This is a genomic window from Pseudomonas sp. DCB_AW (genome assembly GCF_026240895.1).
Classification (GTDB): Bacteria; Pseudomonadota; Gammaproteobacteria; order Pseudomonadales; family Pseudomonadaceae; genus Aquipseudomonas; species Aquipseudomonas kermanshahensis.
Genome location: NZ_JAPFCE010000045.1, coordinates 1 through 42,459 on the forward strand (window position 1 = coordinate 1; position 42,459 = coordinate 42,459).

The 42,459-nt window shown below is 63.9% G+C and carries 37 protein-coding genes and 1 pseudogene; 15 read left to right on the top strand and 23 right to left on the bottom strand.

What is annotated here, in order from left to right; all coding sequences use genetic code 11:
• The 6 genes and pseudogenes from OO306_RS20305 to OO306_RS20330 form a co-directional block, all read left to right on the top strand.
• A pseudogene (locus OO306_RS20305) lies at positions 1–91 on the top strand (NUDIX hydrolase); the annotation flags it as partial.
• An 18-nt stretch (positions 92–109) separates the two neighbouring features.
• On the top strand, positions 110–664 hold the full coding sequence (locus tag OO306_RS20310) for a murein L,D-transpeptidase family protein (protein ID WP_099428455.1): 555 nt from the start codon (positions 110–112) through the stop codon (positions 662–664).
• Positions 665–752: 88 nt separating this feature from the next.
• Positions 753–1,148 carry a hypothetical protein gene (locus OO306_RS20315; RefSeq protein ID WP_186675827.1) on the top strand — a complete coding sequence of 132 codons (396 nt, stop codon included), beginning with the start codon at positions 753–755 and terminating at the stop codon, positions 1,146–1,148.
• A 9-nt stretch (positions 1,149–1,157) separates the two neighbouring features.
• On the top strand, positions 1,158–1,676 hold the full coding sequence (locus OO306_RS20320) for a GNAT family N-acetyltransferase (RefSeq protein WP_265969742.1): 519 nt from the start codon (positions 1,158–1,160) through the stop codon (positions 1,674–1,676).
• A 200-nt stretch (positions 1,677–1,876) separates the two neighbouring features.
• Positions 1,877–3,544, top strand: a complete 1,668-nt coding sequence (locus OO306_RS20325; protein WP_265969743.1) for a ShlB/FhaC/HecB family hemolysin secretion/activation protein — start codon at positions 1,877–1,879, stop codon at positions 3,542–3,544.
• A 29-nt stretch (positions 3,545–3,573) separates the two neighbouring features.
• The gene (locus OO306_RS20330; RefSeq protein WP_265969744.1) at positions 3,574–8,100 is read left to right on the top strand and encodes a hemagglutinin repeat-containing protein; all 4,527 of its coding nucleotides are present in this window, start codon (positions 3,574–3,576) and stop codon (positions 8,098–8,100) included.
• 400 nt (positions 8,101–8,500) lie between these two features.
• On the opposite strand, the gene gspN is transcribed toward OO306_RS20330, so the two are convergent.
• The 12 genes from gspN to OO306_RS20390 form a co-directional block, all read right to left on the bottom strand.
• Positions 8,501–9,160, bottom strand: a complete 660-nt coding sequence (gene gspN, locus OO306_RS20335; protein ID WP_265969745.1) for a type II secretion system protein N — start codon at positions 9,158–9,160, stop codon at positions 8,501–8,503.
• Positions 9,157–9,543, bottom strand: coding sequence for a type II secretion system protein GspM (gspM, locus tag OO306_RS20340; RefSeq protein WP_265969746.1), 387 nt, complete (start codon positions 9,541–9,543; stop codon positions 9,157–9,159). The genes gspN and gspM overlap by 4 nt, the downstream gene beginning before the upstream one ends.
• Positions 9,540–10,625 (bottom strand): type II secretion system protein GspL, encoded by a 1,086-nt coding sequence (gene gspL / locus OO306_RS20345; RefSeq protein WP_265969747.1) that lies wholly within the window; start codon positions 10,623–10,625, stop codon positions 9,540–9,542. Before gspL ends, gspM begins: the two co-directional genes overlap by 4 nt.
• The gene (locus tag OO306_RS20350) at positions 10,622–11,212 is read right to left on the bottom strand and encodes a type II secretion system protein J (protein WP_265969748.1); all 591 of its coding nucleotides are present in this window, start codon (positions 11,210–11,212) and stop codon (positions 10,622–10,624) included. The genes gspL and OO306_RS20350 overlap by 4 nt, the downstream gene beginning before the upstream one ends.
• Positions 11,209–11,577, bottom strand: coding sequence for a type II secretion system protein GspI (locus OO306_RS20355; protein ID WP_265969749.1), 369 nt, complete (start codon positions 11,575–11,577; stop codon positions 11,209–11,211). The genes OO306_RS20350 and OO306_RS20355 overlap by 4 nt, the downstream gene beginning before the upstream one ends.
• Entirely contained in the window at positions 11,574–12,041 is a 468-nt protein-coding gene (gene gspH / locus OO306_RS20360; RefSeq protein WP_265969750.1) for a type II secretion system minor pseudopilin GspH, read from the bottom strand. The genes OO306_RS20355 and gspH overlap by 4 nt, the downstream gene beginning before the upstream one ends.
• Positions 12,042–12,143: 102 nt before the next feature.
• Positions 12,144–12,578 carry a type II secretion system major pseudopilin GspG gene (gene gspG, locus OO306_RS20365; RefSeq protein WP_027595700.1) on the bottom strand — a complete coding sequence of 145 codons (435 nt, stop codon included), beginning with the start codon at positions 12,576–12,578 and terminating at the stop codon, positions 12,144–12,146.
• 17 nt (positions 12,579–12,595) lie between these two features.
• Entirely contained in the window at positions 12,596–13,798 is a 1,203-nt protein-coding gene (gene gspF / locus OO306_RS20370) for a type II secretion system inner membrane protein GspF (RefSeq protein WP_027595699.1), read from the bottom strand.
• Between the two features lie 3 nt (positions 13,799–13,801).
• Complete coding sequence (locus tag OO306_RS20375; RefSeq protein ID WP_099453075.1) at positions 13,802–15,250, bottom strand: GspE/PulE family protein; 1,449 nt, start codon at positions 15,248–15,250, stop codon at positions 13,802–13,804.
• Positions 15,250–17,025 (bottom strand): type II secretion system secretin GspD, encoded by a 1,776-nt coding sequence (gene gspD, locus OO306_RS20380; protein ID WP_265969751.1) that lies wholly within the window; start codon positions 17,023–17,025, stop codon positions 15,250–15,252. Before gspD ends, OO306_RS20375 begins: the two co-directional genes overlap by 1 nt.
• Positions 17,026–17,028: 3 nt before the next feature.
• On the bottom strand, positions 17,029–17,454 hold the full coding sequence (locus tag OO306_RS20385; protein WP_186675786.1) for a pilus assembly protein PilZ: 426 nt from the start codon (positions 17,452–17,454) through the stop codon (positions 17,029–17,031).
• Complete coding sequence (locus OO306_RS20390; protein WP_265969752.1) at positions 17,451–19,091, bottom strand: lipoprotein UxpA; 1,641 nt, start codon at positions 19,089–19,091, stop codon at positions 17,451–17,453. Before OO306_RS20390 ends, OO306_RS20385 begins: the two co-directional genes overlap by 4 nt.
• A gap of 224 nt (positions 19,092–19,315) precedes the next feature.
• Between OO306_RS20390 and OO306_RS20395 the strand changes: the two genes are divergently transcribed.
• Positions 19,316–21,394, top strand: coding sequence for a PhoX family phosphatase (locus OO306_RS20395; protein WP_265969753.1), 2,079 nt, complete (start codon positions 19,316–19,318; stop codon positions 21,392–21,394).
• A gap of 351 nt (positions 21,395–21,745) precedes the next feature.
• On the top strand, positions 21,746–22,486 hold the full coding sequence (locus OO306_RS20400; protein ID WP_265969754.1) for an RHS repeat-associated core domain-containing protein: 741 nt from the start codon (positions 21,746–21,748) through the stop codon (positions 22,484–22,486).
• Between the two features lie 32 nt (positions 22,487–22,518).
• Here OO306_RS20400 and gspK read toward each other — a convergent pair whose 3' ends face one another.
• On the bottom strand, positions 22,519–23,484 hold the full coding sequence (gene gspK / locus OO306_RS20405; RefSeq protein WP_265969755.1) for a type II secretion system minor pseudopilin GspK: 966 nt from the start codon (positions 23,482–23,484) through the stop codon (positions 22,519–22,521).
• Positions 23,485–23,631: 147 nt separating this feature from the next.
• Here gspK and tatA point away from each other — a divergent pair, with 147 nt between their 5' ends.
• From tatA to tatC, 3 genes are read left to right on the top strand one after another with little or no spacing between them, the layout of a single operon-like run.
• A complete protein-coding gene (tatA, locus tag OO306_RS20410) occupies positions 23,632–23,865 on the top strand; it encodes a twin-arginine translocase TatA/TatE family subunit (protein ID WP_099428441.1) in 234 nt (77 codons plus the stop codon).
• Positions 23,865–24,155: a Sec-independent protein translocase protein TatB gene (gene tatB, locus OO306_RS20415; RefSeq protein ID WP_186675777.1), complete on the top strand. Its 291-nt coding sequence runs from the start codon at positions 23,865–23,867 to the stop codon at positions 24,153–24,155. Before tatA ends, tatB begins: the two co-directional genes overlap by 1 nt.
• Entirely contained in the window at positions 24,152–24,913 is a 762-nt protein-coding gene (gene tatC, locus OO306_RS20420; RefSeq protein WP_027595690.1) for a twin-arginine translocase subunit TatC, read from the top strand. The genes tatB and tatC overlap by 4 nt, the downstream gene beginning before the upstream one ends.
• 103 nt (positions 24,914–25,016) lie before the next feature.
• Here tatC and OO306_RS20425 read toward each other — a convergent pair whose 3' ends face one another.
• On the bottom strand, positions 25,017–25,328 hold the full coding sequence (locus OO306_RS20425; protein ID WP_027595689.1) for an NGG1p interacting factor 3 protein, NIF3: 312 nt from the start codon (positions 25,326–25,328) through the stop codon (positions 25,017–25,019).
• 3 nt (positions 25,329–25,331) lie between these two features.
• Entirely contained in the window at positions 25,332–29,231 is a 3,900-nt protein-coding gene (gene purL, locus OO306_RS20430; protein ID WP_265969756.1) for a phosphoribosylformylglycinamidine synthase, read from the bottom strand.
• Between the two features lie 510 nt (positions 29,232–29,741).
• On the opposite strand from purL, the gene mltF reads away from it, so the two are divergent.
• Positions 29,742–31,199 carry a membrane-bound lytic murein transglycosylase MltF gene (mltF, locus tag OO306_RS20435; RefSeq protein WP_027595687.1) on the top strand — a complete coding sequence of 486 codons (1,458 nt, stop codon included), beginning with the start codon at positions 29,742–29,744 and terminating at the stop codon, positions 31,197–31,199.
• A 235-nt stretch (positions 31,200–31,434) separates the two neighbouring features.
• Complete coding sequence (locus tag OO306_RS20440; protein ID WP_265969757.1) at positions 31,435–31,968, top strand: hypothetical protein; 534 nt, start codon at positions 31,435–31,437, stop codon at positions 31,966–31,968.
• Positions 31,969–31,993: 25 nt separating this feature from the next.
• On the opposite strand, the gene tadA is transcribed toward OO306_RS20440, so the two are convergent.
• The 4 genes from tadA to OO306_RS20460 all read right to left on the bottom strand — a co-directional run bounded on the left by tadA (position 31,994) and on the right by OO306_RS20460 (position 35,837).
• Positions 31,994–32,479 carry a tRNA adenosine(34) deaminase TadA gene (tadA, locus tag OO306_RS20445; protein WP_027595685.1) on the bottom strand — a complete coding sequence of 162 codons (486 nt, stop codon included), beginning with the start codon at positions 32,477–32,479 and terminating at the stop codon, positions 31,994–31,996.
• A complete protein-coding gene (locus OO306_RS20450; protein WP_027595684.1) occupies positions 32,479–33,861 on the bottom strand; it encodes a multicopper oxidase family protein in 1,383 nt (460 codons plus the stop codon). The genes tadA and OO306_RS20450 overlap by 1 nt, the downstream gene beginning before the upstream one ends.
• Before the next feature lie 141 nt (positions 33,862–34,002).
• Entirely contained in the window at positions 34,003–34,797 is a 795-nt protein-coding gene (locus OO306_RS20455; RefSeq protein WP_265969758.1) for an APH(3') family aminoglycoside O-phosphotransferase, read from the bottom strand.
• Positions 34,794–35,837 (bottom strand): FAD-binding oxidoreductase, encoded by a 1,044-nt coding sequence (locus tag OO306_RS20460; protein ID WP_265969759.1) that lies wholly within the window; start codon positions 35,835–35,837, stop codon positions 34,794–34,796. Before OO306_RS20460 ends, OO306_RS20455 begins: the two co-directional genes overlap by 4 nt.
• A 168-nt stretch (positions 35,838–36,005) precedes the next feature.
• On the opposite strand from OO306_RS20460, the gene OO306_RS20465 reads away from it, so the two are divergent.
• Positions 36,006–36,473: a GNAT family N-acetyltransferase gene (locus tag OO306_RS20465; protein WP_265969760.1), complete on the top strand. Its 468-nt coding sequence runs from the start codon at positions 36,006–36,008 to the stop codon at positions 36,471–36,473.
• A gap of 275 nt (positions 36,474–36,748) precedes the next feature.
• Here the strand turns inward: OO306_RS20465 and guaA are convergent, their stop codons facing one another.
• From guaA to OO306_RS20485, 4 genes are all read right to left on the bottom strand, one after another.
• A complete protein-coding gene (gene guaA / locus OO306_RS20470) occupies positions 36,749–38,326 on the bottom strand; it encodes a glutamine-hydrolyzing GMP synthase (RefSeq protein ID WP_027595681.1) in 1,578 nt (525 codons plus the stop codon).
• Positions 38,327–38,404: 78 nt separating this feature from the next.
• Entirely contained in the window at positions 38,405–39,874 is a 1,470-nt protein-coding gene (guaB, locus tag OO306_RS20475; RefSeq protein WP_027595680.1) for an IMP dehydrogenase, read from the bottom strand.
• A gap of 86 nt (positions 39,875–39,960) precedes the next feature.
• Complete coding sequence (locus OO306_RS20480; protein ID WP_027595679.1) at positions 39,961–40,518, bottom strand: hypothetical protein; 558 nt, start codon at positions 40,516–40,518, stop codon at positions 39,961–39,963.
• 46 nt (positions 40,519–40,564) lie between these two features.
• Entirely contained in the window at positions 40,565–41,320 is a 756-nt protein-coding gene (locus OO306_RS20485; protein WP_099428434.1) for a sulfite exporter TauE/SafE family protein, read from the bottom strand.
• Positions 41,321–41,417: 97 nt separating this feature from the next.
• Between OO306_RS20485 and OO306_RS20490 the strand changes: the two genes are divergently transcribed.
• The gene (locus tag OO306_RS20490; RefSeq protein WP_265969761.1) at positions 41,418–42,299 is read left to right on the top strand and encodes a LysR family transcriptional regulator; all 882 of its coding nucleotides are present in this window, start codon (positions 41,418–41,420) and stop codon (positions 42,297–42,299) included.
• Positions 42,300–42,459 lie beyond the last annotated feature (160 nt).

The following is a 42,459-nucleotide window of genomic DNA, read 5'->3' on the forward strand; positions in this document are numbered from 1 at the left end:
ACTAGAATGCTACTATCGCGACCGCATCGGGCAGCACTACCCCATAGGCCATGAGTACCTGCCGCCGATGAACGTCTCGCCCACTACTTAAGCCTGCAGGTGCTGCTTCATGCGCTGGTTGTTTGCCCTTTTCTGCCTTTGCGTTACCTCGGTGTCCCAGGCTGCCTTCACCGAGACCATCATTCGCAAGCCGCAGCCACCGGCGCCTGCGCAGTCGCAATCGCAGGCCGCCATGCAGCCGCTCATCGACAAGGTGCTGGTGATCAAGTCCGAGCGCCGCCTGCAACTGATCAGCCGTGGTGAGCCACTGAAGACCTACCGGATTTCCCTGGGCAAGCAGCCCAAGGGCGCCAAGGAACGCGAAGGCGACAAGAAGACCCCCGAGGGCCTCTACTGGTTGGATTGGCGCAAACAGAGCGACCGTTTCAACTTGGCCATGCACATCAACTACCCGAACATCAGCGACGCCGCCCGCGCCACCCGCGAAGGCGTAAGCGCCGGCAGCATGATCATGATCCATGGCACGCCGATCAACGACGAATACCCGGAGTGGTACTTCCATACCCTGGACTGGACGGACGGTTGCATTGCCATGCGTAACCGCGACATGCAGGAAGTCTGGGAACTGGTCAAGGACGGGACATTGATCGAGATCCGCCCCTGACAGGGCGCTTGTAGCGACTTGTAATCAATGCTTGGAACTTGGTGTCAAGCTGTATGTGCTACGATCGGCATACCCAGAGGGACTCACTGTGAACAAGCAATTGCAATCAAAAGCACGCCTCCCAATTGCCGGCAGGAAAGGCGTCATCGCCTTGCACAGCAAGAGTGGCATGGTCACAGCTTATCGCAATGCGGGTGCAGTAGTTGAGGAGCATGCGACAAAAAGCCTGAGCGTCCGCGTATTGAGCTCAGGCACATCTCGCGGGCGTACCAGCCGTGCACCACACTTGTCCGACATGGAAAAAGAACTGGCCGAACTCAAAAAGGTGGTTGCTGCCCTGGCTGTTCGCTCTGTAATCGAAGATGAGGTTTTGAACTTCGATCAGGAAGGCATGACTGTTCTGGACGCCGACATCGCCGATCAGTTGCTCGATAACCCTCCAGAGCCCAATGAAGCGCTTCGCAACTTACTTGCCTTGCGCTAAGGCCTTGCGATGGAATTCATCACCATAGCGTTCGATAAGACGATTGATCGAACTTCGTTCGACTGCTCTACCCACCCCGCTCTGAATACCTACATAGCCCAGCAAGCCGGCCAGGACGAAAAGCGCAATGTCTCGCGCACCTTCATGTACCTGGAGGACGGGATGCTGCTTGGCTACTACACCCTTGCGAATACTTCAGTAGCGCTCGATGAGCTGAGCGAAGAACAGGCGAGGAAGATGCCTCGGTACCCCATGCCGGCAGCCATGCTGAGTCGCCTGGCTGTTGATCAGCGCATGCAGCGAAAGGGGCTTGGACAGCGGCTGATGGCCGACTTTTTCCGTCGTATCTACACGGTTTCAAAGCACTCGGGGGTGGCCTTCATCGTTGTGGACGCAAAAGATGAGCAGGCAGCCAAGTACTATCGGGAGCTGATGTTCATCCCCTCGAAACACAACCCACTCCGCCTGCTGCTGTCGACTGCGACAATCATTCAAGGCCTGCGACCCCAAGAGCAGCTTAAAAACTAACGCTCGCTGCACGGGACTGGCTCAATGGCTGCACTTCCATGCTTCCTACATACCCCTCATCGTGTAGGAGCTTTCGCACCTTCGACCGCGAACCCGCCTGACATCCGCTTAGGCGGCGTACTGCATCCAAGCGAATCACTTAATTCTTAGCATCCACGCAGACGAATACGAAATCCGTACGTCATCTGCGGGGTGCTTCAATGCCGTACCGAATACGCATCATTGCCAGCAGCCTGCTTGCCTGCTGGCTGGCCAGCCCCCTGGCCTGGGCCGACGACCTGGCCAGCCAGCAGTTGCGCGACCAGCAGCAAACGTTGCGCCAGCTGGAACAGCAACAACGGCTCGAGCGCTGGCAGCGTGCCCCCGCCCCGCCAGGCGATGACGAAAACCAGGCCATACAGGCGGCCGACAGCCACTGCTGGGCCGTGACAGGCGTTCGTCTGGCAGGCCATCGGCAGGTGCCGGGCACGGCACTGGAAGCGACCGTGCGGCCCTTCATGCAGCCTTGCATGGGCATCGTCGACATCAACCTGCTGCTCAAGGCCATCACCCAGCGCTATGTGCAGGCGGGCTACCCCACCAGCCGCCCTTACCTGAGCCAGCCACCCGAGGATGGCGCGCCGCTGGACATCCTCATCAGCGAAGGCTTCGTCGAGTCGATCGAACTTGGTGCCGACCTGCCGCTTTCCTTGCGTGGCGCTTTTCCTGACGTGCTGGGGCAGCCGCTGTACCTACCGGCGCTGGAGCAAGGGCTCGACCAACTCAACCGCCTGCGTGCCTATGAACTGAGTGTCGACTTGCTGCCCGGCGCCCTGCAGGGCGGCACCCGAGTAGTGGTTCAGCCCCACAAGACCGCCTCGCGCTGGCACCTGGACAGCCGCCTGGACAACCGTGGCAGCGAACTGACCGGCCGCCATCGCCTGAACCTCGGCATTGGCCTGGACAGCCCGCTTGGCCTGAACGACGACCTGCGCCTGTCGTTGGCCAGGACCGTCATCGATGCGCCGGGGCGAAGCAACGGTGTCACGGCGTACTACAGCATTCCGTACGGCCCGTGGACCTTCGCCGCCAGCGCCAGCCAATTGAGCTACCGCGCGCCCATACCCCAAGGGCGCCAGACCAGCAGTGGCAACAGCCGCTTTCTGGGGCTCAGCGCCGAGCGGGTGCTATGGCGCAACCAGCAGGGCATGCTCAGCGCCAGCGCCCGGCTGGACCGCAAGCAGCTCACCAACCGCACCGGCGGCAAGGCCGTGAGCCTGCAGAGCCCCACCCTGACCACGGTGGAAGCCGGCATCAACCTGCTGTGGCTCGAAGGCGGCCTGTGGCACGGCTACCTCGGGTTCGCCCAAGGGGTGGGCTGGTTTGGCGCGGACGCTTCAGCGCCCAGTGCGCTGGGCCCACGCCCAGACTTTCGCAAGTACCGCGGCACGCTGCTGCACCTGCGCCAAGGCCCGGCGCAGCGGCCCTGGCGCTGGCAGAGCGAACTGGGCCTGCAGTACAGCCGCGACCGGCTGCCGGCCGTCGAGCAACTGCTGGCCAGCGATGATTCCGCTGTGCGCGGGTTCCGCCTGCGCACTTACTCCGGCGCCAGCAGTGCCGTCTGGCGTAACACCTTCAGTTATCCGCTGACGCCGGCCTGGGCCGGACCGGCGCAGCTGCGGCCCTATGCCGGCCTCGATCAGGGCTGGACCCGGCTGGCTCGCGACAGCCCCGTTCAACGCCTGGCAGGCGCGGCAGCCGGCATCGAATTGAGCTTGCCCGACAGCCGCGTGCGCCTCGACTACCAGCGCGCCTTGTACACCAGTGACCTGCCCCGCGCGCTTCTGGAGCCGGGCTTCTGGGTGCTGGAGTGGAACCTGAGCATCTGATTCACCCCACAAAAAAAGAGAACGAGACCATGCAAACGCGCTCGCAGTTGACGTCTACCCGCCCGGATACCTTGCGTTGGGCCATCTTCCTCGCCCTGCTCGGCTCCAGCAGCGTGCTGGCCCAAGGCGGCCTTGAAGCCGCTACCGGCCCAGGTGGCACCCCGGTCATCAACAATGGCCATGGTGTGCCAGTCATCGACATTGTCGCCCCCAACGCCGGCGGCCTGTCACACAACCAGTTCCTCGACTACAACGTCGGCAACCCCGGCGTGGTGCTGAACAACGCCACCCAGGCCGGCCAATCGCAACTGGCCGGTGCCCTGGCCGCCAACCCGCAGTTCCAGGGCCAGGCGGCTTCGACCATTCTCAATGAAGTGATCAGCCGCAACGCCTCGCTGATCGAGGGGCCGCAGGAAATCTTCGGCCGCCCCGCCGATTACATCCTGGCCAACCCCAATGGCATTACCCTCAACGGGGGCAGCTTCATCAACACCACGCGCGCGGGCTTCGTGGTCGGCACCCCAGAATTCGAAGACCAGCAACTCAAGTACCTCGACACCCTCAATGCCAGCGGCGCCCTGCAGGTACTGCCCGGTGGCCAAAGCAACAGCACCGGCGCGCTTGACCTGATCGCGCCGCAGGTAGACAGCAAAGGGCTGCTCATGGCCGGCAGTGAACTGAACGTCACGGTGGGCCGCAACCGCATCGACCAGGCCAGCGGCCAGGTGGTCGAGCACTTGCCCGGCACAGCGGCCAGTATCGACGCCAGCCTGTTCGGGGCCATGCGCGCCGGGCGCATCCGCGTGGTGAGCACCGCCGAAGGCGCGGGCGTGCGCATGGGGCCCGTTCAGGCACATGCCACCGACGGTATCGACATCCAGTCAGCCGGTAGCCTGCACATCAGCGGCAAGGCCGACACCCGCGCCGAACTGCACAGCGAACGGGGCGCCCTGGCCCTCAGCGCCGCCGACGACCTGACCCTGCGCGCCGTCGATGGCCAGGCACAACAGGTGGTGGTCACGGCCGGGCAGAAGCTCACCCTGGACGCCGACAGCCTGGAAAACACCCAGCACGATCGCGAAAACTGGAACAAGAAGTTCCTCTTCATCACCCGCGAAACCTACAACCGCGAGCGCACCACCCGCGAACGTCAACAGCAGGGCACGCAGTTGCGCGGCCATGACAACGTTCGGCTGCAATCGGGTGCCGATATGCGCCTGTTGGCCGCCGACGTGAGTACAGGGGGTGAGTTGAACGTCAACAGTGCCGGCAACCTGGACATCGTGGCGGGCATCGACAGCAAACACATCACCGAACAGGTGCGCCACCGCAAGGACCTGTGGCGCGGCGACAGCGATACCGAGCAAACCCGCGAAACAGCCCGGGGCAGCACGTTGAATGCCGGGCGCCTGACCCTCACGGCAGCCGACGCCCTCAAGGTTGAAGGCAGCACGCTGCATGCGAACAGCGACATGCAACTCAAGGCCCGGCACATCGAGGTCGGGACCACGGCCTTGCAGGAAAGCGGCACCCAACGCAATTACCGCGGCGACCTGGTCTCCGGCACCTTCTTTGGTGACCGCAAAGGCAATGACACCCAAGCGCAGGTCGTGGCTGGCAGCAGTGTGACGACGGACGGCAAGCTGAACATGACGGCCGACCAGGTCACCATCAAAGGCAGCAAGGTGCATGGCAAGGAAGACTCGGTGCTCTACAGCGAAAACGGCCTGCTGGCGATCGAAGCCGACCGCGGCAGCAGCACCTCGACCGATCACCAGAGCGACAGCAAACTGTTCGGCCTGATCGGCAGCGACCGCAAGCACACCACACGCAAGGACCAGGTACTGGTCAGCGACGTCTCGTCCAGCAGCAACCTGCGCCTGGCCAGCGCCGACGAACTGCGTATCCACGGGGCAAAGGTCGAAGCAGGCAAACATTTGCAGGTAGAAGCCAAAGGCGACTTGGTGATCGACAGCGCGCAGTCGCGCAACGAAACCGACACCCGGCACCAGCAACGTGGCCTCAGTGTCGGCGCCAAGCAGACTGAAGAGGCGCAGGATGGCAAGCCGGACTCGCGTCAGTACGAGGCCAGCCTGGGCTATCAGGTCGCTACCACGACCGGCACGACGCAGGAAACATCACAGGTGTCCAGCGAACTCAAGGGTGCCTCGGTAGGCCTGCAAAGCGACGCCCATTTGCAGGTCAATGGTTCCAAAGTCCAGGCCAGCGCCGGTGACTTGGACGTGACCGCCAAGCACATCTCCCTGGGTGCAACCCGCAATGAGCGCGAGTCCATCAGCAAAAACAGCCAGAGCGGAGGCAGCGTTAAAGTGACGGGGGGTATCGACCGGTTGGGCAGCGCCTTCGCAGGCCATCACAACACCCAGACTCAGCTCGAACGCAACAGCACGGTACAAGGCAGCGAATTGAAAGCCAGCGCCGGGGTGAAGCTGGAGGCCGAGCATTTGCTCACCGAAGCCGCACGCGTCGATGCCGGCCAGCAACTGAAGGTCACTGCCAAGCACATCGAGAACCGTGCAGCGCAAGAAACCCATGAGCGTGAAAGCGTCACAGACAACTGGGCCGGCAGCCTCGGCGCCAGCGTGGAATACCGTGACCTCACCCGCCCCATCGAACGCTTGGTGCTCGGTGAGGAGGCCGCGCGCTTTCAGCAAGCCTCGCCCGAAGACGCGATGGTGGCCCCGAGCGTCGGCGCCGACATGACCGTGGACCATCTCAAACGCCTGGAGAACCAACGCCGCAGCTTGGCCCAGGTGAGTGAGCTGACCGGTGCAACGGTCGAGGTCAAGGCCGGTGTCATTGATGACCAGGGCACCGCGTGGAAGGCCAACGCCGGGAAACTGCTGATCGACGCCTCGCAGCACACCCTGCGGGCAGCCGAGAACACTCAGGTAGATACCGTGCAGCGCATGGCCTATGGCGGCGATGCCCGCGTGGACACCAGCAGCGGCAACGACCTCAATGTTCGCGCCGCCGGCAAGGGCGGCTCGCTGGGCAAACAGGACACCGTCAGTACCGCCGTGCCCGGAAGCCTCTATGGGCAACAGGGCATCCAGGTACAGCTGGGCAGCGATGGCCTGTACGAAGGCACGCGCATCGACGGTGGCGAAGGCAACGTGGCCATGCGCAGTGGGGGCACCTTGTCGTTGTCCCAAGCCAATGACCGTAATACCCAGGCAGCAGGCCAGCTTGACGGCAATGCCTGGGCCAAGGTCGGCAATCGCCCCGGCAGCACCGGCGTCGACGCCCGCGGCTACCTTGATCACCACCAGCAAGACAGCGCGCAGACCAAGGCCCAGGTTGCGCAGATCGATGCCAAGGGAAATGTTCACCTGAGCAGTGATGGCGACCTGAAGCTGGAGGGGACGCGTATCGGCAGCCGTGACGCCAAGGTCGGGGATACCCTGCTGGAAAGTGGTGGCCGCTTGCAGGTCACCGCAGGCAGCGATACCCAACAGGCCAAGGGCAGCAACCTGGGCGGCGGCCTGGAGCTTGCGGTCAAGACCGGCGCAACGAAAGGGGGCGGCATCGGCGGGCACTTCAACCACGGCAAGCAGAACGAGGATGCCAGCCAGGCTGTCGATGCCCGCTTCGACAGCGCCGGCACACTGACGCTGAGCAGCCGTGCCCGCGAGGACATCGCCTTGCACCTGCAGGGGCTGCACGCCTCAGCCGAACAGATCGTGCTCAACGCCGCCGGGGGCGGCATGCGGGTGGAAGCATCCAGCAACCGGGAGCAACGCGACAACCTCGACATCACCGCGGGGGCCGGTTTCAACATGGCCAAGGGGGATACCGATACCCGTGGCCTGCATGGCCGCGCCCAGGTCGCCCTGGACAAACGCGACAACCAGACCTGGAACGCCAGCCAGCTGCGCGCTGAGGGTATCCAGTTGCACAGCCGTGGCGACACACGCATCGAAGGTGCCAGCCTGGAAGCAGGGCGTATTACCGGTGAGGTCGGCGGCGATCTGCGCATTGCCAGCCGCAAGGACAGCGTCGATAGCCTGACCGTGAAAGCTGACGCACGCCTGAGCCGGGAAAAGAACCCGCAAGGCTACACCAACGCCGCCACCGCGCTGGCAGGGCCGCTGGGTAGCAAGGTCGGCGAAAAAGCCGGCCCAGCCTTGAGCAAGGCCGAACCTGGTTTCTCACCGACCTTGCGCCTGGACCTGTCGCATCAACAGCGCGACACCGTGGCCAGGCAGACCACGCTCAAGGGCAGCGAAGGCATCGCGCTGAAGGTTGCGGGCGACGCTCACTTGGTCGGCGCGCGGTTGCAGTCGGCCAAGGGTGATGTCGAGCTGAGCGCCAATGCGATTAGCCAAGAGACCCTGAGTGGCAGCGACTATCGCCGCGATGTGTCGATTGACGTGTCCAACTCGCCGGTGGACCTGGGCACAGCAGTGGCTGAGTTCACCAAGGGCAAGGGCGCGGCTGACGGCGAGAATGCGCTTGATCTTGGGGTATTGCGTACCAGCGGGCATAACCGCAGCGAGCAATGGGTATCGAGTACCCAGGGCAAGGCGGACTGACCCCTCGCCCACCGCAGGTCCGGGTGGTTACCAATGGACCTGCCGCTGCCCTGCCGTTGCCTCCGGCCCCAGCTACTGCACACCCCGGTAGGAGCAGCCTTGTGCTCCGAAGAGGCCCGTGGCAGCAGCGAAGATTTAGTGTGTTGTCACCGGCCTCTTCGCAGCACGAGGCTGCTCCTACAGGGGGGGGTGCGTTTCACCGCAGATTCGGGTGGTTACCAACGGACCCGCCGCTGCCCTGTCGTTTCCTCCGGCCCCAGCCACTGCGCCCACCGGTAGGAGCAGCCTTGTGCTCCGAAGAGGCCCGTGGCAGCAGCGGAGATTTAGTGTGTTGTCACCGGCCTCTTCGCAGCACGAGGCTGCTCCTACAGGGGGGGCGCTTGGCCGAAGATCCGGGTGGTTACCAACGGACTCGCCGCTGCCCTGTCGTTGCCTCCGGCCCCAGCCACTGCGCGCCGCGCAGCAGTGGGGTCAGGGCAGCATCGGGTTGCAGCGCGATGGCGATCTGGGCCTGTCGCCCCCGGACATCGGCATCCACGTCGAGCTGATGCTGCCCTGGCTGCAGCAACTGCCCCAACAGGTGCCAACCCCCGCGGCACTGCACCTCGACCCGGCCATGCCCCAACCCCAGCGACCAGGGCTCACTCAGCGCCAAGTCTGTAACCGTGAGGCGCCCATCGCTGGCCAGGCATTGCCGCCACGCACCCTGTACACGCACCCAACCCTGCCACTGCCCGGCCAGGCGATACGCCGCCGGTACCGTCACCTGTGCCGCAGCCGGGCGCACTTCCCCCTCCCAGCGCCAGGGCCAACCGTGGACCTGCACGTGCCACGCCTGTCCCTGAAACCCCAGCGCGCCCTGCCCTTGCAAACGCCAAGGCTGTAAGGACCATTGCAACGGTCCGAACGGGCCGATCTGCTGCGCCTGCCCCTGCCACAGGCTGCCGCTCACACCTGCGGCCGGTACCCCGAAGCCACGCACCAGCCAGCTGGCGGGCAACTGCACCAGTAAGGTCACACTGAACACCAGCAGCAACCACGCCACTGCGCCCCGGCTCATGGCCGAAGTACCAGGTCGAAGCGCATGCCCTGGGTGTCTTGCTCCAGCCCCCACTGCAAGGGCTGTGCGCCTTCGGCCTGCAGCGCACGTACCCAACCCAGCAAGGCCTGCTCATCGCCCACCTGACCGCGCAGGTGCCAGGCCTCGCCCTGCGTGACCACCTCCAGTAATTCGATCTGCCGCGCCTGAGCCGACTGGCGCAGACGCTCCAGGTTCAGCGTCGCACCGCCCTGCAAACCTACTGCCATTTGCGCCAGCGCCTGCCATTGGCTCAGCGCGCGCCATTGCGCCACGCCTTCACGTAGCAGCAGCACGCTCGACAGCAGCGCGATGAGGCACACGGCCAGCGGCAAACGGTGACGCTGCATCCACGCCGTGCTCATGCCGCCACCTCCAAGTCGAACACCACGGTTGGCGACGACTCGCCGCCACTGACCTGCACCTGAGCGCCCACCGCACTGGCCATCTCGCGCCAAGGAGGTGTGGCGCCCTCGCCCTCCAGCCGCACATGCCAGCGCTGGCCATCAAAGCGCACCGCTTGCAGGCGCCAGCCGGGATGCTCACTCAGCCAGGCGTGCAAGCGCCCTTGTAAATCGTCGAGCTGACGCAGGCGCACTTGCTGCTGCAAGCCGGCCTCACGCAGGCGCTTGAGCGCCTGCGCCGCCTGCCTGGGGCCCGCCTGCTCACCCGTCACGGCAATCACCTGGGCTTTCCAGAGCTGGGCCTGGCGCCATTGCTGGGCCGCCCACACGCTGCCCCAGGTGCATGCCAACAGCAGACAGGCAGCCATGAGCTGGCACTGCTGCCGCGTCGGCCCCGCCAACGTGCGACGCCGCCGCTGCTCGAACAGGCCAGGCAAGCTGTCGAGCGCTGCCAATGCTGTAGGCCACTGGCCTTCTAGAAGTAGCCTGCGTAACTGCGGCCAGGGTTCGACCAGCACCTCGCCCATGGCTTCAGGCCAGGCCAGCCAATGCTCGCCAGCGTCTTCGCTCAGCCCCTTGAGCAGGCTGACCCCGTCTTGCTTGCGCCACCACCAGGCGGCCCCCGCCTCGGGAGCCGGCAGCAACTGGAATTCGGCCCAGCAACGCTCGGCCATCAGCCCCCACTCAGCGCATTGCCCGCGCCAATCGTCCAGGCGCTCGCGCGCCACCGCCAGTAACCGAACTTGCCCGGCCTCGCGCCCCAAATACCCGCACACCACCTCATCCGCGCCTTGCAGCAAGCGATCTTCAAGCAGCAATGGCCATTCTTCCCGTTTGAGCCCTGGCGGTGCGGGCAACTGGAAATGGCTGCAGTGCTCGGCCGGCACGATCAACGCCACCCGTGCCTGCAGGTTCGCCGGCGGTTCGCCCTGCCCCTGGCGTAGCGCGACACCGCTCTCGACCAGTAACCAGTCCCAAGGGTTGCCAGGACGCACCAACAGCCAAGGTCGAGCCGGTGAGCGTCGACGCCAGTCAAGGTTCATGAGCGCCCCCAGGGAAGGACGAAGGTGCAGGCATACGGTGCTCCATCACGTTGCAATTCCAGGCGCACGCCACGGCCGGGGTGCGCGGGTTGGTCGGAAGGCCAGGGCAGCCAGCGGCCACCCTGGTGGTAAAGGATGTTCATCGCGCTCACCCGCCCTAGCTGTTCACGCAACACCCAGCGCGGCGCCGAGGCGGCATACAGGTCCGCCGAGGTTTCCAGCAGCAGGCGTTGCTCACGCGCCTCGAAGCGCAGACGCTGGCGCTGCAGACGCGACCCGCCTTCGGCTTCGGGCAGGCCTGTCGCCGCCACCCACAGCAGTTGGCCGCTCGCCGCTTGCCAGTCGAACCAACGGCTGGGCAAGGGCAATCGCTGGTCATACACCCGGCGCAGGGCCGGGCTGTCGAAGCGCCGCTCCAGGGCCAGGCAGAAATCCAGCACCGACGCCTCCTGGCTGCTCACCTGCAACCGCTCACGCACCTTCAGCCAGCCATTGACCAACGCTGCCAGCATGACGCCGAGCAGCGCGGTGAGGGCCAGGGCCACCATCAGTTCGATCAGGGTCAGGCCTGCCTGCTGCCGCTTCATGGGCGCTCCAGAAACACACTGTATTGGCCAAGCGGCAGCCGCTGATCGCGGTCGCCGAACAGCAGCAGTTCACCCCTGCGCAGGTCACGCACGCCGGTGCGGCGCAGTTTCAGCTGCCAATGGCACACCTGGCCGCCTTGGCTCAGCTGCCCATCCACCTGATTGTGGGCCGGCCAGTACTGCTCGACGGTGAAACGGGCTTGCAGTTCGCGGGCGCAGAGCAGGCCAAGGCGGTGCTGTTGCAAGTTGTCCTGCACCGCCAGGCGCTGGCGCAGGACCTGGCTGGTGATGACCGCCAACACGGCGGCAATCGCCAGGGCCACGGTCACTTCCAGCAGGGTAAAACCACGCTGTTGGCGCTTCATGGCAGCGCCGCCGTCTGCAGGCGGCCGTCTCGGCTCCAGGCCCATTGCTGGCTGCCCTCGGCCCAGCGCCAGCGCACCGAACCCGGTTGCGCCCAACCTTGCGGGGTGAACAGCAGGCGCGGCTGCGGGCTGGCTGGCCAGTCGGGCTGCAAGCCCTTGGGCCACTCGCCCAGGCTGACCGGTTCGACGACCCAGCCATCGCGTTCACGCCGCACGAACTCCGGGCGCTGGCCGGTCCAGCGCAGCCCGCGTAACTGGCCGGCATGCCGTGCCTCGGCGGCCTGCACGTGAACCTGTGCAGCCAGCCGCTGCAAGGCCTGATCGACGCTGGCCTTGCCGCTGTCGAGCGACGCCACGGCGAGCCCGGTCATCAGGCCGGCGATGGCCAGTACCACCAGCAGTTCGATCAGGCTGAAGCCGTGTTGATGGGCTTTTGGGGGCGCTTTGCGCCCCTTTCGCGACACAAGGCCGCTCCTACACGCACAGCGCCGGCCTGTAGGAGCGGCCTTGTGTCGCGAGAGGGCTGCAAAGCAGCCCCATGCGGCATTGGATTCATCGCGCATCGGTTACAGCGCCCAGTTACCCAAGTCGGCATCCTGACCCTCACCGCCCGGCACACCATCGGCGCCCAGCGAGTAAACATCCACCCGGCCATGCTCACCCGGCATGCGGTACTGGTAAGGAGTACCCCACGGATCTTCCGGCAAGCGGCGCACATAACCATCGCTGCGCCACGAACGCGGCAGCGGCTCCTGGGCCGGTTTTTTCACCAGCGCAGCCAGGCCTTGTTCATTGCTCGGGAACCGCAGGTTATCCAGCCGATACATGTCCAGTGCCTGTTCGAGGGTGGCAAGGTCGGCCATCACCTTCTGCCGCATGGCTTTGTCTTGGTTGCCCAGCACGCTGGGAGCGACCACGGCGATCAGCAGGCCGATGATGAAGATCACCACCATGATCTCCATGAGGGTGAAACCACGCTGACGGTTACGACGATGCTGCATGGAAGTACTCCTTGTGTTCACAGTTGCAGGCCCTGGTTGAGTTGCATGATCGGCAGCAGCACCGCCAGCACGATGAACAGCACCACGGCGCCCATCACCAGGATCATCAGGGGTTCGAAAAGCGCCATGGCGGTGTCCACCTGGCGGGCGAAGCCGCGTTCCTGGTCGTCGGCGACGCGTTCGAGCATGTCAGCCAACGTGCCGCTGGCCTCGCCGCTGCCGACCATGTTCACCAGCAACGGCGGAAACTGTTGGCAGGCATCCAGCGCACGGTGCAGGCTGGTGCCGCCCTGCACCTGCTGGCGCACCTGTTCCATGGCCTGGCGAATGCGCCGGTTGGCGACCGTCTCGGTGGCCACCTGCAACGCTTCGAGCAGGGCTACGCCACTGCCGCTGAGAATCGCCAGGCTGCGCGCCAGGCGTGCGCTTTCCAGCACCTGCAGCAGGCTGCCGATACGTGGCAGGCGCAACAGCCACGCGTCCCGGCGCAGGCACCAATGCGGCTTGCGCAGCAGCCAGCTGGCGAGCAGCGCCCCTGCCAGCGCCAGCCCCAGCAGCCACGGCCCGGCGTGCACCAGCCCTTGGCTCAGGCCGATCAGCACGGCGGTAATCAACGGCAGGCTCTGCCCGGCGTGGGCGAACTGTTCGGTGAGCTTGGGCACCACGAAGGTCATCAGGCCGACCACCACCGCCAGCGACACGCCCATCAGCACACAGGGGTAGATCAAGGCAGTACGCGCTTTGTGCTGTTGCCGTTGCACCTGCTCCAGGTGATCGGCCAGGCGCGTGAGCACCTGGGCCAGCCGCCCGGAGCGCTCACCGGCCTCGACCAGCGCACAGTACAGGCCACTGAACGGCGCCCCCTGGCGGGCCAGGCTACGCGCCAGCCCCAGGCCCTCGGCGAGCGAGCCGCGCAAGGCGACCAACACGCTGTGCAAGGCCGGCTGGCGTAATTGCCGTTCGAGTGTGGCCAAGGCATCGACCAAGGGTATGCCCGCGCCAGTCAACGTCGCTAACTGGCGGGTCAATTCGCACAACTGTGCACGGCTCAAGCGCTGGCGGCGGGGTTGCCGGGTACCTGCCTCATGGCGTTGCAATTGGCGGGCGAACAAGCCCTGCTCACGCAACAGTTGCCGTGCATGGCGCTCGCTGTCAGCCTGCAGGCTGGCCTTGTGGGCTTTGCCGGCCAGGTCGACGGCTTGATAGCGATAAGTCGGCATGGCTCAGCCCTGCACCGCGCGCAGCACTTCGGCCAGGCTGGTTTCGCCCCGCGCCAGGCAATCACTGGCCATGGCCACCAGGCTGCGCCGACGATCGGCCAAGTAGTCCTGCATGGCTTGCTCACTGGCGCCGTCGTACAGCAGCGCGATCAGGCCGGCGTCCAGTTCGATGAATTCGTACAGGCCCAGGCGCCCGACATAACCGCTGCCCTGGCACAGCTCACACCCCACTGCGTGGTAACTGCTGCCCAATGCACACAGTTCAGGCCACAGGTCACGCTCGGCCGCTTGCAGCGGCTGCGCCACCGCGCACTGGCACAGCCGCCGCACCAGGCGCTGTGCCAACACACCGCGCAGGCACGAGGCGATCAGGAACGGTTCGATGCCCATGTCACGCAAACGGGTCACCGCGCCCACCGCACTGTTGGTGTGCAGGGTCGACAGCACCAAGTGGCCGGTGAGGCTGGCCTGCACGGCAATCTGCGCGGTTTCCTGGTCGCGGATCTCACCCAGCATGATCACATCCGGGTCCTGGCGCAGGATGGCCCGCAGGCCCGTGGCGAATGTCAGCCCGGCGCGCGGGTTGATCGCGGTCTGGCCGATACCGGCGATGGCGTACTCCACCGGGTCTTCGACGGTGAGGATGTTGCGGCTGCCATCGTTGAGGCTGTTGAGGCTGGCGTACAGCGTAGTGGTCTTGCCCGAGCCGGTTGGGCCGGTGGACAGCACGATGCCATTGGGCCGCGCCAGGCAGCTGCGCAGGCCATCGAGCACCGCTGCTGGCATGCCCAGGTTGTCCAGCGCCAGCAGGCTGGCCTGCTTGTCGAGCACACGCATCACCACGCGCTCGCCATGGATGCCGGGCAAGGTCGACACCCGCACATCGACCTCACGCCCCGCCGCACGCAAAGTGATGCGGCCGTCCTGGGGCTGGCGTTTCTCGGCGATGTCCAGCCGCGCCATGACTTTGATCCGCGACACCAGCATCGCCGACAGCGCCCGCGGCGGGCGCAGCACCTCGCGCAGGTGGCCGTCGACCCGCAGGCGCACCACCAGGCTCTGCTCGAAGGTCTCGATATGAATGTCCGAAGCACGCAGGCGCAAGGCCTGGCCGAACAGGCCATTGATCAGGCGGATGACAGGCGCCTCGTCATCGCTTTCGAGCAAGTCTTCGATGCGCGGCATCTCGCTCATCAGGCTGTCCAGGTCTACCTGGTCGCCAATCCCTTCGATCAGCGCTTCGGTGGCCGCATCGCCGCCCTGATAAAGCTGGCCCAATTGCTCGTCGAACGCCGCAGGCTCCAGGTAGGCCAGCGCGCTGGGCTGGCCATGCACACGCAGCAGCTCCTGCAACTGGTCACTGTCGGCGTCGCGGCGCAGCCACAATTGCCAGCCGCTGTCGGTCGGGGTCATGGCCAGGCCGGTCTGCCGTGCCAGGCGATAGGGCAGCATCACCAGTCGCCCCCTTCCAGGCGCGCTCGGCTGGCGGGGAACACCTGCAGCAGTGGCGTACCACCTTCTGCGCCCGCAAGGTTTGGCAGCTGAAGCGGGGTGGTCTGCTGCAAGGTGCGGTACTTGTTCTCGCTAAGCCCAGCCAGGCTCGGCCCGTCGCGCAGGATGCGCGGGCGGATGAAGACCATCAGGTTCTGCTTGGTGTTCTTGCTGGCGTCGGAGCGGAACAGCCGACCCAGGTAAGGAATGTCCCCGAGCAGCGGCACCCGCTGGTTGCTGGTGCTCAACTCGTCGCTGATCAGCCCGCCCAGAATCACCAGGCCGTTGTCTTCGACCATGACCTTGGTCTTGATCTCGCGCTTGTTGGTGATCACATCGCTGGCGGCGCTGGAATCGGCAATCGACGAGACCTCCTGAACGATGTCCAGCCGCACGCTGTTGTCGACGTTGATCTGCGGCTTGATCCGCAGCTTGACCCCGACTTCCTTGCGCTCGATGGTTTGGTAGGGGTTGGCGTTGTTTTGTGTCACGGAGCCGGTGACGAAGGGCACTTCCTGGCCGACCAGGATCGACGCCTCGGCATTGTCCAGGGTCAGCAGGGTCGGGGTGGAGAGCAGGTTGAAACCGCTCTTGCCCTTGAGCGCATTGACCAGCATGGCGAAGTTGAAACCGCCCCCAAAATGGCCGATGCCCGCCGTGGCACCGGTGGTGGCCGACAGCAGTTTGCCCAGTGCCTCACTGTCTTCGCTGGCCGCAGCCCCCGCAATGTTGGCGATGTTCACCCCGTTGCTGCCGAAGTTGACGATACCGGCACCGAACTTCTCGTCAGCGAACAACCACTGCACGCCCAGCTCTTGCGCACTGCTGTCGGACACCTCGGCGATGATGGCCTCGACCACCACCTGGGCGCGGCGGATATCCAGTTGCTCGACGATGGCGCGGTAGGCGGCCAGTTCGCTGTCGGGGCCGACCATGACCACGGCATTGGTGCCCTCTTCGTACTCCAGGCGGATGCCCGAGCTACTGGCAGCGGCCGTCACCGGCGGCTCTTTGCTCTCCCCTTCGCCTGTGCTTTGCGCCGGTGCCATGCCTTCCTGGCTGAGCCCGCGCAATACCTTCACCACTTCACTGGCATTGGCGTGGCGCAGGTACATGACTTGGGTGCTGGCGCTGCCCACTGCTTCGCTGGGGCGGTCGAGCTGGCGCAGCAGGCTGGCGATGCGTTCGAGGTTGCTGCGCCAGTCGGTAACCACCAACTGGTGCGCGGCCGGGTAAGGGGTGATCACCCCTACCCGTGGGTCGACCAGGGGTTTGAGGATGCCAACCACTTGCTCGGTGGCAGCGTTGCGTAAATCGAATACCCGCGTGGCCACGCTGTCGCTGCCCGCGCCCTGCTGCCCGGCAGGCTCCACCGGCACCGGCTCCAGGCGCGCCGCCTGGTCGGGGACGATCTTCACGCTGCCATTGGGCAGGTCGACGGTGGCGTAACCCTGGGCGCGCAGCTGCGCCAGGAAGATGTCATAGATGGCATCGGCGTCGTGCAGGTCAACGGTGCGCACGGTGACCTTGCCCTTTACCCGGGGGTCGACGATGAACGTGGTGCCGGTGATGCGCGACACGCTGTCGATGAACTCGCCCAGTTCGGTGTCGACGAAGTTCACTTCGTACATCGGCGTGCCGTTGTCATCGAACACCGGCTCCTCGGCACTGACCTGGGGTAAGGCCACGGCCAGGGCCAGGCTCAGCGCAGCCGCCACGCAGTATTTAACAGGCATCGTTCATCCTTGCCGCTTGAAGCCGGTCACGGCGGGGCGTGGCGGCCAGGGCAGGCGTTCGCGCCGCCCCTGGTTGTTGAAAATCAGGCCATCGGTGTCGATGTCCTGCAGCACGATCCCTGGCGCCAGGCGCTGGCCGCGGGCCAGTGTGCGCACCTGCTGGCCGTAGCGCAGCACCACCACGCTGGCCGACAACGGCTGGGCCTTGAGGCCACCCAGGTAGTGCAGTGGCAAACGGGTGATGACGATCGCGCCGTCATCGACCGGCGCCTGCCAATGGCCGACCATCAACCCAGGCAACTGGGCTGCAGCTGCCTGGGCGGGGCTGGCCGGTTGTGGCTGGCGGCCCAGTTGCAGCACGCACTGCGCCGCCAGCCAACCGGCCAACGTCAGGCAGCCACCGGTGAGCAGCCGCGCGCCAAGGCTCACGAAGCCAACTGCCGTGGATGCCAGCCCGGGTGCCCCTGCACATAGCGCACCTCGGGCACCTGCAGCGGCGCCAGTTGCCAGTCGGCGCCTTGCCGCGTCAGCCAGGCTTCTACCCGCTGCCAAAGTGGCTCGCCGGCCTGCGACGCGAACTGCAGCCCAAAGGTGCGGCACAGCCCCTGGACCGGTTCCAGGCCGGTGATGCGCTTGCCTTGCGGGCTGTAGCTGACACCCCAGGCCTGGCCTTGCCAGCGCGGCAGGTCTTGGCTGTTGTCCAGCAGCAGCGGGTCGCCGAACAACTGTTCCGCGGCATTTTCCAGCACTTGCTCCACCTGCCTGGCCGGGGCCTCGACCACCGGGGCCGGGTAGCCGCCGGTCAGGCTGATCAGGTGCTCGCGGGTGATCGCTGCACCTGAGGCCAATGGGCAGTCATAACGCAGGCCCGGCAGCAGCACAGGCAAATTGTTGTCATCGGCCAGGGCCTGGTGCAGCAGGCGGTCCCAGCTGCCGCCGCGGGTGTCACGCCGCCACAAGGCCTGGGGTGCCTTGGCCAGCGGTTGATCGAGCCACGCCGCGTGGCCGGCGCGCTGTTGGTTCAGTTGTGCCTGAAATTGCCCGGCGCGTACCTGCGCAGCCGGGGAAAGCTGCTGTTCGAACGCTGGGAAGAAACGCCCCTCGAACTGCCATTGCCCGGCCACCTGTTGGCAACGCAGGCGAAACGCCCCGCTGCCCCGGCACCCGGCAAACAGCACCGGTACGCGGCGGCCGTTGGCCTGGGTGGCCTGCACGGGCGTCGGCCACAGGTCCTGGCCACGCGCACAGAGCAACACGTCGATTGCCGGCAGCCGTTCAGCCAGCCACAGCCCAGGCCCGGTGCCGACATCGGCCATGGCCACGACCAGGTCGGCTTCGCGCCGGGCCTGCTCGAACACCGGCAGCAAAGACTGGTACCACTGTTTGAGGGAGGCTTTCTGGTCCTGGGCGTAAGGGTCGGTCACGCCGACCACGGCAATGCGCGCACCGCCGCGCTCAAACAGCTGCAGTGCTTCAAGCCCCAGGGTTTCGCGTTGTTCGTCGGCCAGCCCCGCGCCCAACGTAATGGCAGCGGCCTGGCGGTACAGCGCCGTGCTGCGCTGCGGCCAGAGCACACGCTCGTCACTGCTGACGCGAGCGTCGCTGCCCAGCAATTGGCTGCCCTGCACGCCGCTTTCACCCTGGGTCAGGTAGGCCAGGCCGCTGCCGTTCCAGCCTTGGCCGTTTTCCAGGGTCAGGCTGTTGCCGGCCCCGGCCTCGCCACGCAACTGCTCCAGCAATGCGGCCAGCACGGCGTAACCACCGAGGTTGGCGTGCGCGGCCTGGCTGGCATCCAGCAAGGGGGCCAAGTGCGGGAAGGCGATGCTGGCACTGGCACCGGTCATCCACGGCGCACGCCCCAGGTGGCTGACCGGCCCCAGGCGCGTTGCCGGGACAACGGCCAACCCGGGCTGGCGGGCATCGAGGGTGTCGGCGACATACAGCAAATCCAGGTTGGCATTGCCACCACGTTGGCCTGGCAAGGCGGAACAGGCGCCGAGCAAGGGTGCCAAGGCACCGACGCCCATCCAGCTGATCACTTCGCGCCTGTTCACACTGCTTACCATCGAGCCCGCCATCCTTAACCAAGTTCACGTTGGGCTCCGGATGTTGCGGCGTTCGCATGACAGTTTGATGGCAGAAATCAGACAGCAATTCCGAATTGATCTGTCAGGGCCAAACGTAAGAACGAGTAGTTTTAAGCGCGCGTTCATATTTCTGCCAAGGAATCATCATACTTGCGCTCTAAAGTCGCGGTTTCCTCTAACTCAGCCAACATAAGGACACCCTGATGAGTCGAGATACCGGCGACAACCTGGACCGGAACCACAGCGGCAATCTGCCGATGGCCAGCGTCATGGACGCCTACCTGAGCCGCCGCAGCATCATGCGCGGCAGCCTGGGCGCCGCCATCGCCATGATCGCCGGGACCGGCCTGACAGGCTGCTTCGACGGTGATGGCGGTTCCGATCACGATGATCCTGTCACCGAACCACCGGTGACCGAGCCACCGGTAACCGAACCGGAAGTCCCGAAACTGGCACTGGGCTTCCAGTCCATCCCAGGCTCGCGCACCGATGCCTGTGTCGTCGCGGCAGGCTACAGCGCCTATGTGCTGGCGCCGTGGGGCACACCGCTGAACAGCAATGGCAACCCGTGGAAGTCCGATGGCAGCAACACCTCGACCGACCAGGCCAATGCCATGGGCATGCACCATGACGGCATGCACTTCTTCCCGATCAATGGCAGCTCCGAAGACGGCTTGCTGGCCATCAACTTCGAATACATCGACGCGGCAGCCCTGCACCCCGCCGGCCCGACCACTGACGTCAACGGCAAGCGCCCGGCCGAAGAAATCCGCAAAGAGATCAACGCCCACGGCGCCGGCGTGGTACGCCTGCAGAAAGTCAGCGGGCGCTGGCAGGTGGTCGACAACGACCCGCTGAACCGCCGCTTCACCACCGCCTCGCGCATGGAGATCACCGGCCCGCTGCGCGGCACCGACCACGTCAAGACCAAGTACTCCACCGGCGGCACCCACTGCCGCGGCACCAACAACAACTGCGGCAACGGCTACACCCCGTGGGGCACCTACCTGACCTGCGAAGAGAACTGGCCGGGCATCTTCGTCAACAAAGGCACCCGCCCTGAAGACCAGCGCCGTATCGGCGTAGGCACCTCCAGCGGCCAGTACAAATGGGAAAGCGCCGCCGGTGACAGCACCGAGGTGAATGACGAATTCGCCCGTTTCGACGTAACGGTCAAAGGCGCGAGCGCCACCGACGACTACCGCAACGAAGCCAGCACCTATGGCTACATCGTCGAGATCGACCCGTACAACAACGCCACCCTGGCCACCAAGCGCACCGCGCTGGGCCGCTTCCGCCACGAAGGGTGCTGCCCAGGCCTGCCGGTGGCCGGCAGGCCGCTGGTCTGGTACATGGGCGACGACTCGAACAACGAGTACCTGTACAAGTTCGTCTCCACGGCCGTGTGGGACGCCGCTGACGCCAGCCCGGCCGACCGCCTGGCCACCGGTGCCAAGTACATGGACCAAGGCAAGCTCTATGTGGCCCGCTTCAATGCCGACGGCACCGGCGTGTGGCTGTTGCTCGACGTCGCCACCCCCACCACCGCCGGCAGCACCCTTGGCGCGCTGTACGGTGACCTGCCGGGCATCATCCTCAACACCCGGGGTGCTGGCGATGCCGTGGGCGCGACCCCGATGGACCGCCCAGAATGGACCACGGTCAACCCGCTCAATGGCGATGTCTACCTGACCCTGACCAACAACAGCGCGCGTACGCCAGAGAAAGTCGACGCGGCCAACCCGCGTGGCCCGAACCGCCACGGCCACATCATTCGCTGGCACGACAGCGACGACCAGTTGAGCTTCACCTGGGACATCTTCGTGTTTGGCGCCAATGCCGCCGGTACCGCCGACATCAACCGCTCTGGCCTGACCGAACTGAACCAGTTCGCCAGCCCTGACGGCATGAGCTTCGATAGCCGTGGCGTGTTGTGGTTCGAGACCGACAACGGTGAAACCACGCTGACCGACTACACCAATGACCAGTTGCTGGCGGTAATCCCCACTGACCTGGTAGATGCCACGGGCAAGCAAGTGCCGGTCAACGCGCAGAACCAGGTGGACTTGCGGCGCTTCTTTGTCGGGCCGAACGGTTGCGAAGTGACGGGGATTGCCTTCAGCCCGGACAACAAGTCGATGTTCGTCAACATCCAGCACCCGGAGAATTGGCCGTATACCGATAAGGCGACCGATGCGACCCCGGCTGGGGCTACGGTAAGGCCGCGGGCTTCGACGGTGGTGATTCAGCGTGATGATGGCGGGGAGATCGGGACGGTCTGATCGAAAGGCTTTTCGTAGACTCAGTTGAGCCAGGCAGGTAACTCGGTGCATGCTTATTCCGTTTCGAGTTACCTGCGTAGACCAAAAAGCGTCTGGACCCCAATACCTGGTAATTCTGTCAGTAGACCGAGAGAGGGAAATGCCCGAATCTTCGGACATCCCATACTTCATGGCAGGTTCATCATGCAGTCTCATGGCCCTCTGTCACGTACTCATAAACTGTTTTATCAGAACGGCGCACTCTCGACCGAGACAGGCCCCTGCACAACGCGCTACTTTGCCAGTGAGGCAGGCGTCGTGGCGCAGTGCACGCCAGGCGCTAGCACCTCGCTTTACAGGGTTGATCAACTCATGACTGTGCTGGGGACCACCGACGGGCCTCATCAACAGCGCTTCACTGTTTACGGTTTTCCTGCCCTAGCCAGTTTCAACACACCACTAGGCTTTACCGGGCAACGATTTAATGCAATCTCGGGATGTTACCCACTGGGCCATGGTCATCGTTGGTTCAATCCAAGGGTGATGCGGTTCGGCCAATCTGACTCGTTATCACCTTTCGGTAAAGGCGGCGTTAATAGCTATGCATACTGCCAAAATGACCCTGTCAATAGGCTGGATCCCAACGGACGATTCTGGCACTTGATGCGTCGTGCAGGGAACTGGTTTCTGCAAAATATTTACCCCGCGTCTGGAGCATCACCAACTGTAAGGCCTTTACTAGACGATATCGATGGTGCCGGCCCCACGCCTCCAATCTCTGAAACGGTAATAAATAGGGTGCACCCGAACTTATATGAAACCTTAGCAAACCGCATCTCTGGTTTCAGACATATGACAGAGACTGTTGACCGCAAAATTATAAATGTGCACGCCACTTATCATTGGGGCATTAACGTTATCGCCGAGTGGCCCCCAGTAACTGTTGCGAGCCTAACAGTGCTCGCTGGTATCGGCCTCCATGCTTTTGCGGGAAGTCAAACTTTTGCTATAGGGGCGGGCCCACGCTCTGTGGTGACAATTGACTTAGCCAGCACGCCTGACCCCCTGGGAGCTTCGAGGATTGCAATGAGGATTGCCAGAGGTGAGTTATAAGATTTTAAACCGTCTTCTCAAGGATGTTCCGCTTACCAAATCATCGGCTCCCGACTACGCACCCGCACCTGCTGCGCCGGCACCCGCGCATGCCACTGCACCACCCCTAGCGCCTCGACCTGAAACGCGCTGCGCATCACCCGCCCCTCTTCCTCGAACGACAGCTGCAACAGAAAATGCCCACTGTTGAGCAGCAACCCTTCGCTCAACCGTTCGAACGTCTCGTCATCCACCGCCCCCAACGCCTTGCGCAGCGCAGCGGCATCCACATACCCCGACGCCGGCCGGCCACTGATGATGCGGCTGAGCAGCGCGCGTGGGTAGCGCCCCTCGTACAACGCTTCGAGCATGGGCAGATGCTCCAGGCCCAAGGCATTGGCGTTCAAACGCCAGCCGGTCGTCTGCGGCAAAGCGCACAGCATCGGGTAGCGACCCTGGCGCGTGGCATCTGGCTCCAGCAGCAGGTTCAGCTCGCTGGTGTCGAGCATCGGTTGGTTGGCCGCCAGGCGCGCGGGTTGCTGGCGCAGGTACTGGGCACTTTCGGCCCCTTGCAGGCGCGTATCGCTGTCATTGTCGAGCCAATCGGCCAAGGCATCGACCAAGCGTTCTGCCGCCATGTCGTCGCCCAGCAAGCGGCGCAACTGGCGCTCGGCGCGCTCACCGTCGGCACCGAGCAATGCGTTGACGTTGAAGCACGTGTGCTGGTCGCGCACCCGCAGTTGCGCCTGGCCTGCGCCAAAATCGTAGTTCAGCGGTTGCCCGCGCAAGGCCTGCCAGAACAACGGGCTCAGCCGCCAGGCCGGGTCGCGCAGCGCCTGCTCAGCATAGGCCAAGCCGGCCTGTTCCATGGCCCTGACCTGCACCCGCTGGTGCAACAAGCGCACTTCATCAACCTGGCGCCGGCCATCTTCCACCAGCCAGGCCATACCGGCGGCGAGCATCGCCAACACCAGCATCACCATCAGCAGGGCCGCGCCGTGCTGTCGTTTACCACCCATCTGCACCCGCCTCTCATGGCCAGTAAAAGCGCCAGTCAACACGCCGGTTGTTGCAGGTAGATGGCAAGGGTGCGTTCCGTCATGTTCACGTCATCTGCACGAGGCAGGATTACCCTTCCTTTTCATGGCCTTACAGGAGTAGTCGCAATGGGTGGCATTGGAATCTGGCAACTGGTGATCGTACTGATGATCGTATTCCTGCTGTTTGGCACCAAGCGCCTCAAGGGCCTGGGCAGCGATGTTGGCGAGGCGATCCAGGGGTTTCGCAAGTCCATGGGCGGTGACAACGACGTCACCCCGCCCGGCACCGCACAGGTGCAGCAACAGGCGCCGTTGACCGGCCAGGCAACGCCCCAGCCGCAAGCGGACCGTCAGGCCTGATGTTCGAGGTAGGCTTCAGCGAATTGCTGCTGGTCGGCATCGTCGCACTGCTGGTGCTGGGCCCCGAGCGGCTGCCGGTTGCGGCACGCACGCTTGGGCGCGGCCTGGGGCAGGCGCGCAGGGCCATGCAGGGCCTGCGCGCACAGATGGAGCGCGAGATCGAGTTGCCCAACTTCGACAGCGCGCCCCTGCAGCGCCTGGAACAGGAAATGCGCCAGGGCATCAGCCTTGCCGCACCACCGGCCAATGACCCGGCAACCGTCGCTGCACCCAGGGAGAATGCCTCATGAGCCTTGCCATGGACCCTGCGGCAGGCATGCCGCTGACCGAGCACCTGCGCGAACTGCGCAAGCGCCTGGTGCGTTGCCTGGGGCTGGTCGCGTTGGTGTTCGCCGGCCTGTTCCCCTTCGCCCAGACCCTCTACACACTGATCTCGGAGCCACTGCGCCGCTTCCTGCCAGAGGGCGCCAGCATGATCGCGACCAGTGTCACCTCACCGTTTCTGACCCCCTTCAAGCTGACCGCGATGTGCGCGCTGTTCGTCGCCATGCCGCTGTTGTTGCACCAGGCCTGGGGGTTTCTGGCGCCGGGGCTGTACCGCCGGGAACGGCGCATTGCCCTGCCGCTGCTGGTGTCGAGCATTCTGCTGTTCTATGCCGGCATGGCGTTCGCGTTCTTTCTGGTGTTCCCGATGATGTTCGGCTTTTTCGCCAGCGTCACGCCCGATGGGGTGGCGATGATGACCGACATCAGCCAGTACCTGGACTTCATCATGGCGCTGTTCCTGGCATTCGGGCTGGCGTTCGAGATCCCGGTGGCGACGTTCATCGTGGTCTGGGTGGGGTTGGCGGATGTGGCGACACTGCGCCGTAGCCGGCCCTACGTGATCGTCGGGTGCTTTGTGGTGGGGATGATTCTGACGCCGCCGGACGTGTTTTCGCAGACGATGCTGGCGGTGCCGATGTGGGTGCTGTTCGAGGTGGGGTTGTTGGCGTGTAGCGGGTTGAAACGGCCTGAGCCTGGCAATGAAGTTGTGGCGGGATTGTAGGGCCTCTTCGCGGGCAAGCCCGCTCCCACAGGGATATCACAAGCTTCAGTACCGGTGATATCCCTGTGGGAGCGGGCTTGCCCGCGAAAAGCCTTGATGCGCTCTAGAAGTCGGCCAGTGGCCAGACTTCATAGGCTGGCGTCTCGTACGGGTGGCTCTGCTTGAGCGCGGCAACGACCTGAGCGATCAGGTCGTCAGCCACCACCAGCTCTACCTTCCATTCCTCGACCACCTCGACCTGGCCGGTTTGCCCGAGAAACGGCTGGCTGCCGTCCAACGGGCGAAACTGGCCCTGGCCCAGGGTTTGCCAGGCGCAGTGGTCATAGTCACCGATTCGCCCGCCACCGGCGGCGAATACGGCAGCCTTGACCACCTCGACATGGCTGGCCGGGACGAAGAAGGCGAGCTTGTACACGCCTTAGTTCACCCAGACGCGCGCGTTGCGGAACATACGCATCAGCGCAGCATCTTCCTGCCACTCATCCGGGCGCCAGGAGTTCTGCACAGCGCGGAACATACGCTCCGGGTGCGGCATCATGATGGTCACGCGGCCGTCACGGCTGGTGAGGCCGGTAATACCACGCGGCGAGCCGTTCGGGTTGGCCGGGTAGGTTTCGGTGACCTTGCCGTGGTTGTCGACGTAGCGCAGGGCCACGCAACCGGACACGTCGGCTTCCAGCAGTGCCGCTTCGTTGGCGAACTCGGCATGGCCTTCGCCGTGGGCGATGGCGATCGGCATGCGCGAACCGGCCATGCCCTGCAGGAAGATCGAGTTGGACTTCTGCACCTCGACCATGGCCACACGGGCTTCGAACTGCTCGGAACGGTTACGCACGAAGTGCGGCCAGAACTCGGTGCCCGGGATCAGCTCGTGCAGGTTGGACATCATCTGGCAACCGTTGCACACGCCCAGGGCGAAGCTGTCGGTGCGCTCGAAGAAGGCCTGGAAGGCATCGCGGGCACGGGCGTTGAACAGCGCCGACTTGGCCCAGCCCTCACCGGCACCCAGCACGTCACCGTACGAGAAGCCGCCGCATGCAACGAGGCCTTTGAAGGCTTCGAAGTCGACACGGCCAGCGAGGATGTCGCTCATGTGCACGTCAATGGCGGCGAAGCCGGCGCGGTCGAAGGCAGCAGCCATCTCGACCTGGCCGTTGACGCCCTGCTCACGCAAGATCGCCACTTGCGGGCGCACGCCTTTCTTGATGTACGGGGCAGCGATGTCGTCGTTGACGTCGTAGCCCAGCTTGACCGACAGGCCCGGGTTGTCTTCTTCGAGCAGCGCGTCGAATTCCTGGTCGGCGCATTCGGCGTTGTCACGCAGGCGCTGAACCTGGTAGCTGGTCTCGGCCCACTGGCGTTGCAGCAGGCGACGGTCGCCCTTGAACAGTTCTTCACTGTTCAGGCGCACGACCACTTCGCTGTTGTTGGTCGGCCGGCCGATCACCGCGACGCAGTCTTCACCCAAGCCAGCGGCGCTGAACTGGGCCAGTACGTCTGGGGTGGCATCCTGGCGAACCTGGATGACCGCACCCAGCTCTTCGTTGAAGAGGATGGCGGCGACTTTTTCCGCTTTGCTGGTCAGGGTGTCCAGCTCTAGGTCGAAGCCGCAGTGGCCGGCGAAGGCCATTTCCAGCACGGTGGTCATCAGGCCACCATCGGAACGGTCGTGGTAGGCCAGCAGGTGGCCGTCGGCGTTGAGGCCCTGGATCACGGCGAAGAAGGCCTTGAGGTCTTCGGCATCGTCGACGTCCGGTGCGGCATTGGCCAACTTGCCGTGGGTCTGCGCCAGGATCGAGGCGCCCATGCGGTTCTTGCCGCGGCCCAGGTCGATCAGGATCAGGTCGGTTTCGCCCTTGTCCATGCGCAGTTGCGGGGTCAGGGTCTTGCGGATGTCGGTGACCGGGGCGAAGCCGGTGATGATCAGCGACATCGGCGAGGTCACGCTCTTCTCGACGCCCTCTTCGCTCCACTTGGTCTTCATCGACATCGAGTCTTTGCCGACCGGAATGGTGATACCCAGCTCAGGGCACAGCTCCATGCCGACAGCCTTGACGGTGTCGTACAGGCGCGCGTCTTCACCCGGGTGGCCGGCGGCGGACATCCAGTTGGCCGACAGTTTGATGTCGGACAGCTTCTCGATCCGCGAGGCGGCGAGGTTGGTCAGGGTTTCGCCGATGGCCATGCGGCCAGACGCCGGGGCGTCGAGCAGGGCCAGCGGGGTGCGCTCACCCATGGCCATGGCTTCACCGGTGTAGACGTCGAAGCTGGTGGCGGTAACGGCGCAGTCGGCCACCGGCACCTGCCATGGGCCGACCATTTGGTCACGGGCCACCAGGCCAGTGATGGTGCGGTCGCCGATGGTGATCAGGAAGCTCTTGCTGGCCACCGCAGGGTGGTGCAGCACGCGCTCGACCGAATCGGCCAGCGACAGGGTGCTTGGGTCGAACTCATCGCCAAGTTCGGCTTCACGGGTGACCGAACGGTGCATGCGCGGCGGCTTGCCCAGCAGCACGTCCAGCGGCATGTCCACCGGGGTGTTGGCGAAGTGGCTGTCGGTCACGGTCAGGTGCGGCTCTTCAGTCGCCTCACCCACAACGGCGAACGGGCAGCGCTCACGTTCACAGATGGCCTGGAAGCGGTCGAAGTCGACAGCGCTGACGGCCAGCACGTAACGTTCCTGCGATTCGTTGCTCCAGATTTCGTGCGGGGCCATGCCCGGCTCGTCGTTGGGCACGTTGCGCAGTTCGAAGCGGCCACCGCGGCCACCGTCGTTGACCAGCTCAGGGAAGGCGTTGGAGATACCGCCGGCGCCAACGTCGTGGATGAAGGCGATCGGGTTTTTGTCGCCCAGCTGCCAGCAGCGGTCGATGACCTCTTGGCAACGGCGCTCCATTTCCGGGTTTTCGCGCTGTACCGAAGCGAAGTCCAGGTCGGCAGAGCTGGCACCGGTGGCGACCGACGAAGCCGCACCGCCACCCAGGCCGATCAGCATGGCCGGGCCGCCGAGCACGATCAGCTTGGCGCCGACGGTGATCTCGCCCTTCTGCACGTGGTCTTCACGGATGTTGCCCATGCCGCCGGCGAGCATGATCGGCTTGTGGTAGCCGCGCACTTCTTCGCCGTGCGGGGTGTTGATCGCCTGCTCGAAGGTACGGAAGTAGCCGGTCAGGGCCGGGCGACCGAATTCGTTGTTGAATGCGGCGCCACCCAGCGGGCCTTCGACCATGATGTCGAGGGCGTCGACGATGCGCTCAGGCTTGCCGTACGCCTGCTCCCATGGCTGTTCGAAGCCTGGAATGCGCAGGTTGGACACGGTAAAGCCGGTCAGGCCAGCCTTGGGCTTGGCGCCACGGCCGGTGGCGCCTTCGTCGCGGATTTCGCCGCCGGAGCCGGTGGAAGCACCGGAGAACGGCGCGATGGCGGTCGGGTGGTTGTGCGTCTCGACCTTCATCAGGATGTGCACCGGCTCCTGCACCGCGCCGTACTGGCGGGTATCAGGGTTCGGGAAGAAACGGCCGGCAACGTTGCCGACGATCACCGAGGCGTTGTCCTTGTACGCAGACAGCACGCCTTCGCTGTGCATCTGGTAGGTGTTCTTGATCATGCCGAACAGGCTCTTTTCCTGAGCCTGGCCGTCGATGTCCCAACTGGCGTTGAAGATCTTGTGGCGGCAGTGCTCGGAGTTGGCCTGGGCGAACATCATCAGTTCGATGTCGTTCGGGTTGCGCGCAAGGTTCTGGAAAGCGGCGACCAGGTAGTCGATCTCGTCTTCAGCCAGGGCCAGGCCCAGGTCGACGTTGGCCTTGGCCAGGGCGTCGCGGCCACCGGCGAGGATGTCGACCGAGGTCATCGGCTTGGGCTGGGCGTGGCTGAACAGGTCGGATGCCTGCTCCAGCTGGGCCAGCACGCGCTGGGTCATGCGGTCGTGCAGTTCGGCGGCGACGGCCTGTGCATCGGCTTCGCTCAGGTTGCCGGCGACGTAGTAGGCGATGCCGCGCTCAAGGCGCTGGATCGACTGTAGGCCGCAGTTGTGGGCGATGTCGCTGGCCTTGCTGGCCCAGGGCGAGATGGTGCCCAGGCGCGGCACGACCAGGAACAGGCGGCCGGTCGGCTCCTGTACCGGCACGCTCGGGCCGTACTTGAGCAGACGGCCCAGCACCTGCTGCTGGTCGGCGGTCAGCTCGCCGTCGACATCGGCGAAGTGGGCGAATTCGGCATACAAACCAGTAACAGCGGGGACTTTCTGGCTCAGTTGCTCGAGTAATTTACCGTGGCGAAAGGCAGAAAGGGCAGGAGCGCCGCGCAGGATCAACATCGTCGGGACAGCCTCAGGAAGGGGTGTGCTTAGAGGCCGTGCATTCTAGCCTAATTCCGCGGCTTTCGGCACCTGCTCTACGCCGCGCCTGTCGGGCGGTGGAACCGGACTTGCGGGTCAATATTTCGGGTGCTCGCCTCAAGAGGTTTATGGCCAGTGAGATCGAGCGCCGCCCGCGCGGCGCTTCGCGGGGCAAGCCCGCTCCCACATTTGTTTCGGGCCAATCATGCCTGTGCCATTGGCGCGCGTACCCCTTGGTGTACGACACGATATTGAAAGGGACAAACAAGGGGCCGCGCGCTAATAGTTCAGGATTGATTGGCCCGAAACAAATGTGGGAGCGGGCTTGCCCCGCGAAGCGCCGCGCGGGCGGCGCTCGATCTGCCAGGCGGCACACCTCTAACGGCAAACACCCCTAACGGCAAACCCCCTGAACACAGAACCCGCTACCAGACAAGCTATCTGTTGTCGAGATATGGCGCCGCCTGTCCTTTGCGTATACTGCAAGCTATGTTCGCCCACACTGCTTTGCGCCAGCGCTGCGCCAGATGGCTCATCGCAACCGGACTCTTTCTGATGCTCGGTGCCTGTGTTGAAAAACCCAGCACCCTCGAGCGCGTGAAGGAGGATGGTGTGCTGCGCGTAATCACCCGCAACAGCCCGGCGACGTATTTCCAGGACCGTAACGGCGAAACCGGCTTCGAATACGAATTGGTCAAGCATTTCGCCGATGATCTCGGCGTAAAGCTGGAGATCGAGACCGCCGATAACCTCGATCAACTGTTCGACGAGCTGGGCAAGCCCTCCGGCCCGGTGCTGGCAGCCGCCGGCCTGGTAAGCAGCGAACGGCGCAAGACCCAGGCGAAATTCTCCCACCCGTACCTGGAAGTCACCCCTCAAGTCATCTACCGCAACGGCCGCTCGCGCCCGACCGAAGCCAAGGGCTTGGTCGGCAAGAAGATCATGGTGCTCAAGGGCAGCAGCCATGCCGACCAGCTGGCCGAGCTGAAAAAGCAGTATCCGGGCCTGGAATACGAAGAATCCGACGCCGTCGAGGTGGTCGACTTGCTGCGCATGGTCGATGAAGGCCAGATCGACCTGACCCTGGTCGACTCCAACGAACTGGCGATGAACCAGGTGTACTTCCCCAACGTTCGGGTCGCCTTCGACCTGGGCGACACCCGCGACCAGCGCTGGGCGGTGGCGGCCGGCGAGGACAACAGCCTGCTCAACGAGGTCAACGAGTTTCTCGACAAGGCCCAGAAGAACGGCACCCTGCAGCGCCTGAAAGACCGCTATTACGGCCATGTCGACGTACTCGGCTACGTCGGCGCCTATACCTTCGCCCAGCACCTGCAGCAGCGCCTGCCCAAGTACGAGAAGCACTTCAAGAGCTACGCCAAGGTCGAACAGGTGGACTGGCGCCTGCTGGCGGCCATCGGCTACCAGGAATCGATGTGGCAGCCGGAAGTCACCTCCAAGACGGGCGTGCGCGGCCTGATGATGCTCACCCAGCGCACGGCGCAGGCCATGGGCGTGTCCAATCGCCTGGACCCGAAACAGAGCATCCAAGGTGGTGCCAAGTACTTCATGCTGATCAAAGAGCAACTCGACGACAGCATCCAGGAACCCGACCGCACCTGGTTCGCCCTTGCGGCCTATAACGTCGGCAGCGGCCACCTGGAAGACGCCCGCACCCTGGCCAAGCGCGAGAAGCTCAACCCGAACAAGTGGCTGGACGTGAAGAAAATGCTGCCGCGCCTGGCGCAGAAGCAGTGGTACAGCAAGACCAAGTACGGCTACGCCCGCGGCGGCGAGCCGGTGCACTTCGTGGCTAACATCCGCCGTTACTACGACATCCTGACCTGGGTGACCCAGCCGCAGCTCGAAGGCCAGATGGCCGAGGGCAATTTGCATGTGCCTGGGGTAAATAAGGACAAACCGGCAGAGCAGTCGCCGCCGATGTAAATCTGTACGGGGCTGTTCGCAGGAATGATCGGCATTCAGTCCCTTCCCGGCTTCATCCGTGAGTTCACAGCACCACACCCGAAGCGATTTACGTTTCAAGTCTCTTGGAGCGTTATACATCGCCTGATGTGACAGCAAAAACCTAACGATTACGCAACTGGTAAATATGCCAGTTGCCGCCTAGCAGACACCCTTCTATAGATGCTTCTCCACAACAACGGTGTTGGAGACAAGCATGACCAGGCCCCTTATTATTCTTGGGCTGCTCAGCCTGACTGCGTTCGCACAGGCACAATCGCCCCTCAAAGATGATTACAAGGCAGCAGAAGTGAAAAGGGCGGAGTCACACGCCAGCCACCCAACCGTGCCCGTAGGCAAACTTCATCTTTACAAGAACGCAACCGACAGTGCCTGCACATCTTTGAACATAGAATATCGAAGAAACGCTGCCTACAGGGGCAGTTACAACTGCGGCAATGATCAGGTTTATTTTTTTAAGGTAAGCAATGCATCAAAGGGGAACACCATCAAACTGGGGAGCGACAGACCTGTAAAAGAATCTGACTACAGCTATTGCCCAGAAAATGACTGGCGCTTCATACTCGAGGTAACTGACGATGCAGTTAATACAAGCAAGATCCCTCTCTCAGAACTTAGAAATATTGAAAACGGGGAACTGATCGTCAGTGGATTAAAAATGCAGAAGAACGCCTACAGGAGCGGAAACATCGCTGGAAAGCTAACTTGTGTAGATTCCAACAACCTATAACAACCTATGTATCGTTAGCCACCTGCTATCCCCCCCTCTTTACCCTTCGCGCCTTGAAGAAGTCACTGAGGATCTGCCCACACTCCTCCGCCAGCACCCCGCCCTCTACCATTACCCGATGGTTGAGGAAGCCCTGGCCGAAGAACTGCCCCTGGCTCTGCACGATACCCGCCTTGGGCTCCAGCGCCCCGTACACCACCCGCGCCACCCGCGAATGCACGATCAACCCCGCGCACATGCTGCAAGGCTCCAGGGTCACATACAGCGTGCTGCCCGGCAGCCGATAGTTGCTCGCCGACTTGGCCGCAGCCCGAATGGCAACCATCTCGGCATGCGCACTCGGGTCGCTGTCGATAATGGGCCGGTTGAAGCCCTGGCCGATTACCTGGCCATGCTGTACCAGCACCGCCCCTACCGGCACCTCGCCCATGGCCGCGCCCTCGGCCGCCAGGGCCAGAGCAATGCGCATGAATTCCTGATCGCGGCTGCGATCAATGATGTGTGGGCGCATCAGACCACCGCTATCGCGGCCATCAGGCCGGTTTCCATGTGGTCGATGACGTGGCAGTGGAACATCCAGGTGCCCGGGTTATCGGCCACAAGTGCCACCTGGGCCCGCTCGTTCTTGCCCAGCAGGTAGGTATCGGTGAACCACGGTTCCTTGATGTCGTGGCGGTTGGAGGCAATCACCTTGAAACTCATGCCATGCAGGTGGATCGGGTGCTGGTACTGGGTCATGTTCTTCAGCTCGAAGATGTAGCTCTTGCCCTTCTGCAGCGTGGCGATGGGCCGGTCGGCGCATGTCTTGTCGGTGATGTCCCAGGCCTGGCCGTTGATCTGCCACAGGCTCGATGGTTTGTTCGGGTCAGGGGTGACAGAAACTTTGGCCGCCCACTCGAAATTGAAGTTGAGCTTTTCAGCATTCTCCAGGTCCGGCTCGGCGATCGGGTTGGCCGGCAGCGCTGGCGGCCAGTCACTCGGCGCGTCGTTGCTCGGCACCGAACGCAGGGTACCCAGGCGCACGAAACCGTCGCGCAGGGAAATTTCCTCACCCGCTTCGGGAATCCGGATGGCCAGGCAGATGCGCATGCCAGGGCCAAGCCAGTACTCGTCTTCCAACGGGCGCGGGGTCACCGGGTTGCCGTCGAGGGCGTAGATCTTCGCCTCGCAGTTGCCCTTGAGGTTAAGGCGGTAGGTCCAGGTGTTGTCCAGGTTCAGCAGGCGCACCCGCACCACCTGGCCGGCCGGCAGCTCGGTGACCGCGTCGGGCTGGCCGTTGATGGTGATCAGCCGCCCGGCAGTGCCGTTACGCGCGGCCTCACGCGGGATGCTGAACGGCAGCCAGGCGCCCTGCTCGTCTACGTGCCAGTTTTTCAGGCTCAGCGTGCGCTCATGCAGGAACCCGGTAGGCTCGCGCTCCTCGACGATCAGCGGGCCGACCAGTCCGCGACCAAGCTCTTCCGAGCTGCTGACATGTGGGTGATACCAGTAGCTGCCCGCATCCGGCACGCGGAACTTGTAGTCGAAGTATTCGCCCGGCTTGACCGGCAGCTGCGACACGTACGGCACGCCGTCCATTTCCAGCGGCAAGCGGATGCCATGCCAGTGAATGGTGGTTTCGACCGGCAAGTGGTTGATGAACCGCACCCGCAACCAGGTGCCCTGGCGTACCCGCAGCTCGGTACCTGGCGCCGAAGGGCCAAAGGCCCAAGCCTCGGTCTTGAAGCCCGGCACCAGTTCCACGTCCAGGGGCGCGGCGATCAGCTCGTAGTCGTGCCCGGCATTCTCGTCCTCGACCTTGCCCAGCCAGTACCGCGCTGCGCCTCCGGCGCCCAGGCCTACCACAACCAGGCCGGTGAGGCCCTTGAGCATTTGTCGACGGGTGAAGGACATCGGTGCGGGTACCTCGTGTTCGGCGCAATCAAGCTGCCAGCAGGGCTGGCGATGAAGGGCGAATACGATACACCTGCAAATGGGAAAGATTAAGTGAAGTCTTGTCGCAGGGAGGTCTGGGCCTGGTAGCTGAGCGCAGCGTCAAAAGAATTCGTCCAGCAATCGATAAAAGCGGATCCGGGCAGGATCCGCTTCGATCCCATAGCTTGCCAGAAAGGGCGCCACCCACTCATCCCCCAGGTCAGCGGCGATATCCCGGGTTGCCAACGCCAAGTCCTGCCAACGGTCGGCCACACCCAGGCGGCCACAGTCGATGAAACCGCTGAAGCGTGTACCCTCAGCCATCACGTTCGGTAGACAGGCATCGCCATGGGTCACCACCCGGTCCTCCTTCGCCGGGCGCGCCGCCAACAGGTCGGCGAACACATCACTGGCCGTGCGCCCAAGCTGCTCTTCATCGAAGTCTGCCTCATCGACTAGGCCAGCCGTAATGCGCGCTTGCGCCAACCTCACCCGCGCCGCCAGCGCATGATCGAACGGGCACTCCCCGACCGGTCGCTGGTGCAGCTGGCGCAGTGCCTCGGCCATCAGGGCAACCGTGGCCGCTGGCGCACGCTTAGTCGATTCAGCCAAGCTCTGACCTGACACTGCAGTCATCAACAACCAGTGCCGTCCCTGTTCAGTAGCGGCGTCGATGACCCGAGGCGCTGACATGCCCTGCCCCGCCATCCAGCGCAGGCGGCTGACCTCGCCCGGGAGCTCCGCCAGCGCCGCCACGGGCTCGGACTTGAGGAACAGATCCTCGGCGCATTCGCGGCGCAGGCGCCAGACACTGGCCCCAGACTCGCCAAGCGCCTGAACCTCCATCGCCACAACGCCATGGGCCTCTCGCCAGCCTGCTGGCAGGAGCTGCTCGGCAGGTGTGCGCCTCGTCATGGCATCTGCCCTTTGAGGATGTCTTCGCAGGCCTCGCTGCCCATGAGCGGCGCCAGAATAACGCCTGGGTGAGCGACCGTGACGTACAGCCCTTCGAACCCCTCAAGGAACGTACGCAGTGGCAGGCCACTGTCGGTTTTTGGCCGGTACACTGCCCGGATTGATCGCAGCGACATTTCGCAACTGGGCTGAAACAGACTGGCAACCGCTTCTAGACTGCTACGACCGAGCTCGGCCATCCCCGCTTCACCTGGGAAGTCAGCTGCCGACAGCAGTCCACCACCTCGAGCGGGCCGCACTTCCAGCGACTGCCCGTACAGCAGATGGCGCAGCGGCACCTGTGCGGCATCGAACCGCAGCAGCACCGCAGGCGCTTCGTGGATGGGCAGATCCTGCCCCAGTTGCCGGGTCAGGCTCTGGGCGCCCATGGCATTGGCCAGTACAACGACATCCGCCTGCACGATGCCCGCGTGGGTACGCACACCGGTAATGCGCGTGCCCTGCACCTCCAGCGCCAGTACCTCGCACGCCTCAAGCACCTTAGCGCCTTCGCCCTGGGCTGCCGCCAACAAGCGCTCAGCCAGTGCATCAGGCTCGACCGCAAAATCGTCCGGCGCCCAGATTGCCATGTCCGGTGCCCGCACCAGGCCGGGCTCCAGCTCGCGGATGCGCTCGCGCCCCACCGCCATCATCGACACACCTGCCGCCTGCTGCTCGGCAAGCATGGCCAAGGTCTCCTGCTCGCTGTCGAGCCAGATCAAGCCACCTTGCGCTGCCACCGGCAGCGGCCCGAGCGCTTGCGTCAGCTGCGCAAATTGAGCCAGGGCAAGCTGCTCCAAGGCAAAGCTTGCCGGGTGCTCGGAAGGGAGGCGGCTGCCGTTGCCCACCCAACCATACGAGTGCCCGGTGACACCCCGGGCAATGGCACGCTCGCGTTCAAGCACGGTGACCGGAGCACCCCGCCGGGCCAGGTGCCAGGCGATGGAGGCGCCGAGGATACCGCCGCCCACCACCACTACATGAGGAACTTTGCGTGCCATTGCGTTTGTCCTTGCGCAAAACCGAGGAAGCGTAGTGTGCGCAAAGGCAGCCTTAACGTCTGTGAACAATCGTATTCACGTTCAATGGCGTCCGGCAGCTTACGTTTGCTCACAGACTCGCAGACCGTCGTATACGCACAATGGCGCTTTCAACATGAGGCCGAATTTATGACAGCCATAACCTTTCGCCCCGCAGTACCTGAAGATGCCGCAGCGTGTATGACCCTGCGAGCATTGACCCGGGAAAACGCGTTCACAGAAGAAGACCTGCGCGCGCTAGGCATCACCGTCGATTCCTGGAGCAGCGGCATTCGCGATGGAAGCGGCCCAGGCTTCGTGGCCTGCAAGGGCAGCCAGATAGTGGGCTACTGCTTCGCCGACAAGGACAGTGGCGAGGTGACCGTGCTTGCCCTGCTGCCTGCCTTTGAGGGCCAAGGGATCGGCAAGCGCTTGCTGCAGAAGGTCGTCGACCACCTGCGGGCGCTGGGGTTCGAGCGGCTGTTCCTGGCGTGCTCCAGCGACCCTGACGTGCGCTCGTATGGGTTCTATCGGCACCTAGGCTGGACGTCGACAGGCGAGCAGGACGAAGCGGGAGATGAGATCTTGCAGCTCAGGGTCGATACACGCGCTGGGTAAAACGCAAAAGCCCGCAATCATGCGTAATGCTGTTCACTTAAGTGATCCATCGCCTGTATTGGGGCCGCTTTGCAGCCCATCGCGGCACAAGGCCGCTCCCACAATGTTCGCGCATGCCCTGTAAATAGGGGCATAACGCGGTCGGTGTGGGAGCGGCCTTGTGCCGCGATGGGCCGCAGAGCGGCCCCGGCATTCTTAAGTGAACATCATTACGCAATCATGCGGGCTTTTGGTAGCTTCCTGCTATCGGACGCCGGCCGTGGCCAGGCGCGAAATCATTCCCACTCGATAGTGGCCGGCGGCTTGCTCGACACGTCGTAAGTGACGCGCGAGATGCCTTCGATTTCGTTGATGATACGGCCGCTGACGGTCTCCAGCAGCTCGTACGGCAGGTGTGCCCAACGCGCGGTCATGAAGTCCACGGTCTCGACGGCACGCAGGGCCACGACCCAAGCGTAACGACGGCCGTCGCCAACGACGCCAACCGACTTGACCGGCTGGAACACCACGAAGGCCTGGCTGGTCTTGTGGTACCAGTCGGCTTTGCGCAGTTCTTCGATGAAGATATGGTCAGCGCGACGCAGGATGTCGGCGTATTCCTTCTTCACTTCACCAAGGATACGCACGCCCAGGCCCGGGCCTGGGAACGGGTGGCGGTAGACCATGTCGTACGGCAGGCCCAGCTCCAGGCCGATCTTGCGGACTTCGTCCTTGAACAGCTCGCGCAGCGGCTCGACCAGCTTGAGGTTCATTTCCTCTGGCAGGCCACCGACGTTGTGGTGCGACTTGATCACGTGGGCCTTGCCGCTCTTGGCGCCAGCCGACTCGATCACGTCCGGGTAGATGGTGCCCTGGGCCAGGAACTGGATGTTGTCCAGCTTGCTGGCTTCTGCATCGAAGATGTCGATGAAGGTGCGACCGATGATCTTGCGCTTCTTCTCAGGGTCCGCTTCGCCTTCCAGGTTGCCCAGGAATTGTGCCTCGGCGTCGGCACGGATCACCTTGACGCCCATGTTCTCTTTGAACATGGCCATCACTTGGTCGCCTTCGTGCAGGCGCAGCAGGCCGTTGTCGACGAAGACGCAGGTCAGCTGGTCACCGATGGCGCGGTGCAGCAGCGCGGCAACCACGGAGGAGTCCACGCCGCCGGACAAGCCCAGCAGGACGTTGGCCGAACCAACTTGCTCACGCACCTGGGCGATAGCGTCTTCGACGATGTTGGACGGGGTCCACAGGGCTTCGCAGCCGCAGATGTCCTGGACGAAGCGCGAGAGGATGCGACCGCCCTGCTTGGTGTGGGTCACTTCCGGGTGGAACTGCACGCCGTAGTAGCCGCGCGCGTCGTCGAACATGCCGGCAATCGGGCAGCTCGGGGTGCTGGCCAGCACGTGGAAGTCGCCAGGCATCTGGGTGACCTTGTCACCGTGGCTCATCCATACGTCCAGGCCCAGCACGCCGTCGGCGTCTACGTGGTCTTCGATGCCGTCGAGCAGGCGGCTCTTGCCGACTACATCAACGCGGGCGTAGCCGAATTCGCGCAGGTCGGAACCGGTCACCTTGCCGCCCAGTTGCTCGGCCATGGTCTGCATGCCGTAGCAGATGCCCAGCAGCGGTACGTTCAGGTCGAACACAGCCTGCGGCGCGCGCGGGCTGTTGGCTTCGTGTACCGACTCGGGGCCGCCGGCGAGGATGATGCCGCGCGGGTTGAATTCGCGGATCGCTTCATCGTCCATGTCGAACGGATGCAGTTCGCAGTAGACACCGATCTCGCGCACGCGGCGGGCGATCAGCTGGGTGTACTGGGAACCGAAATCGAGGATCAGGATGCGGTGAGCGTGAATGTCGAGGGCCATGACTCAATCTCGTCAGTGGAAATCGGAAACGACGCGGGGCTGTCGTGACAGCCCCGCATGCTGATAGTGCTGGAAGCCTCAGCCTACGCGGTAGTTAGGGGCTTCTTTGGTGATCTGCACGTCATGCACGTGGGACTCGGCCATGCCGGCACCGGTGATGCGCACGAATTCCGGCTTGGTGCGCATCTCTTCGATGGTTGCGCTGCCGGTGTAGCCCATGGACGAACGCAGGCCGCCCATCAGCTGGTGGATGATGGCTGCCAAGGCACCCTTGTACGGTACGCGGCCTTCGATGCCTTCCGGCACCAGCTTCTCGGCGCCGGCCGAGGAGTCCTGGAAGTAACGGTCGGACGAGCCCTGCGCCTGTGCCATGGCACCCAGCGAGCCCATGCCGCGGTAGGCCTTGTAGGAGCGGCCCTGGAACAGCTCGACTTCACCCGGGGCCTCTTCGGTACCGGCGAACATCGAACCCATCATCACGCAGGAAGCACCGGCAACGATGGCCTTGGACAGGTCACCGGAGAAGCGGATGCCACCGTCGGCGATCAGCGGGACGCCCGTGCCTTCCAGCGCAGCGGCGACGTTGGCGATGGCGCTGATTTGCGGCACGCCGACACCGGCGACGATGCGGGTGGTGCAGATCGAGCCTGGGCCGATACCGACCTTGACGGCGTCTGCGCCAGCTTCAGCCAGGGCCTTGGCCGCAGCGCCGGTGGCGATGTTGCCGCCGATCACCTGCACTTGCGGGTAGGTTTCCTTGACCCAGCGTACGCGGTCGATCACGCCTTTGGAGTGACCGTGGGCGGTGTCCACCACCACCACGTCAACGCCAGCAGCAACCAGGGCAGCAACGCGCTCGCCGGTGTCCTTGCCGGTACCGACGGCAGCGCCGACGCGCAGGCGACCTTGGTCGTCCTTGCTGGCCAGCGGGTAGGCCTTGGCTTTTTCGATGTCTTTGACGGTCATCATGCCCTTGAGGCTGAACTTGTCGTCGACGATCAGGACTTTTTCCAGGCGGTGCTTGTGCAGCAGCTCGCGGACTTCGTTCTTGTTGGCGCCTTCGCGCACGGTGACCAGACGCTCTTTGGGCGTCATCACATCGCGGACCTTGGCATCCAGACGGGTTTCGAAGCGCACGTCACGGGAGGTGACGATACCGACCAGGTCACCGTTCTCCAGCACCGGAACTCCCGAAATGTTGTTCAGGCGGGTCAGGTCGAACAGGTCGCGCACGGTGGCGTCTGCTTCGATGGTGATCGGGTCCTTGACCACGCCAGCCTCGAACTTCTTGACCTTGCGCACTTCGCCGGCCTGCTGTTCGATGGTCATGTTCTTGTGGATGATGCCGATGCCGCCTTCCTGAGCCATGGCAATGGCCAGACGCGCTTCGGTCACGGTATCCATGGCGGCGGAAACCAGAGGGATGTTCAGCTCGATGCCACGAGTCAAACGGGTCTTGAGACTGACTTCATTGGGCAGTACCTCGGAATAGCCAGGTACAAGGAGGATATCGTCGAAAGTCAGGGCTTCTTGGCTGATACGCAGCATCGCGGGGGCTCCCGGGCGGGAAAAATGGAAGCGCGCCATTATACTCATCCACGGCGCGCCGCTCAATGCAAAATAAGGGCCTTCGGTCAGCGTTCTGGCAGTTTTACCTGCACGACCGCCACTGGCTGGTCGAGCCAGTCGGCGAAGCTGTCGAGAAAGGCCTGGGTGAACCCGGCCTCGCCCCAGTTGTTGAAGATGAACCCCAGGTTGGAAAAGGCACATGGCTGCAGGTAAAGAAAGCCATTGATGTCGTCTTCGAAGCCACACAGCGGGCAGGTGAAGTTGTCACTGACCCCTGGCATCCACTCTTCGAGGCTCTCGAACAGCGGCTCGCCGACTTCACGGCGGCACTCCGGGCAGCCGGCTTCTTCGAGAAAACCGTCGGTCGGGGTATAGATGCAGCGCTTGAGCATGATCTCGAGGCCGCTGGCCTGCTCACCGAAGGGCAGTTTCTCGGGGTGCAGGGCCACCTTGCGCGCACCTTCGGCCAAGGCATGGCCCATGCGATTTCCGGTGCGGCCACAGGTGGTGAGTTGCTCTTCGACGATTTTCTCGCGCACCAGCCAGCGTACGATCGCCCGGGCGCGGGCCTCGTTGGCCGGAACGGTGGAAAGCTTGGGGACGATGATGCTCTGGGTGTTCATTAAGGAAGCAAACCTGCGAACTGCGGTAATGCCGCAATTCTACCGCTCACAGGCTCAGGTAGCGACCGATCATGGCCAAGCCACTGGCCAGCACCAGCCACGTGACCAGGCGCACAAAGGCCTCGCGGGACAATTTCAGGGTCAGCCGGCGCCCTACCCACAAGCCGACGAACATCACCGGCAACAGGCAGGCAGCGAGCAACAGCAGGCTGCTGTCGGCGTAGACCCCGGCGATCAGGAACAGCGACAGGCGCACCACCGTGCTGCAACTGATCAACGCACTCTGGGTAGCCCGCACCTGCTCTTTCGCCTCCAGACGAGCACTGAGGTATAGCGCATAAAGAAAACCACCGCTGCCGAACAACGCACCGAACAAGCCCCCTACCGTGCCCATGGGCACCGCCCAGAAGCCGGACAAGGTCGCCGGGCGCACCTTCACCGCCAGGTTATAGAACGCATAGGCACTGACGAACAAACCCATCAGCAACAGCAGCAGATCGGACTTGAGCCGCAACAGAAACACCACCCCCAGGGTGCACCCTATCGCCATGAAGGGCAGCAGACGCAGCAGCTCGCCGCGTACCACATCCCGGCGCGAAGGCAGCAAGTTGCCGAAGGCCGCCACGAAGTCCAGCAGCACCAACAGCGGGATGATCCGTGACAGCGGCATGAAGTGGATCAGCACCGGCGCCGCGACCAGCGCAGTGCCGAAACCGGCAATGCCGAAAACGATGTAGGCCAGGCCGACACCGAGCAGGATGGGCAGCCAATCGAGGCCGGAAAAGGACAATTGGGTGAGCATGGCGTGTATTCCTGAGAAGTCACGCAAAGGTTAGCCAGCCATGAGCCATGCCGACTAATATGCCTTTGCGCCATTACCCATCTCGAAAAGGCATGACATGACGTCGATCCGCCAGTTGCGTTACTTCGTGGAAATTGCCGAGAGCGGCAGTTTCAGCGCCGCCGCCGAGCGGTTGTACATCGCCCAGTCGGCGCTGAGCCGGCAGATCAAGGAGCTGGAGCAGCACCTGGGCACGCCGTTGTTCGAACGCACTGCACGCCTGCCACGCTTGACGCTTGCCGGGGACGCCTTTTTGCAGCGTGCCCGCCGCTTGCTGGCGGACCTGGCACAGGCCGAGCGCATCACCCGCGACATGGGCGACGGCTTGCAAGGCAGCCTGCGCCTGAACCACTCCAGCACCGTGCCGCTGACCGGGCCATTGCTGGCTCGCTTGGGCACGTACTTGCAAGGCAACCCCGGGATTGCATTGGAGATTGCGCAGCAGTCCTCGGAGGCGCAATTGGAGGATATCGCCGCTGGGCGGCTGGATATCGGCCTGTTGCGGCTGCCGGTGCTGCGCCAGCATGAAGGCGTGGTGCTGCATGAGCTGTTCAGCGAGCCTCTATTAATGGCTGTCGCCGCTGGGCACCCCTTGGCTGAAGCGCCGGTCGTGCAACTGGAGCAGCTGCGTGGCGAGCGCTTCATTTCTATTCCTCACCGGGACCGCGGCGGGTTGAGCTATTTGTCGGCCTCGCTGTGCATGAATGCAGGGTTCTTTCCGCAGGCGGCCCAGGTGGTTTCACGCAAGACCACGCAGTTGCAGCTGATTCAGGCGGGGTTTGGGGTGGCGCTGTTGCCGGCATGCATGCGCGATATTGCGCCGGCATCGGTCAGGTTCGTGGCGTTGGGTGAGGTGTGTGAGAGTACGGTGGCATTGGCGTGTCGGCGGGATGCTGGGCTGATGGTGCGGCAGTTTTTGGCGGGGATGCAGGGGGCGTGATGGGGGTGTGATGGGGGCCTTGGTGCATGACGGGGGATTTTTAGCGCCTGGGAGATCGAGCGCCGCCCGCGCGGCGCTTCGCGGGGCAAGCCCGCTCCCACATCTGTTTCGGGCCAGTCAGACCTGTGGCATGGGCGCGCGACCGCCTTGTCTGTCCAAC

Bases quoted from the DNA above. Each gene is read 5' to 3' on its own strand.
- OO306_RS20325 (WP_265969743.1), top strand. From the start codon at position 1,877: ATGCCGTACCGAATACGCATCATTGCCAGCAGCCTGCTTGCCTGCTGG.
- tatC (WP_027595690.1), top strand. From the start codon at position 24,152: ATGAGCCTTGCCATGGACCCTGCGGCAGGCATGCCGCTGACCGAGCAC.
- OO306_RS20485 (WP_099428434.1), bottom strand. From the start codon at position 41,320: ATGCTCACCCAATTGTCCTTTTCCGGCCTCGATTGGCTGCCCATCCTG.
- tatB (WP_186675777.1), top strand. From the start codon at position 23,865: ATGTTCGAGGTAGGCTTCAGCGAATTGCTGCTGGTCGGCATCGTCGCA.
- OO306_RS20395 (WP_265969753.1), top strand. From the start codon at position 19,316: ATGAGTCGAGATACCGGCGACAACCTGGACCGGAACCACAGCGGCAAT.
- OO306_RS20455 (WP_265969758.1), bottom strand. From the start codon at position 34,797: ATGACGAGGCGCACACCTGCCGAGCAGCTCCTGCCAGCAGGCTGGCGA.
- OO306_RS20450 (WP_027595684.1), bottom strand. From the start codon at position 33,861: ATGTCCTTCACCCGTCGACAAATGCTCAAGGGCCTCACCGGCCTGGTT.
- OO306_RS20400 (WP_265969754.1), top strand. From the start codon at position 21,746: ATGACTGTGCTGGGGACCACCGACGGGCCTCATCAACAGCGCTTCACT.
- OO306_RS20440 (WP_265969757.1), top strand. From the start codon at position 31,435: ATGACCAGGCCCCTTATTATTCTTGGGCTGCTCAGCCTGACTGCGTTC.
- gspM (WP_265969746.1), bottom strand. From the start codon at position 9,543: ATGAGCACGGCGTGGATGCAGCGTCACCGTTTGCCGCTGGCCGTGTGC.
- tatA (WP_099428441.1), top strand. From the start codon at position 23,632: ATGGGTGGCATTGGAATCTGGCAACTGGTGATCGTACTGATGATCGTA.
- gspD (WP_265969751.1), bottom strand. From the start codon at position 17,025: ATGCCTGTTAAATACTGCGTGGCGGCTGCGCTGAGCCTGGCCCTGGCC.
- OO306_RS20355 (WP_265969749.1), bottom strand. From the start codon at position 11,577: ATGAAGCGCCAACAGCGTGGTTTTACCCTGCTGGAAGTGACCGTGGCC.
- gspF (WP_027595699.1), bottom strand. From the start codon at position 13,798: ATGCCGACTTATCGCTATCAAGCCGTCGACCTGGCCGGCAAAGCCCAC.
- gspK (WP_265969755.1), bottom strand. From the start codon at position 23,484: ATGGGTGGTAAACGACAGCACGGCGCGGCCCTGCTGATGGTGATGCTG.
- OO306_RS20460 (WP_265969759.1), bottom strand. From the start codon at position 35,837: ATGGCACGCAAAGTTCCTCATGTAGTGGTGGTGGGCGGCGGTATCCTC.
- gspN (WP_265969745.1), bottom strand. From the start codon at position 9,160: ATGAGCCGGGGCGCAGTGGCGTGGTTGCTGCTGGTGTTCAGTGTGACC.
- OO306_RS20320 (WP_265969742.1), top strand. From the start codon at position 1,158: ATGGAATTCATCACCATAGCGTTCGATAAGACGATTGATCGAACTTCG.
- OO306_RS20465 (WP_265969760.1), top strand. From the start codon at position 36,006: ATGACAGCCATAACCTTTCGCCCCGCAGTACCTGAAGATGCCGCAGCG.
- OO306_RS20490 (WP_265969761.1), top strand. From the start codon at position 41,418: ATGACGTCGATCCGCCAGTTGCGTTACTTCGTGGAAATTGCCGAGAGC.
- gspL (WP_265969747.1), bottom strand. From the start codon at position 10,625: ATGAACCTTGACTGGCGTCGACGCTCACCGGCTCGACCTTGGCTGTTG.
- guaB (WP_027595680.1), bottom strand. From the start codon at position 39,874: ATGCTGCGTATCAGCCAAGAAGCCCTGACTTTCGACGATATCCTCCTT.
- OO306_RS20330 (WP_265969744.1), top strand. From the start codon at position 3,574: ATGCAAACGCGCTCGCAGTTGACGTCTACCCGCCCGGATACCTTGCGT.
- mltF (WP_027595687.1), top strand. From the start codon at position 29,742: ATGTTCGCCCACACTGCTTTGCGCCAGCGCTGCGCCAGATGGCTCATC.
- OO306_RS20375 (WP_099453075.1), bottom strand. From the start codon at position 15,250: ATGCTGCCCTATCGCCTGGCACGGCAGACCGGCCTGGCCATGACCCCG.
- purL (WP_265969756.1), bottom strand. From the start codon at position 29,231: ATGTTGATCCTGCGCGGCGCTCCTGCCCTTTCTGCCTTTCGCCACGGT.
- tadA (WP_027595685.1), bottom strand. From the start codon at position 32,479: ATGCGCCCACACATCATTGATCGCAGCCGCGATCAGGAATTCATGCGC.
- gspG (WP_027595700.1), bottom strand. From the start codon at position 12,578: ATGCAGCATCGTCGTAACCGTCAGCGTGGTTTCACCCTCATGGAGATC.
- OO306_RS20310 (WP_099428455.1), top strand. From the start codon at position 110: ATGCGCTGGTTGTTTGCCCTTTTCTGCCTTTGCGTTACCTCGGTGTCC.
- OO306_RS20390 (WP_265969752.1), bottom strand. From the start codon at position 19,091: ATGGTAAGCAGTGTGAACAGGCGCGAAGTGATCAGCTGGATGGGCGTC.
- OO306_RS20350 (WP_265969748.1), bottom strand. From the start codon at position 11,212: ATGAAGCGGCAGCAGGCAGGCCTGACCCTGATCGAACTGATGGTGGCC.
- OO306_RS20480 (WP_027595679.1), bottom strand. From the start codon at position 40,518: ATGAACACCCAGAGCATCATCGTCCCCAAGCTTTCCACCGTTCCGGCC.
- guaA (WP_027595681.1), bottom strand. From the start codon at position 38,326: ATGGCCCTCGACATTCACGCTCACCGCATCCTGATCCTCGATTTCGGT.